The organism is Oceanococcus sp. HetDA_MAG_MS8, assembly GCA_019192445.1.
Taxonomy (GTDB): Bacteria; Pseudomonadota; Gammaproteobacteria; order Nevskiales; family Oceanococcaceae; genus MS8.
Genome location: JAHCMK010000006.1, coordinates 1 through 56,552 on the forward strand (window position 1 = coordinate 1; position 56,552 = coordinate 56,552).

57 protein-coding genes (1 of these 57 running past the window's edge) are annotated in these 56,552 nt (G+C 58.8%); 27 read left to right on the forward strand and 30 right to left on the reverse strand.

All coding sequences use genetic code 11. The annotated features are described in order from the left end of the window. Positions 1–89: 89 nt before the first annotated feature. The gene (locus tag KI787_11240; protein ID MBV6630525.1) at positions 90–686 is read right to left on the reverse strand and encodes a DUF1134 domain-containing protein; all 597 of its coding nucleotides are present in this window, start codon (positions 684–686) and stop codon (positions 90–92) included. A 447-nt stretch (positions 687–1,133) separates the two neighbouring features. Next, positions 1,134–1,331, reverse strand: coding sequence for a CPXCG motif-containing cysteine-rich protein (locus KI787_11245; protein MBV6630526.1), 198 nt, complete (start codon positions 1,329–1,331; stop codon positions 1,134–1,136). 163 nt (positions 1,332–1,494) lie between these two features. Here KI787_11245 and KI787_11250 point away from each other — a divergent pair, with 163 nt between their 5' ends. From KI787_11250 to KI787_11270, 5 genes are read left to right on the forward strand one after another with little or no spacing between them, the layout of a single operon-like run. Continuing rightward, a complete protein-coding gene (locus KI787_11250) occupies positions 1,495–2,691 on the forward strand; it encodes a response regulator (GenBank protein ID MBV6630527.1) in 1,197 nt (398 codons plus the stop codon). Between the two features lie 8 nt (positions 2,692–2,699). Beyond that, on the forward strand, positions 2,700–3,785 hold the full coding sequence (locus tag KI787_11255) for a hypothetical protein (GenBank protein MBV6630528.1): 1,086 nt from the start codon (positions 2,700–2,702) through the stop codon (positions 3,783–3,785). Then, complete coding sequence (locus KI787_11260) at positions 3,785–5,557, forward strand: CHASE domain-containing protein (protein MBV6630529.1); 1,773 nt, start codon at positions 3,785–3,787, stop codon at positions 5,555–5,557. Before KI787_11255 ends, KI787_11260 begins: the two co-directional genes overlap by 1 nt. Continuing rightward, entirely contained in the window at positions 5,554–5,958 is a 405-nt protein-coding gene (locus KI787_11265; protein MBV6630530.1) for a response regulator, read from the forward strand. The genes KI787_11260 and KI787_11265 overlap by 4 nt, the downstream gene beginning before the upstream one ends. Positions 5,959–5,979: 21 nt before the next feature. Next, positions 5,980–7,194, forward strand: a complete 1,215-nt coding sequence (locus KI787_11270; GenBank protein ID MBV6630531.1) for a hypothetical protein — start codon at positions 5,980–5,982, stop codon at positions 7,192–7,194. Positions 7,195–7,254: 60 nt separating this feature from the next. Here KI787_11270 and KI787_11275 read toward each other — a convergent pair whose 3' ends face one another. Further along, on the reverse strand, positions 7,255–8,250 hold the full coding sequence (locus KI787_11275; GenBank protein MBV6630532.1) for an FAD-dependent oxidoreductase: 996 nt from the start codon (positions 8,248–8,250) through the stop codon (positions 7,255–7,257). 8 nt (positions 8,251–8,258) lie between these two features. Continuing rightward, complete coding sequence (locus KI787_11280) at positions 8,259–9,581, reverse strand: DASH family cryptochrome (GenBank protein ID MBV6630533.1); 1,323 nt, start codon at positions 9,579–9,581, stop codon at positions 8,259–8,261. A gap of 139 nt (positions 9,582–9,720) precedes the next feature. Between KI787_11280 and KI787_11285 the strand changes: the two genes are divergently transcribed. Genes KI787_11285 through KI787_11310 form a run of 6 tightly spaced genes read left to right on the forward strand, consistent with a single transcriptional unit; the run spans position 9,721 to position 14,718 of the window. Beyond that, positions 9,721–10,299, forward strand: coding sequence for a glutathione peroxidase (locus KI787_11285; GenBank protein ID MBV6630534.1), 579 nt, complete (start codon positions 9,721–9,723; stop codon positions 10,297–10,299). Positions 10,300–10,301: 2 nt separating this feature from the next. Beyond that, positions 10,302–11,843: a deoxyribodipyrimidine photo-lyase gene (locus KI787_11290; protein MBV6630535.1), complete on the forward strand. Its 1,542-nt coding sequence runs from the start codon at positions 10,302–10,304 to the stop codon at positions 11,841–11,843. Between the two features lie 2 nt (positions 11,844–11,845). Further along, positions 11,846–12,331 carry a DUF2244 domain-containing protein gene (locus tag KI787_11295; protein MBV6630536.1) on the forward strand — a complete coding sequence of 162 codons (486 nt, stop codon included), beginning with the start codon at positions 11,846–11,848 and terminating at the stop codon, positions 12,329–12,331. Further along, positions 12,328–13,056 carry an SDR family NAD(P)-dependent oxidoreductase gene (locus tag KI787_11300; GenBank protein MBV6630537.1) on the forward strand — a complete coding sequence of 243 codons (729 nt, stop codon included), beginning with the start codon at positions 12,328–12,330 and terminating at the stop codon, positions 13,054–13,056. Before KI787_11295 ends, KI787_11300 begins: the two co-directional genes overlap by 4 nt. 2 nt (positions 13,057–13,058) lie before the next feature. After that, on the forward strand, positions 13,059–13,190 hold the full coding sequence (locus KI787_11305) for a DUF2256 domain-containing protein (protein ID MBV6630538.1): 132 nt from the start codon (positions 13,059–13,061) through the stop codon (positions 13,188–13,190). After that, positions 13,162–14,718, forward strand: coding sequence for a cryptochrome/photolyase family protein (locus KI787_11310; protein MBV6630539.1), 1,557 nt, complete (start codon positions 13,162–13,164; stop codon positions 14,716–14,718). Before KI787_11305 ends, KI787_11310 begins: the two co-directional genes overlap by 29 nt. Positions 14,719–14,819: 101 nt before the next feature. Here KI787_11310 and KI787_11315 read toward each other — a convergent pair whose 3' ends face one another. Continuing rightward, the gene (locus KI787_11315; GenBank protein MBV6630540.1) at positions 14,820–15,815 is read right to left on the reverse strand and encodes a MerR family transcriptional regulator; all 996 of its coding nucleotides are present in this window, start codon (positions 15,813–15,815) and stop codon (positions 14,820–14,822) included. 297 nt (positions 15,816–16,112) lie between these two features. On the opposite strand from KI787_11315, the gene KI787_11320 reads away from it, so the two are divergent. The 5 genes from KI787_11320 to KI787_11340 are packed head-to-tail and all read left to right on the forward strand — an operon-like array spanning position 16,113 to position 22,652. Beyond that, positions 16,113–17,099: a ligase-associated DNA damage response exonuclease gene (locus KI787_11320; GenBank protein MBV6630541.1), complete on the forward strand. Its 987-nt coding sequence runs from the start codon at positions 16,113–16,115 to the stop codon at positions 17,097–17,099. Beyond that, on the forward strand, positions 17,096–18,679 hold the full coding sequence (locus KI787_11325) for an ATP-dependent DNA ligase (GenBank protein ID MBV6630542.1): 1,584 nt from the start codon (positions 17,096–17,098) through the stop codon (positions 18,677–18,679). Before KI787_11320 ends, KI787_11325 begins: the two co-directional genes overlap by 4 nt. Further along, complete coding sequence (locus tag KI787_11330) at positions 18,676–21,081, forward strand: ligase-associated DNA damage response DEXH box helicase (GenBank protein ID MBV6630543.1); 2,406 nt, start codon at positions 18,676–18,678, stop codon at positions 21,079–21,081. The genes KI787_11325 and KI787_11330 overlap by 4 nt, the downstream gene beginning before the upstream one ends. A gap of 3 nt (positions 21,082–21,084) precedes the next feature. Continuing rightward, a complete protein-coding gene (pdeM, locus tag KI787_11335; protein ID MBV6630544.1) occupies positions 21,085–21,771 on the forward strand; it encodes a ligase-associated DNA damage response endonuclease PdeM in 687 nt (228 codons plus the stop codon). After that, entirely contained in the window at positions 21,768–22,652 is an 885-nt protein-coding gene (locus tag KI787_11340) for a TIGR01777 family oxidoreductase (protein ID MBV6630545.1), read from the forward strand. The genes pdeM and KI787_11340 overlap by 4 nt, the downstream gene beginning before the upstream one ends. 427 nt (positions 22,653–23,079) lie before the next feature. Here KI787_11340 and KI787_11345 read toward each other — a convergent pair whose 3' ends face one another. Then, the gene (locus KI787_11345; protein ID MBV6630546.1) at positions 23,080–24,075 is read right to left on the reverse strand and encodes an NAD-dependent epimerase/dehydratase family protein; all 996 of its coding nucleotides are present in this window, start codon (positions 24,073–24,075) and stop codon (positions 23,080–23,082) included. A 255-nt stretch (positions 24,076–24,330) separates the two neighbouring features. On the opposite strand from KI787_11345, the gene KI787_11350 reads away from it, so the two are divergent. Genes KI787_11350 through KI787_11360 form a run of 3 tightly spaced genes read left to right on the forward strand, consistent with a single transcriptional unit; the run spans position 24,331 to position 27,535 of the window. Next, entirely contained in the window at positions 24,331–25,884 is a 1,554-nt protein-coding gene (locus KI787_11350) for a GNAT family N-acetyltransferase (GenBank protein ID MBV6630547.1), read from the forward strand. A 47-nt stretch (positions 25,885–25,931) separates the two neighbouring features. Next, positions 25,932–27,284 (forward strand): hypothetical protein, encoded by a 1,353-nt coding sequence (locus KI787_11355; GenBank protein MBV6630548.1) that lies wholly within the window; start codon positions 25,932–25,934, stop codon positions 27,282–27,284. Beyond that, positions 27,281–27,535 (forward strand): CDGSH iron-sulfur domain-containing protein, encoded by a 255-nt coding sequence (locus KI787_11360; GenBank protein ID MBV6630549.1) that lies wholly within the window; start codon positions 27,281–27,283, stop codon positions 27,533–27,535. The genes KI787_11355 and KI787_11360 overlap by 4 nt, the downstream gene beginning before the upstream one ends. A 271-nt stretch (positions 27,536–27,806) precedes the next feature. On the opposite strand, the gene KI787_11365 is transcribed toward KI787_11360, so the two are convergent. The 4 genes from KI787_11365 to KI787_11380 are packed head-to-tail and all read right to left on the reverse strand — an operon-like array spanning position 27,807 to position 32,165. Then, positions 27,807–28,832, reverse strand: coding sequence for a class I SAM-dependent methyltransferase (locus KI787_11365; GenBank protein ID MBV6630550.1), 1,026 nt, complete (start codon positions 28,830–28,832; stop codon positions 27,807–27,809). Beyond that, positions 28,829–30,127 carry a class I SAM-dependent methyltransferase gene (locus KI787_11370; protein ID MBV6630551.1) on the reverse strand — a complete coding sequence of 433 codons (1,299 nt, stop codon included), beginning with the start codon at positions 30,125–30,127 and terminating at the stop codon, positions 28,829–28,831. Before KI787_11370 ends, KI787_11365 begins: the two co-directional genes overlap by 4 nt. After that, a complete protein-coding gene (locus tag KI787_11375) occupies positions 30,127–30,921 on the reverse strand; it encodes a DUF1365 domain-containing protein (protein ID MBV6630552.1) in 795 nt (264 codons plus the stop codon). The genes KI787_11370 and KI787_11375 overlap by 1 nt, the downstream gene beginning before the upstream one ends. 2 nt (positions 30,922–30,923) lie before the next feature. Further along, positions 30,924–32,165 (reverse strand): FAD-dependent oxidoreductase, encoded by a 1,242-nt coding sequence (locus KI787_11380; protein MBV6630553.1) that lies wholly within the window; start codon positions 32,163–32,165, stop codon positions 30,924–30,926. Between the two features lie 90 nt (positions 32,166–32,255). Here KI787_11380 and KI787_11385 point away from each other — a divergent pair, with 90 nt between their 5' ends. The 5 genes from KI787_11385 (at position 32,256) to KI787_11405 (ending at position 35,324) form a co-directional block, all read left to right on the forward strand. Then, positions 32,256–32,795 carry a sigma-70 family RNA polymerase sigma factor gene (locus tag KI787_11385; GenBank protein MBV6630554.1) on the forward strand — a complete coding sequence of 180 codons (540 nt, stop codon included), beginning with the start codon at positions 32,256–32,258 and terminating at the stop codon, positions 32,793–32,795. Further along, entirely contained in the window at positions 32,792–33,457 is a 666-nt protein-coding gene (locus KI787_11390; GenBank protein ID MBV6630555.1) for an anti-sigma factor, read from the forward strand. Before KI787_11385 ends, KI787_11390 begins: the two co-directional genes overlap by 4 nt. A gap of 87 nt (positions 33,458–33,544) precedes the next feature. Further along, complete coding sequence (locus tag KI787_11395; protein ID MBV6630556.1) at positions 33,545–34,117, forward strand: NnrU family protein; 573 nt, start codon at positions 33,545–33,547, stop codon at positions 34,115–34,117. 44 nt (positions 34,118–34,161) lie between these two features. Continuing rightward, on the forward strand, positions 34,162–34,440 hold the full coding sequence (locus tag KI787_11400; GenBank protein ID MBV6630557.1) for an acyl-CoA-binding protein: 279 nt from the start codon (positions 34,162–34,164) through the stop codon (positions 34,438–34,440). A 20-nt stretch (positions 34,441–34,460) separates the two neighbouring features. Further along, positions 34,461–35,324 carry an alpha/beta fold hydrolase gene (locus KI787_11405; GenBank protein ID MBV6630558.1) on the forward strand — a complete coding sequence of 288 codons (864 nt, stop codon included), beginning with the start codon at positions 34,461–34,463 and terminating at the stop codon, positions 35,322–35,324. On the opposite strand, the gene KI787_11410 is transcribed toward KI787_11405, so the two are convergent. Further along, a complete protein-coding gene (locus tag KI787_11410) occupies positions 35,321–36,163 on the reverse strand; it encodes an EcsC family protein (protein MBV6630559.1) in 843 nt (280 codons plus the stop codon). The two genes, KI787_11405 and KI787_11410, sit on opposite strands and share 4 nt — an antisense overlap. Positions 36,164–36,231: 68 nt before the next feature. Between KI787_11410 and KI787_11415 the strand changes: the two genes are divergently transcribed. Next, complete coding sequence (locus KI787_11415; GenBank protein MBV6630560.1) at positions 36,232–37,008, forward strand: NRDE family protein; 777 nt, start codon at positions 36,232–36,234, stop codon at positions 37,006–37,008. A 208-nt stretch (positions 37,009–37,216) separates the two neighbouring features. Here KI787_11415 and KI787_11420 read toward each other — a convergent pair whose 3' ends face one another. After that, on the reverse strand, positions 37,217–38,338 hold the full coding sequence (locus KI787_11420) for a hypothetical protein (protein ID MBV6630561.1): 1,122 nt from the start codon (positions 38,336–38,338) through the stop codon (positions 37,217–37,219). A 164-nt stretch (positions 38,339–38,502) separates the two neighbouring features. On the opposite strand from KI787_11420, the gene KI787_11425 reads away from it, so the two are divergent. Continuing rightward, positions 38,503–39,261, forward strand: coding sequence for an outer membrane beta-barrel protein (locus KI787_11425; GenBank protein ID MBV6630562.1), 759 nt, complete (start codon positions 38,503–38,505; stop codon positions 39,259–39,261). A 65-nt stretch (positions 39,262–39,326) separates the two neighbouring features. Here the strand turns inward: KI787_11425 and KI787_11430 are convergent, their stop codons facing one another. The 11 genes from KI787_11430 to glnK all read right to left on the reverse strand — a co-directional run bounded on the left by KI787_11430 (position 39,327) and on the right by glnK (position 50,113). Continuing rightward, positions 39,327–41,144: an ABC transporter ATP-binding protein/permease gene (locus KI787_11430; protein MBV6630563.1), complete on the reverse strand. Its 1,818-nt coding sequence runs from the start codon at positions 41,142–41,144 to the stop codon at positions 39,327–39,329. A gap of 230 nt (positions 41,145–41,374) precedes the next feature. Continuing rightward, positions 41,375–41,776 carry a CBS domain-containing protein gene (locus KI787_11435; protein MBV6630564.1) on the reverse strand — a complete coding sequence of 134 codons (402 nt, stop codon included), beginning with the start codon at positions 41,774–41,776 and terminating at the stop codon, positions 41,375–41,377. Between the two features lie 47 nt (positions 41,777–41,823). Next, on the reverse strand, positions 41,824–42,051 hold the full coding sequence (gene nqrM, locus KI787_11440) for a (Na+)-NQR maturation NqrM (protein MBV6630565.1): 228 nt from the start codon (positions 42,049–42,051) through the stop codon (positions 41,824–41,826). A gap of 127 nt (positions 42,052–42,178) precedes the next feature. Then, entirely contained in the window at positions 42,179–43,399 is a 1,221-nt protein-coding gene (gene nqrF, locus KI787_11445; GenBank protein MBV6630566.1) for an NADH:ubiquinone reductase (Na(+)-transporting) subunit F, read from the reverse strand. A gap of 14 nt (positions 43,400–43,413) precedes the next feature. Further along, positions 43,414–44,022, reverse strand: a complete 609-nt coding sequence (gene nqrE, locus KI787_11450) for an NADH:ubiquinone reductase (Na(+)-transporting) subunit E (GenBank protein ID MBV6630567.1) — start codon at positions 44,020–44,022, stop codon at positions 43,414–43,416. Continuing rightward, positions 44,022–44,687 carry an NADH:ubiquinone reductase (Na(+)-transporting) subunit D gene (locus tag KI787_11455; GenBank protein MBV6630568.1) on the reverse strand — a complete coding sequence of 222 codons (666 nt, stop codon included), beginning with the start codon at positions 44,685–44,687 and terminating at the stop codon, positions 44,022–44,024. Before KI787_11455 ends, nqrE begins: the two co-directional genes overlap by 1 nt. Continuing rightward, complete coding sequence (locus tag KI787_11460; GenBank protein ID MBV6630569.1) at positions 44,687–45,475, reverse strand: Na(+)-translocating NADH-quinone reductase subunit C; 789 nt, start codon at positions 45,473–45,475, stop codon at positions 44,687–44,689. The genes KI787_11455 and KI787_11460 overlap by 1 nt, the downstream gene beginning before the upstream one ends. A 19-nt stretch (positions 45,476–45,494) precedes the next feature. Further along, entirely contained in the window at positions 45,495–46,724 is a 1,230-nt protein-coding gene (locus KI787_11465; GenBank protein MBV6630570.1) for an NADH:ubiquinone reductase (Na(+)-transporting) subunit B, read from the reverse strand. Between the two features lie 2 nt (positions 46,725–46,726). Next, the gene (locus tag KI787_11470) at positions 46,727–48,082 is read right to left on the reverse strand and encodes a Na(+)-translocating NADH-quinone reductase subunit A (protein MBV6630571.1); all 1,356 of its coding nucleotides are present in this window, start codon (positions 48,080–48,082) and stop codon (positions 46,727–46,729) included. A 382-nt stretch (positions 48,083–48,464) separates the two neighbouring features. Beyond that, a complete protein-coding gene (locus tag KI787_11475) occupies positions 48,465–49,730 on the reverse strand; it encodes an ammonium transporter (GenBank protein ID MBV6630572.1) in 1,266 nt (421 codons plus the stop codon). Positions 49,731–49,774: 44 nt separating this feature from the next. Further along, positions 49,775–50,113, reverse strand: a complete 339-nt coding sequence (gene glnK, locus KI787_11480) for a P-II family nitrogen regulator (protein ID MBV6630573.1) — start codon at positions 50,111–50,113, stop codon at positions 49,775–49,777. A gap of 127 nt (positions 50,114–50,240) precedes the next feature. Between glnK and KI787_11485 the strand changes: the two genes are divergently transcribed. Beyond that, positions 50,241–50,483 carry an accessory factor UbiK family protein gene (locus KI787_11485; protein MBV6630574.1) on the forward strand — a complete coding sequence of 81 codons (243 nt, stop codon included), beginning with the start codon at positions 50,241–50,243 and terminating at the stop codon, positions 50,481–50,483. Positions 50,484–50,890: 407 nt separating this feature from the next. On the opposite strand, the gene KI787_11490 is transcribed toward KI787_11485, so the two are convergent. The 7 genes from KI787_11490 to KI787_11520 form a co-directional block, all read right to left on the reverse strand. Further along, positions 50,891–51,403, reverse strand: coding sequence for a cytochrome c5 family protein (locus tag KI787_11490; protein MBV6630575.1), 513 nt, complete (start codon positions 51,401–51,403; stop codon positions 50,891–50,893). 118 nt (positions 51,404–51,521) lie between these two features. Then, on the reverse strand, positions 51,522–52,190 hold the full coding sequence (locus KI787_11495; protein MBV6630576.1) for a DUF374 domain-containing protein: 669 nt from the start codon (positions 52,188–52,190) through the stop codon (positions 51,522–51,524). Between the two features lie 34 nt (positions 52,191–52,224). Continuing rightward, positions 52,225–52,779, reverse strand: a complete 555-nt coding sequence (locus tag KI787_11500) for a GNAT family N-acetyltransferase (GenBank protein MBV6630577.1) — start codon at positions 52,777–52,779, stop codon at positions 52,225–52,227. Beyond that, positions 52,766–53,200 (reverse strand): hypothetical protein, encoded by a 435-nt coding sequence (locus KI787_11505; GenBank protein ID MBV6630578.1) that lies wholly within the window; start codon positions 53,198–53,200, stop codon positions 52,766–52,768. Before KI787_11505 ends, KI787_11500 begins: the two co-directional genes overlap by 14 nt. Continuing rightward, the gene (locus KI787_11510; protein MBV6630579.1) at positions 53,179–53,607 is read right to left on the reverse strand and encodes an MAPEG family protein; all 429 of its coding nucleotides are present in this window, start codon (positions 53,605–53,607) and stop codon (positions 53,179–53,181) included. The genes KI787_11505 and KI787_11510 overlap by 22 nt, the downstream gene beginning before the upstream one ends. Next, the gene (locus KI787_11515; GenBank protein MBV6630580.1) at positions 53,600–54,019 is read right to left on the reverse strand and encodes a hypothetical protein; all 420 of its coding nucleotides are present in this window, start codon (positions 54,017–54,019) and stop codon (positions 53,600–53,602) included. Before KI787_11515 ends, KI787_11510 begins: the two co-directional genes overlap by 8 nt. A 108-nt stretch (positions 54,020–54,127) precedes the next feature. After that, a protein-coding gene (locus KI787_11520; protein MBV6630581.1) for a TonB-dependent receptor crosses the window boundary here: on the reverse strand, positions 54,128–56,552 show its 3' portion. The gene runs 149 nt beyond the window's last position; only the last 2,425 of its 2,574 coding nucleotides appear in the window; its start codon lies off the right edge, out of view — the gene reads right to left on this strand; it ends in the stop codon at positions 54,128–54,130.

A 56,552-nucleotide genomic window follows, 5' to 3' on the forward strand; every position in this document is an offset into this window, starting at 1 on the left:
GAAATGGAACAACCATTCCTGCGCGAGCGCGCCTAGCGGCACGCCGCGTTCTGACTCGCTGATATGTAACGAACTTCGGAGACAGGACACTAGAAAGGAATCAGAGATTTCTTCCGGGTGAAATGGACATAGCCCACACTCACCCCCGCGCGCGCACCCACGCCCGTACGAATGGGCGCAATGATGACGTCCCCACTGCGTAAGTAATTCACACTGGCACCGGCGACCACGTAGAGCGACCCGTCCACACCAGGGTAACGCTGGAACAAGTCATCACTGCTTTCTAGGTTGTAAACCAGGGCCAGAACCTTGGAGGCATTTCCACCAGTATCGAAACCTACTGACGGCCCCTGCCAGAACACGGGCATGCTCTGGCCTTCATAGATGCTGAGTTCGCCTTGCCCGTAGCGAGCGCCAATTCCAATGGCGCCACTCAACTCCTCGCCAACGATATAGGCATTAGGCCGCCCCAAGTCCGCAAAGGTTTTCTCTACCGCTTGCGCCAAACCCTGCGTGGTCTCGCCAAAAAAGGTTTGCGCTCGCGCCAGCACCTCTTCCTGGGCAAAGCCCTCCTCGCTCTGGGCCGTGGTCGGCTCCGACTCAGCCGCGTTGACGCTGGTCAACGTAAGCGCCAACCCAGCGAAGATTCCCGCAGCGCTCAACCTCACAAGTTTTGCCCTTGTCATCGTGTCCTCGTATTGTTTGGGGTGTTTGTGTTCAGACCAACCATTGTGATGCCCGTTCCATTGCTGTTTCATCGACTAGCTCGCCAGCTCAAACGCGCTGTGGGCCTATTCTGTCTCGGGGCACTATGTGCAGGGTGCAGCAGCCAGCAGGTCTATCAAGGCACTGCTGAATGGCGCGTACAAAGCTGTGAAAATGAAGCTGACCGCGACGCTTATGAGCGGTGTCGCGAGCGGGCTCGCCAACCTCTGCGTGCCAGCGATCCCGGTTAAGCCCACAGCCCCGCTCATCCGCGGGCTGAGGCTCTACGGCACCCTCACTCATCGCACCGTCAATTTTCACTGCAGCGGCAGCGTCAAGACTTCGTCACCATCATGACGGAGGCACGGGGCCAGAACCATCGATGTGCACTCGGCTAGTCGACGTCTTCGTCATGCTCATGCCGCGGCTTAGCAGTCATCCTCTTGCGCGACACGCAGAACGCAATCATCGTCAGCATCCCACTCCACCTGCACCACGATGGGTCTGCAGCAGACAAAGCAATCCTCAATATAACTCTGCGCGCCGGCCGTTCCATCCACCAGCAAGGTGATGACTTCCCCGCAGTAAGGACATTCGGCGGGGATCTCTTCTTGCAAAAATGACATATGGCGGCCTCCTGAAGGAATCGATGGTAGGAGATGGATCAAAGGCCTGTTAACGTAAGGCCACGGTTTTTTGACGCTTCACCTTTTCTTGATCGGCACGGAACGCATAATGCAGGAGTCCGGGCCGTTACGCGTCGTCCCTTCGCCGTTCGAGGAAGCAGACATGAAGGTGTTAATTATTGAAGACCGCCCAGAAGATGCGGTCATCATTCGCAAGCAATTAGAGAGTGAGGCGCCGGCCGGCGAGCCCATTCAAATTACCCATGCCCTGGATTTGTCTAGCGGCATTGAACACCTGCAGGACGACGAGTTTGATTGTGCGCTGTTGGATTTGAATCTGCCAGATGGTCGGGGACTCAATAATCTGCGCCGCCTGCACCACGTGGCTCCCAAGCTGCCGGTTGTGGTCCTCTCCGGCATCGAAGATGAGCGCACGGCTGCCAACGCGGTGAAAACCGGCGCCTTTGCTTACATTGTGAAGCGCCCCTTAGGCCAAGGCGAAGAGCTGTACCCCGTTCTACAAGACGCGACAAGCTCGGCCAGCGACAGCGACCATCCCAACTTGGAAACCATCAATCCGCGTGGACGCTTCAAGCTAGATCCAGAGTTCAAGCTGGTTGACTGGGACGAGCATTGTGTGGCCCTACTGCATTGGACCAGCGAGCAAATGCAGGGGCGAAGTCTCTTGGACCTAGCGCCCGACAACCGTCGCGACGAACTGGTGCAATCTCTTCGCCACGCCCGGGACGACATTTCCCCCATTAAGATTCCTCTGCTCCTCCCCGACGGCAAATACCGCCGCGTGGAAATTCATCCGCGCAGCTTGCGCGACTCGGGCTCTGAGTGGGGCCTGACAGACGCTGAAGAATCGCGCCGGGCTCATCAAGCCATGCAGGTGCTGGACTTGATTCTTGGAGCCACACGCGACGCCGTGTTCAGCCAAGACCTTGACGGCCAAATTCACAACTGCAGCTATGCCATTGCTGATTTCATTGGCATTCCCGCGACCGACATCATTGGCAAAAACTTTACCGAACTGTTCCCCAGCTCTGAGCGCGCCTCGGCGCAGTTCATCCTGTCGGCCATTCGCCGGGGCCGGATTGTGCGTGACCTGAACACGGAGTTTGAACATGCCAACACGGCCAAAGTCCCGGTCATCATCACTATTGCTCCCTTACGTGATGAGCTGGGCGGCCTGATTGGCGCCTGCATCCTGGCCAAGCCGAGGACCGAAGGCGGGGAAGACCAGAACTGGCGGCGCGAACGTTTGATGCTGGAAGAACGCTATCTCAACCTCCAAGAGGAGCTCGCAGATCTGCGTCAAGAACTGCGCACCATGCGACCGACTGGAAACGACTGAGCACTACCATGACCAACTCTCCCCTACCGCCTATTCCCGAGCTTAGCGAGGGGCTACTTATCGTTGATGACCGGGGGCATATACGCTACGCCAGCCCTGGGGCTGCCGTGATTTGCGAACGGGAGCGGGAGACCCTGACCGAACTCAGTCTGAACGACCTCGACCCTCAACTACAGACCCAACTCAGCGCCGTCGTTGCCGGCCAAAGTGTGGCGGAGGGCGCGGTACTCGCCCATTCGTTAGCCACCGAGCAAGACCGTCCAGTGTCCGCCAGGATCGAAGCTTTGGAGCCCTGCGGGAGCACCCGATACGCCGTGTTGCTCACCGACCAACGCACCGAGGAACAACGCCAGCGTGGCCTGGATGAATTTAACCAGCGCCTGCAAGCCAGTAATCGCGACCTAGAGCAGTTTGCCTACACGGTGTCTCATGACCTGCAAGCTCCGCTACGCACCCTCACCAGCTTCGTCCGGCTACTGCAGGCCGAGTGCGGCGACGAAGTGAGTGATGATGCCCGTCAATACCTGGGCTTCATTGATACTGGAGCCACCCAAATGCAGGAGCTTATTAGTGGCCTGCTGCAGTTTTCGCGTGCGTCTAGAGTAGAGCTGGAGGACGACCCGGTGGACTTGAGTGAGGTACTCAAGAACGCCTTGGCGCAACTGCATGCCGCCATTGAAGAATCTTCTGCCCAGATCGACACCCCAGCTTCGCTGCCTTGGGTGAAGGGCAATCAAAGTGCTTTGATCCAGCTATTCCAAAACTTGCTGGGCAATGCCATCAAGTTTCGCCGTGAGGATCAGCCCTGTGAGATCGCTCTTAGCATCGACGACGGCAGTGACGACGGCAGTGACGACAGAATCGTCATTGGGGTCCACGACAATGGCGTAGGCATTCCAGATGATATGGCCGAGGACGTCTTTGAGCTATTCCGGCGCCTGCACTCCGACAATAAGCGCTTCCCAGGCTCCGGTATGGGCCTCTCGATTTGTCGCAAGATCGTCGAACGCCATGGCGGCACCATTTGGGTCGAGAAGAATAGCCAGGGCGGCACCACGATCTGGTTGGAACTGTATAAAGCCGAGGCGCCTTGATGCAGGACCTCGCGGGCGAAGTGACCCACACTCGGCTGCACTTCGTGCATTGGCTGGTGCTCGGCGCCTCTTTGTTACTCACCATTTTGGCCTGGTACATCTCCAGTAACCAGCAGCAACAAAAGCACGCCAAAATGTTTGAGGTGGAGGCTGAACGCCTGAGCACCCAGCTGCGCGAGCGTATGGAAAAGTACGAGAACGCCTTGTGGTCTGGTGTGGGCGCATTGGAAATCATCAAGCGCAGCCGCGGCCTCACCCGGCCGGACTGGCGGCGTTTTGCCCAAACCATGAACTTGCTTGAGCGCTACCCCGGGATTAATGGCATCGGCGTCATCTATTCCGCCCAGCCAGAGGAGCTGCCGCGTTTGGAGGAACGCTTCGCTGAGCAGTTTCCCGAACTTGAGCGGGTCGAGATCTACCCCAAGCACCAACATGGGGTGCACTTTCCCATTTTGTTACTAGAGCCCTTAGACGGAAACCGGGAAGCGATTGGCCTCGATATCGCCTTTGAGAAGAACCGTCGAACGGCTGCTCTGGCCGCGCTGGAGACTGGCACTCCGCAGATGACCGGCCCCATCGTCTTGGTCCAAGACGCCGAGGAAACACCGGGGTTTTTGCTCTTTGTCCCCTTCAATATTCCCGTTGACGATACTCCTGAAGAGCCCCGCCAAGACCGAGGGTTTGTTTATGCCCCCTTTGTTGTCAAGGACTTGATTGCCGGCACGCTGGCCAGCACCAAACGCTTGGTCACCTTTAGCCTGCGGGATTCGGGCACCAACTTGTACGCAGAAACTGCGGATAACACCGCAACCTTTGACCCCGCCCCAATGTTTGAGACCCAAACCAGCGTGCAGTTGTACGGGCGGGAGTGGGTATTTGATATTCGCTCCAACCTCGAGTTTCGCAGCCGTGCTCAGTCCAGCCTGCCGACGACGATTTTGATTGGCGGCATCACGGTCGACCTGCTGCTATTGGGGGTGTTTCTCATATTGGTGAACTCCAATGCTCGCGCAGTGAATCTGGCTCAAAAGATGACGGCAGACCTGCGCGAGTCCAAGTCACAGCTGAAAAAGCGCAACGAAGAATTAATTCAGTTCAACTACCGCGTCTCGCATGATCTGGTAGCCCCGCTGAAGACCATTCAGGGCTTAGTGTTGATGGCCCGCGATGACCTCAGCGACAACAACGCCGATGCGGTAGACCCCAGCCTCGAGCGCGTTGATGCGATGGTCAATCAGCAAATTCAGGTCATCTCATCCATATTTGAGCTGTGTGAGTCGGACCTGAGCAACGAGGCTTATCAACGCATCGACATTCGCAAGCTCGCCAAGAGCCTATTTGCGCGTGTTCTGCGCGTGCAAACAGAGGCCCGAGTGGAGCTGCGCCTGCCCATCCCCGAGGGCACAACGGTATTAGCCAAACCCACACGCCTAGAACAAATTCTTTTCAACCTCATTTCCAATGCGGTCAAATTCCGCAACCCCAATGCCGACAACCCCATGGTGGAAATTACGGTAGAGCGCGTGGATTCCTGGGTCACGCTGCGCGTGCGTGACAACGGCATTGGCATCCCCGCAAACGCGCGTGGCCGAGTCTTCGATTTGTTCTTCCGCGCCCACAGTACCCATGCCGGCGGCGCTGGCCTTGGCACCTATATCGTGCGCAAGAACGTGGAAAACATGGGTGGAACCGCGCGTGTGCATTCCGACCCCGATGGCACCTTGTTTGAAATTGAATGGCCGGAATACCCGGTCGAGGTAGATGCGGCATGAGTACCGATGTGTGCTTCTTGGTAGTTGATGACAATGAAGCAGACCGCTTTTTGAATACGCACCTGCTCAAAAAGATTGGCTATGCCAGCGAGTCCATCGCTGAAGCCGCAGATGGAGCCCAAGCCCTGGAGATCCTCCAGCATCGTTGGAGCGGTAAACGCTGTGTGGTGCTGCTGGACATCAACATGCCGGTCATGGATGGCTTTGAATTCCTCCAGCAATGGGAAAACAGCGAACACCCCAACATCGTACGGGTGGTCATGGTGACCTCATCACAGGATGCCCGCGACCGCAGTCGCGCTGCTGAACATGGCTGCGTCATGGGCTTTTTAACCAAACCGCTGGAGCGAGCCAGCTTTTCCAGCTTTTTGGAAGACTCACTGAGTTGGGACAAGGATTGAGTCCTAACTGGAGATACGCCCGTGGATCTGTTTTCAAACCTACTTAATTTTCAGTCGATGCCGCACGGGTATTGCCTGCGCTGGCTGCCCAGCCTGCTATGGACCCACGTCATTGCCGACGTGATGATTGCCGTGGCGTATTTCTCGATCCCGACTTCCATTTTGTACTTCGTGTCCAAGCGCCAGGAAAGCGGCGAAACCATGCGCAAGTACTGGTGGTTAGGCTTGATGTTCGCAGCCTTTATTTTGAGCTGTGGAATCACACATATTTTTGGAATCATCACAATCTGGCAGCCGGTGTATGGCATTGAGGGCTTACTCAAGGTCATCACTGGGGTGATTTCACTGGCGACCGCCGCGGCCTTATTGAAAATCACCCCACGCTTATTGTCCTTGCGTAGTGCAGAGGAGCTTGAGCAGGAGATTGCCCAACGCCGCGAACAAGAGCGGGAGCTCAAACGCATCAACCAGCGCCTACAAAATGAAGTGTTATCCCGGCAACGCGCTCAAGAAGCCGAGCGCGAGGCCTTAAAGGCATTTCAGGGCTTAACCTTGTTCAGCGATGTCAGTGTCGAGGCCGACAGCGCCTCCAGCCCTGTGGGCATCACTTTGGGCAACCAGCTCTTACGCCGGCTACCGAACCTGATCCGTCGCCCGAGTACGCGTATTCAAGATGGGCTCGATCATGCACTAGAAGATGCTGCAAACCCGGGAGTGGCCTCCTTAGAAGAGCGCCTCCACTTGGTTGCGGAAGACATGCGCAACTTCACCTCGGCCCTGGACCGGTTCGCCAGCATGTGCGACGACTATGCCAACGACCCCATGCGGCACATTCGTCTGCGGCCCTTTTTACAAGCCCTAGTACTCAATCTCGCTGACCTCTGGGATTTACGTTGGGAGAACACCCAACTCGATTGCGCAGATAGTATCGATCTGGTTACCCACGCCGGCAGCCTCAGCGCCATTTTGGTGAGCATGCTCAAGACTTTTGAAACCCAAAGCCGGCGCTGCTTTTCCGAGGGCACCTTACATATTTCCGTCGAAGCCCATGATGAGCAGTTGCGTATCCATATTTGTGCACCGCATGCCGATGATAGCTCTGAGGAACCCCGCGATCGCGACGCCGCAGGTTTGTCAGTGGTCGCGGAATATGCCCAAAAGCGCTTAGATGCCAGCTTGACGAGTCGTCAAAACGAAGGCCGGCTGTGCGCAGAGTTGGTCTTACCCCGCAATTAACAGCACCCCACCAGTCTGGCGGATGATGAATGCCGGCCTTGAGGCGGGGCTTTCCGAGCTTTAAGCGACGACTAAGGCTTTGGTGCAGGCATGCGCCACCGCACATCCACTCAGCCAAGCCCCTTCGACGCGGCCGCCGCAAAGCCAATCCCCTGCCAAGAAGATTCCACTGTTGGCAGGATCTTGCCAAAACCCTTGCGCATAGACCTCGCGTGGCGCAGTGGCATAACGCCAAAGATGCACATGTTGGGTGCTGATCGGTCCCTGCATCACATCAGCAACGATGGCTTCTAATTCCGCAACCGCAGCCTCCTGATCAGTGCAGGCCCGGGTACTCAGCTCAGGCCCAGCATGCACTGTCCACACGGGGTCGCTGGTATCAATCGCTCCAGGCTTGGTGCTGTTACTCGCCATCCAAGCTATGTCTGGATGCGGGGAAAACAAGCCATCCCACGCCCAAGGAGGGCGAGCCAGTACGGTGATCGCAAGGCATGGCCCCAGGCTGGGCCATGGCGCTAATTCTGGGCTGGGTCTGAGCAAGGCACGGCTTTGCTGGGCCGGCGCGGTCACTACCACCTGTGGGGCAGTCCAGGTTCTTCCATCTTCACAGTGGACCGTTACCGACTCGGCAAGACGCTCTATACGCGTCACCTTGGTTTGACAGAACAGCTCCAAGCCCTTCGCCTGAAGCTGCTGTGTCCAAGCAGTCAGCCAAGCATTCATTCCCCCGACGCCAGCGTAGCGTTGCTGGCCATCCTCAACAGCAACAGCAATACCGGGAGCACCACGGCCTAGCTGGGCATGCCATTGATCCACTCGGCGCTGCTTGATCCAGGACCTTAGCCAAGCCTGGAAGCTGGGGTCCCGCGCCGTGAAGTACTGAGCCCCCGTGTCGAACCAAGCCGAGTCAGCGGCCGGCTGCAGACGCCGGGTTGCACAGCGTCCACCCGCCTTGCGCGCTTTATCGACCATCCTCACCCGCCAGCCCTGATCCAAGAAGACCTCGGCGGCGGCCAGACCAGATACGCCAGCTCCAACGATGAGAACATCAGCCATGTGGGCACTCATGACGAATAAGGCCAGTCAGCCGCGTCGACCGCGTTGAGGGGCACCACCTCAGCCGAGCCCCATTTGCGGATGAATTCTTCATTCGGGTCGTACATGCGAGTTTGCTTAGCAAGGTCGAAGCGCCGATGGCCGCGGGGATCGGCGCCGACCCCTGCCAAATACTGCCAATTACCGTAATTACTGCCCAGGTCGTAGTCCACTAATTGCTGCTCAAACCAAGTGGCACCGAAGCGCCAGTCCAGCTCAAGCTCATGGACGAAGCAGCTAGCGACCAGTTGCCGCCCACGATTCGACATCCAGCCGGTCGTCGCCAACTGGCGCATACAGGCATCGACGATGGGATAACCGGTCTCACCGGCTTCCCAGGCGCGTAGCCGCTGCGCGTAGTGACTGGTCATAGGACGTTGCTCACGCACACCTGCAAAGGCAAATAAGCGCTGACCATGCCGCCATGCGTACCACTGGAAGTACTCCCGCCATAGCAGCTCAAAGAACAGCCAATACGTTGATTCATTCGCCAAGACTTCCTGCTCGTAGCGAGCCAGCTCTGCTGCAACCCTCGCCACCGACAATGAGCCATTGGCCAGCCATGGCGACAACCTGGAACTTGCCAAAGGAGTATCCAAGGCATTGCGTGTCTCTTTGTAGCTTTGTACGGCATGCGTCTGAAAAAGAAATTCGTTGAGCTGCATGTTGCCCATGCGGCTACCGCCCACCCAGTCGGCCGCCTTGTCGAAGTCCACCTTTGGCAGCTCTTTGGGCCATTCGCGTGGCAGATCATCACTGACCATGGCCGGCAGTTGGCTCAGCATCGCTTCAGGTGGCCGCACCTGGGCGCGCTTTTCAACTTTGCGCCTGAATGGCGAAAAATGCCCTGGCAAGTCTTCCAATGCGAAGGGCAGGCGCTCCGGACTAAACAGAGTCGCCGTATGTGCTTGGCTAAACCGGACCTCGCCGAACCTTTGCTGAAGCTCCTGCCACTGGCGGTTTTCGTAAACGCCAGGATGTGCGGAACGCGCAACATCGGTCACACCCCAGCGCTGGATCAAAGCGCCAACCTCAACGATAGGATCTCCCCAGACCACGACCAACTGTTGACCTTGGCTTTGCAAGTCCGCCTGCAGATCCAACAGGGATTCGTAGAGAAACTTCCAGCGGTGTGGCCCCAGGCTCGGGCGCTGACACCACCCTGGCTTGAACCACAACGGGTCCACCACAAAAACACACAGCAAGCGGTCCACTCGGGCAGCGAGGCTGCCTAAGGCCGGATGGTCATCGAGACGAAGGTCTTGGCCGAAAAGAAATAATCCCGTACGCATGGGGAGCTGAGCTGTACAAGCAGACCTGCAGAATACCTATACATTTAATGAACGGCAATCAATATATGTGTACATCTATTGAACATTGCGGAGTGGCGGGCTATATTTTCAGCTCTACGTCCATCCTTGGAGTGACCTCATGCCCTCCACGTTTTTTCGCCGCGCGACACTCACTCTGCTTGGAATGGGCTTGGCCCTGAGCGGCGCCAGCTCTCGCGCAGACGATGCGCGTCTTGCGGCTTGCGCCGATATTCAAGCCCCTCCAGAGTTGTTAGCCAGCGAATCCAAGGGGGCACTCTGCGACTATTTCGAAGATGCGCGCGCAATCATGATTGTGAACACCGCATCGATGTGTGGTTACACGGGGCAGTTTTCTGGACTGCAGGAACTACATCAAACCTACGGGCCTCGAGGCCTGCGATTGCTTGGCTTTCCTTCCGACGATTTTGGAGGGCAAGAACATGCCAAAGCCGACAAGACAGCCGAGGTCTGCTTCAAGAATTTTGGGGTGAGCTTCCCCATGTTCAGCCAAGTCGATGTCCGGGGAGACACGGCCCATCCCCTGTTTCGTAAGCTTGCCAGCGCTAGCAACAGCGCTCCCCGCTGGAATTTTCATAAGTACCTCGTCACCGCCGAAGGTGTGCAAGGCTTTGCATCGTCCGTTGCCCCGCAGGATGCGCAGCTTCGCCGCGCGATCGAAGCCAGCCTGCAGAAGTAGCCGTGCACACCTCTCTGGCCGTGCTGTGGTTTAAGCGCGACCTCCGCCTGTACGACCATGCCGCTGTCACAGCAGCAAGTGCTCACCCGCGCGTGCTACCGGTGCTTGTTATTGAGCCGGAATACTGGCGCCAATCAGACCGCAGCCCCCGGCATTACGCCTTATGGCGACAGGCCGCAGAAGACTTGCTGCAAAGCCTCAGGGCGATGCAACGCCCGGGCTGGGTACGGCACGCACCCATCCTGCAAGCTCTGGATGAGCTACGCCGCCAATTTGGCGCCTTCACGCTCTACAGCCACCAGGAAACGGACTCGCAGTGGACATACAGCCGTGACCGCAGCGTGAGTCAATGGTGCCGAAATCAAGGCATGACCTGGACTCAGCCGCGCCAATTTGGGGTTGTGCGCGGCATGCGCCGGCGCCAAGGCTGGGCGCGTCAGTGGGAAGCGCTGATGACCGAGCAACCACTCGCGCAGCCTACATGGCAAGGCCAGCCGCCTCCACCGGGCGACCCTTTACCGCGATTACAGGACATCGACTTTTGCGCTCAAGACGAGCTTCCGACTACACAGCAGGATTCTCGAAGGGCGGCCAGCCTGCAACGCCTGGAGCAATTTCTGCACCAGGATGGACACAGCTACCGCGGCGGTATGTCCAGCCCTATCAGTGCGCAGCGGGCATCATCCCGCTTGTCGTTGGCTTTGAGCGTGGGCAGCTTATCGCTGCGTGAAATTGTCCACCGCAGCCGCGAGCGCCTGCAAAATCTCGATCCAGATGACCCTGCGCAGCGACGTTGGCGCGCCAGCTTACGCAGCTTCGACAAGCGCCTGCATTGGCACTGCCACTTCATTCAAAAGCTGGAAACAGCCCCGCATTTAGAGCAGCGCAATATGCACTCTGCTTACGATGCTCTAGCGCCGGAACCAGTCACTCAGGATGCGCTTAACCGCTGGGTGCAGGGTCAAACTGGATGGCCGTTTGTGGATGCCTGTATGCGCTCGCTACGGCACAGCGGCTGGATCAATTTCCGTATGCGCGCCATGCTGGTCAGCGTCGCCAGCTACCACCTGGGAATTCATTGGCGCGAGTCAGGTGTGCTCTTGGCGCGAATTTTCTGCGACTACGAAGCCGGCATTCACTGGCCCCAAGTGCAGATGCAATCGGGCACGACCGGCATCAACACTTACCGCATGTATAACCCCATCAAGCAGGGCTTGGACCAAGACCCAGAGGCAAGTTTCATCGCCCAGTGGGTACCAGAACTCGCCTCGCTCCCCCCCGCCCTGCGCCACCAGCCCTGGAAGGCGGGCCACCCCCCTGCCGGATACCCCAGCCGGATTGGTGACCACAGCCTACTCGCTAGAGCGGCCCGGCAACGACGGGCAGGACTACGCAGTGGCGCTGCTTTTGCCCAAGAAGCGCGCGCCCTCCAGGCGCAGCTGGGTTCGCAGGCGAGTGGCATGAGCCGCAGCATGCGCGGCCAGCGCCGCCAGCCGCCTAAGCCGTCTGCGGCCAGCCGCCAACTTAGCCTCTTTCCGGAGTAGATATGCCTCCTTCGCAGATTGTCGTACGCCCCAATGCCTCGCTCAATCAGCAACAGGCCGCATGGATTTTGGGCGGCATGTGCGCCATTTCTTTCACGATTGCGGGCACTTTGGCCGTCCTAGGCTACTGGATCGTTTTGCCCTTTGCCGGGCTAGAAATGAGCTGCCTGGCCGCGGGGCTCTACTTTGCCCTGCGTGATAATGCCTACCGCGAGGTCATACGCAGCGATTCGGGGAAGCTGTTTATTGAGAAAGGTCGTGGCAAACCCGAGTCAGCCTGGCACTGCCCGCTGGCCTGGGCGCGCAGCCATTACCAGCCACCCGCAGGGCCCACTGCCCACGGCAAAGTCCTGATTACTTACGCGGGCCAGAGCGTGGAAGTGGGCCGCATCCTCGCCGATGACGATAAACCCGAATTCGCTCGCAACCTGCAGCAGTGGCTGAGCCACGCCCAACAGGCGGCACTACAACCGGAGGGCGGCCTATGACCCCAGTCACCCTTGTCATTGGCGCCAGCTCCGGTATTGGCAGTGCGGTCGCGGAGCAGCTGCAAACACTAGACAAAGTCGTTTACGGAGCCGGCCGCGCCACGCAGCCTCCATCGCAGCTGCAGCAACACTGGTTACAACTCGACTTCTACGACCCCGCCAGCATCACACAGGCCTTTGAAACACTCGCCGACACCCTCAATGAGCGCGAACAAAGGCTGCAGCAGTTACTCATTTGCAGTGGCTTACTACATGATGCAGACACCAGCCCTGAACGACGCCTCGGCCAGCTGCGCGCAGAAGACTTCAGCAAGCTGATGCAGGTTAACGCCTTGGCCCCACTACTCTTAGCCCAAGCGGCATTACCGTTACTGTCACGGCGGGAGCCCACGCGTATCGCTGCCATCTCTGCCCGCGTAGGAAGCATTGGCGACAACCGCATGGGGGGCTGGTATAGCTACCGCTGCGCTAAGGCGGCCTTGAACATGGGCTGGCGCTGCCTGGCCCACGAGCTGCGCCGTTCGCACCCCAGCTGCACACCTTTGCTGTACCACCCCGGAACGGTTGACACCGATCTATCCAAGCCCTTCCAGAGCAATGTCAAAGCAAACAAGCTATTCAGCAGCCACCAGGCGGCGAGATACTTCTTGGAGGTGCTTGAACAACACGGCGATTGCGCTGAGCTTGCTTATTTAGATTGGGCCGGCAAGCCCATTGCGTGGTAAGCATGGCGCACCGCAAACCGCATCTCCCGCACAAAGATTGCCAGCGCTGCGGCAAACCCTTTGCCTGGCGCAAGAAGTGGGCACGTGACTGGGAGCAGGTCAAATATTGCTCGGAGCGCTGTCGCCGTGGCTAAGCCCCAACGCCTGATTATCATCCTTGGCGACCAGCTGGCTCTGGACAGTGTCTTACCGAGCGACTACCGCAAAGGCGAAGACCTGCTGTGGATGTGCGAAGCCCATAGTGAAGCCACGCGCGCCTGGTCCCATAAAGCTCGGCTGGTGATGTTTTTGGCGGCTATGCGCCACTTCGCCCAAGAACTAGAAGACGACCAGCACAGTCTGATTTATCGCCGCGACTGCCCTGACCTCAGCCAGCAGCTGGCCAAGGATCTCAACAGCCTCCAGCCCGATTGCGTACACCTCACCCAGCCTGGTGATTACGACTTACGACACAGCATCATCGAAGCCGTAGAGGAGCACTCTCTGCCATTGGTAGAGCGCGACGATCCGCATTTTCTTTGCAGCTTAGAGCGCTTCAATGATTGGGCCGAAGGGCGCAAGACCTATCGCATGGAGTTCTTCTACAGGGAGATGCGGCGCGAGCACAGCGTACTCTTGGAAGATGACGGCGAGCCCCGTGGCGGACAATGGAATTTCGACGCCGACAATCGCGACAGCTTCGGCAAGCAAGGCCCTGGTGAATTACCCGAACCCATCACATTTAGGCCTGATGACTGCACCCAGCAAGTCATCAAAGAGGTCGAGGAACGTTATGCCGAGCATCCCGGCCAGACCCAATACTTTGACTGGCCAGTGCAACGCTCAGATGCGCTCAAAGCCCTGGAGGATTTCGTCGAGCATCGGCTGGCGCAGTTTGGGCAGTATCAAGACGCAATTTGGACCGGCGAGCCCTGGCTATACCATAGCCGTATCGCGGCCGCTCTTAATCTCCATCTGCTTCACCCGCGTGAAGTCATTGAAGCTGCCACGGCGGCCCTAGATGCAAAGAAGGCGCCGCTGAATGCCGTGGAAGGCTTCGTCCGTCAGATTTTGGGCTGGCGCGAGTATGTGCGCGGTCTTTATTGGCTACGCATGCCGCAGTGGCGAGAGGAAAACCACCTGGAGGCCGAGCTGCCGCTACCGGAGTTCTTCTGGACCGGCGACACCGATATGGTCTGCCTCAAAGATGCGATTGAGCAAACCCTGAAATATGGCTACGCGCATCATATTCAAAGGCTCATGATCGCCGGCTTATTCTGCCTACTAGCTGGAGTTCGACCGCACGAGGTCCATGGATGGTACTTGGCCGTTTATGTGGATGCGGTGGAGTGGGTGGAGCTGCCCAATACCTTGGGCATGAGCCAGTTTGTGGATGGCGGTGTTCTGGCAAGTAAGCCCTATATCGCCAGCGGCGCCTACATAAGCCGCATGAGCAATGCTTGCAGCCAATGTCGCTACAACCCCAAACTCAAAGTGGGCGCCAAAGCCTGCCCCATCACTACCTTGTACTGGGATTTTTTAGCGCGCCACGAACAGCGCTTTGCCCAGCATCCCCGACTCAAAATGCAGCTACGGAATCTGCAACGGCTGGATGACAGCACTCGTGATGCCATTCAAGACCAGGCGCGGTCGTTACGGCAGAGCTGGAGTAAAGCCAGCTGAGGTGAAGGCAGGCAGGCTCTCAAGTGATTGGGGCGCGCCAATCCGAATAACAAGGCCGACGCTAAACAGAATTAGCGCCGGCCATCATCTGCTGGCTGCGCTCAGTCGCCGTCCGGCTCGGCTGCACCCTTGCCAAACTCATGCTCAATGAGGTGATGCAGCGCATCTTCCATCATGCGCCGGGCACGCGCTGTGGTATGGAATAGCAGTGTGTGAACCGCCGCATCTGTGGGATTGCGCGACTCACAATCACGGGAGTAAGACTCAAACGCGGACAACTTAGTAATGAGTGCAGCCAAGTGCTCGGGGCACTCGCACTGCACCGAGCGGGCCTGACCAGCCCAGCGCCGCAGCTCCAGGTCTGTAAATCGACGCGCCGGCGGCGGCTCCTTCAAGAACCCCGCCGGGTCCGGCATGCTGGAATCAACGGCTGCTGGAGTGGCGTTCACTAATGCCGGCAACATTTTTTGCAGCTCAGCCACCCGCACAGGCGCCGACACAGTGTGAACACCAGCACGATGTAACTGCGCCAAATTTTCGGAGTTACCAAACTGGTAAATCACCATCACCGTCGTCGCCGACACATGCTCGGCTAACCGGCGGATCAGCTGAGCGCTATCTGGAGTGATGATGGTCAGCTCAACCACCAACACATCAGCCACTTCCGGAGGCGCTGCCAAAGCGGCCTCGGGGGTGACGTGGCAGGCCACTGTCATGTTGGAATCGCTGGCGCCAGACTCTGGCCATTCCATACCCAGGTGAGGCCCTACAACAACCGCGCCTACAGGGCCGCTGAGTGTTGGCCGAAAGTCCGGCAACCCTGCCAAGCGCTGCCCCAGCTCCACATCACTCAAGCTGGCTACCGTAGAAATGGCATGGCCGGCATCCACAAGCTGCTTCAGCATAGCCAGGCGGGCCACCTGAGCACGGCTATACAAGCGCCCATTCGCCGGCGTGCGATATGGCTCCACAGCCTTGTAACGGCGTTCCCACATACGGATCGTGACCGCGGCAATGCCGGTGAGTCTCTCGACCGCGCCGATCCGGTACGACTGCTCATTCGCCATGGACGATTCCTCTTCCGGAAGTTTTTTCATGTTTTGTCCACGTTTGGTGTTGACTGTCCATATATTGTGCGCTATTCTGCCTACGAAGTCGAAGAAAACAAACCGACAACCGAGTCCCTCCCCCGCGCTGACTGACCCGTCAGCGCAACTCGTCGCCGACCCCCGGCGACACCCAAGGCCGCGGTGGCCCCTCCTCCCGTAACACCGCGGCCTTTTTTATGCCTGCCGTCTGTGAAATATGGACACAAGGTGTACAGAAAGCGGGGGTAAGGGTCTACACTCAACGGACGCGAACACCCGAAGACCAAAATCCATTGTGTGTGCATAATGCCTGTGTTAACGCTGTCTGACCATGGTTTGTACTGCCCTGCGGCAGATCTGTACATAGACCCTTGGCGCCCCGTCGATAAAGCCATCATTACGCACGCCCATGCCGACCATGCCCGCCCCGGACACCAGCATATTCTGGCCAGTCAGGAGTCCTGGCCCCTGCTCCAACATCGCCTGGGAAGCACCACTGGGCAAGCACTTCGCTACGGTGAAGGCATTTCTATACAGGGGGTGCGGATTAGTCTGCACCCGGCTGGGCACATCTTGGGCTCTGCCCAAGTTCGCCTAGAGCACAAGGGTGAGGTCTGGGTGGTTAGCGGAGACTACAAGCGCCAATCCGACCCCACCTGTACAGCTTTTGAAGTAGTCCATGCGCATACCTTTATCTCCGAAGTGACATTCGGACTGCCGGTCTACCGCTGGCCAGAGCCGAGCACGGTCTTTGCTCAGATCCACCAGTGGTGGGACGATTGCGCCGAACGCGGACAAGCGGCCGTATTGTGCTGCTACGCCCTCGGCAAGGCCCAGCGGATCTTGCAGGGCATGTTAGGTGCGGAGCGCCCCATCTATCTGCATGGCGCCATGCAGCCGCTCACCCAGATTTACCGGGAATCTGGGGTGCAGATGGCCCAGGCCGCCCCCGTCCCGGTCAAGGGCACAGACCTTAGCGGCGCCCTGGTGCTGGCGCCCCCCAGTGCCGTAGGCACACCCTGGATGCGGCGCTTCAATCGTGTATCCACCGGATTTGTTTCCGGCTGGATGCAGCTGCGGGGCAACCGACGGCGACGGGGCTTCGATCGCGGCTTTGTGCTCTCCGACCATGCCGACTGGCCGGCGCTTATCCAAACCATTGAGGAGATCAATCCTCAGCGCACCCTACTCACCCATGGTGACGGCAGCGCACTCACCCGCTGGATGCGTGAACAAGGCCGCGACATTGCCGCCCTGCATCAGGTCGCGCGAAATGCCCAGGACGACGGATGAAAGCCTTCGCCGCACTGTACGCCGCGCTAGATGCCAGCACCAAAACGCAGCATAAGCGAGCCGCTATTGTCGACTTTCTGCGGCATACCCCAGAGGATGAGGCCAGCTATGGGCTGGCTGTGCTCTGTGGGTATCGCCCGCGACGCAGCATCAGCGGCAGCCGTCTGCGCGCCCTGGCGGCTCGAGCTTGCGGCCTGCCCAGTTGGCTCATTGACGAAAGCTACCATCATGTTGGCGACCTCGCGGAGACCTTGGCACTTCTGCTGCCCCCGGCCGAGGCGGCGCAGTCACGGCCTCTGAGTTACTGGCTAGAAGAAGGGCTCCCCGAGTTGGCGCGCCTCAACGCCGCCGAACAGGATCAGCGCATAGAGCAGATATGGGCCGAGCTTCCAAACAGCGAACGACTGGTGTTTCACAAGCTGCTTACCGGAGGCTTACGCGTGGGCGTGGCTCGGCAAAGCGTCGTGCATGCCCTGGCTGAATTTTTTGACGAAGACGCTGGCGCCATAGCGGCCAGACTCATGGGCCGAATTCGCCCGCACCCGGAATGGCTGCAAGAGCTCAGTCAACCCGGCCGCGCAGATGTGTTGGCGCCTTATCCCTTCTTGCTCGCGCACCCCCTGGATGGAGAGCCTCGAAGCCTGGGCCCTACCGATGATTTCCTGGCCGAGTGGAAATGGGATGGCATTCGCGCACAACTGGTCCACCGCTCGGAAACCGGACTGTGGTCGCGCGGGGAAGAGCTCCTTGACGGCGCCTTTCCCGACCTTTGTGAGCCGGCCAAAGGCCTGCCCATCGGCACCGTTCTCGATGGCGAGGTAGTGGCTTGGCAAAACCAGCGCGTTGCCCACTTCAGCCAGCTGCAACGACGCCTCAACCGTAAGCGCCCCAGCCCAAGCTTACTGAGCGAGGTGCCAGCGCGCTATGTGGTGTACGACCTGCTGGAAGAGGCTGGCCAGGATCTACGCGAGCAGCCTTTGCAGCACAGACGCCAACGCCTGCAGGCCCTCTTAGAGGCACACAACGGTCCCTGGCATTTGTCCCCAGCGCTAGCTGCTGCCGATTGGGCGCAGTGGACCCATATCCGCGCTCAAGCCCGCGACGAAGGCGCCGAAGGACTCATGCTCAAACGGCTGGATAGCGCTTACAGCGGAGGGCGTCCACGCGGGCTGTGGTGGAAATGGAAGCTAGACCCCTACACCGTGGATTGCGTACTCCTCTACGCCCAAGCCGGCCACGGACGCCGCTCCGGCTTACACACCGATTACACCTTGGCCGTGTGGAAAGGCGACGAGCTAGTGCCTGTTACCAAGGCTTATTCTGGCCTGAGTGACAAAGAGTTTTTGGCCTTAGACCGCTGGATACGCGCGCATACCCGCGAGCGCTTCGGCCCGGTTCGCTCCGTAGAGCCGGCGCAGGTGCTAGAAATCGCCTTCGAGGGCATCCAATCCTCCAAACGGCACAAGTCCGGCCTGGCCCTGCGCTTCCCACGCATTGCCCGCTGGCGCCAAGACAAAACCGCCGCGGATGCCGACCACCTCCATCAGCTTCAAGCCCTCCTCGACGGAGCGCCCGCGTGAGCACGCATCCCTTAGAGCCCTGGATCTTGGCGCGAGGCTGGCAGCCCTTGGACCATCAACGCGATGTTTGGCAAGCCCGGAGCCGTGGCGAGGAAGGCCTGTTGCTCGCACCCACTGGGCATGGCAAGTCACTGGCTGGCCTGGGCTGCGTCCTGCGCGAGGATGTGCAGCCTGGAGGCTTGCGCCTGTTATGGATTACACCGCTGCGGGCGCTGGCACAGGATCTGGCCGCCGAGCTCGCCTTGCCCTTGAGCGAGCTACGGCCAGACTGGCAGGTGCAGTCACGGAGCGGCGACACCAGCGCTTACCGTAAACAGCAACAACGAAAACGCCTGCCGGAAGTGCTGATTACCACACCAGAGTCGGCCAGTTTGCTGCTGTCCTATGGCGATCTACTTCCGGCACTCACCCAGATCGATACCGTCGTCGTAGATGAGTGGCACGAGCTCATCGCCAACAAACGCGGCATCCAAACCCAGCTGGTCCTGGCGGCCTTACGCCAACTCAATCCCGCCCTGCGTGTGTGGGGCTTATCGGCCACCCTGGGCAATGCTCAGCAAGCCGGCGAGGCCTTGGTCGGGCCCAACCCCATTCTGATTCATGCAAAGCGTCGCAAGCAGCTACAAATTCACACCCTGCTGCCCAAAGACCCTCAGCGGATTAGCTGGGCGGGCCACCTGGGCCTGAAGATGTTGGATCAGGTCAAAGCCAAACTTCTTCAGGCCGGCTCTACCCTGCTCTTCGCCAACACCCGTGCGCAAGCTGAACTATGGTTTGAAGCGCTAGCGGCGGAGCCGGAGCTACAGGATCAGGTTGGGCTGCATCATGGATCTCTAGACGCCAGCGTGCGCCAGGCGGCCGAACAAGGCTTGAAGACGGGCGCCCTGCGCTGCGTGGTCGCCACCTCCAGCCTAGACCTGGGCGTGGACTTCAGCCCGGTAGAGCAGGTGATTCAAGTTGGCTCCCCGCGCACCTTGGCCCGCCTGGTCCAACGCGCCGGACGCGCCGGCCATCAGCCCGGAGCCGTGAGCCAGATACTCTGTGTGCCCACCCACACCCTAGAGATGGCCGAGTTCGCAGCAGCGCGCCAAGCCTGGGCCGAAGGGCGCATGGAGCCCCGGCAACCGCTCGCCGGCAGCTTAGATGTGCTCTCGCAGCATGTGCTCACCCGCTGCCTGGGGCAGCCTCAGGATGCTGAGCAGCTCTATGCCGAAGTGCAGCAAGCCCCGGCGTATGCCGAGCTGGGCCGCAAGCAATGGGATTGGGTGCTCGATTTTCTGGGTCGTGGCGGCGAGGTCTTACGCGCCTACCCGGAGTACCACCGGCTGCAAAGCAATGACCAGGGCCGGCTCATGGTCAGCAATGCCACCACGGCGCGGCGTCATCGGATGATGATTGGGACCATCGCCGCCGATAGCACCATGTCCTTGCGCTGGACCAAGGGCGGTCGCATTGGTCAAGTTGAAGAGGCCTTCATCGCCAGACTCAAACCCGGCGACAGCTTCCTCTTCGCCGGGCGCGCTCTAGAGCTCGTGCGCGTCCAGGGCCTCACGGCCTATGCCAGACTCGCCCGCGGCAAGCGGGTGGCCGTGCCGCGCTGGAGCGGCGGGCGCCTGCCCTTATCGGAGTCCTTGGCCGCCGCCTTCGTCACGCAATTACAGCAAGGCGTCCAAGGACCTGAACACCAGGCTCTACAGCCTTTGCTCACGCTGCAGCAACAGCAATCGGCCTTGCCCAGCTTGGAGTACCTATTGGTAGAAAGCCTGCGCTCCCGCGAGGGTTGGCATCTGTGCCTGTACCCTTGTGCTGGACGGGCGGTGCACGAAGGGCTGGGCGCGCTGCTCGCCCATCGTGCCAGCCAAGCCCAACCACGAAGTATTACCGTGGCCGCCAATGATTATGGGCTGGAACTGCTGTCCAGCTCGGCCTGGCCAGAGGATCATGAGTGGCTCAAAAGCCTACTGAGCATTCAGGATCTAGAGCAGGAAATTGAGCTGGCGATGAACGCCACCGAGCTGGCCAAGCGCCATTTTCGGGAGATCGCCCAAGCCGCCGGCCTGGTCTTCACGGGCTATCCTGGCCGTGGCAAAAGTGCGCGCCAAGTGCAAATGTCTACCGGGCTGCTGTTCGACGTCTTCGCCCGTTACGACCCGGACAATCCTTTGCTACACCAAACCCGCGATGAAGTTCGCTTGCGTGAGCTGGACTGGCCACGCCTAGAGCGCACGGTGAAGCGCTTAAGCCAGCTCCCCTTACGCTGGACACGCCCCGAGCGTCTCACTCCCTTTGCCTTCCCTTTGTATGCGGAAGCACAGCGCCAACAGCTCTCTACAGAATCTTTGGCCGATAGGCTGCAGCGCATGCAGCAACAATTGGAACGAGCCGCAGGGGAGACCACATAGGCCATGCACCGCATTACGCTAGGTGAGCAGCAGTTGCTGCTGCTGCCAGACCGCGCCCTGTACTGGCCCACCCACAAAGCCGTGGTGGTGGCCGATATCCACTTAGGCAAAGGCGCGTCATTCCGCGAGCAAGGCCTCCCGCTACCGCAAGGAGGCACGCAAACGGATCTGGACCGGCTGAGCCGTCTCATACACGACCAGCAAGCTGAGCAGCTACTCGTATTAGGTGACCTGATCCATGGCGGCGCCCGCCAGCCTGAACAACGTTGGATCGCTCAAGCGCAGTTGTGGCGGGAACAGCACGCACAACTGCAGCTGCACTGGGTGGTTGGCAATCATGACCGCGCCCCGGAAGAACTGGCACGGCGTTGGCGGGCCGAGCTGATTCGCGAAGGCGCACAATGGTCTGGCGTGCAGCTTTGGCATCACCCTAGCGAAGATCTGAGCCAGCCCAGCCTGGGGGGCCACTGGCACCCCGTGGCGAGAATTCAACCGGGGGCACGCCAAAGGCTGCGCCTGCCGGTGTTTTGGTTGGAACAGCATCGATTGGTGCTTCCAGCCTTTGGCAGCCTCACCGGAGGCCATCCGGTTGCACCCACCCCCCACACCCACTTGTGGGCCTGCGCTGAGCAGCACATCATTGCGCTACAGCGTCTCCACCATGGCTTTGCACCGAGGAGTACACGATGAACATTCTATTGACCGGAGCCAGCGGCTTCATTGGCCAGGCGCTACAGCGCGAGTTGGGTCAATCGCATCAGCTCTACCTCCATTTTCGCCGTGACCCCAGACCCAGCGAAGTGCATGCTGGCACGCCCATCCGTCAGGTCGACGACATTCCTACCGCATTGGATGCGGTGGTGAACCTTGCCGGTGAAAATTTGGGCGCGCAGCGCTGGACCAACAGCCGCAAGCAAGCGCTGCGCGACTCGCGCATTGCCTTTACCCAGAAGCTCAGCGCCGATCTGGCAGCGGCGAGCCAGGCCCCCAAAGTTTGGATTAATGGCTCCGCCGTGGGCATTTACGGTGATGCACCGGGGCGCAATCTGGATGAATCGTCTGCGCTTGGTGATGACTTCGCGGCCCAACTCTGCCGTGACTGGGAAGCCACCGCGGAGCAGGCCGCCGCCGCGCTAGGCGCGCAGCGATTAGTACTGCTCCGCCTAGGTGTGGTGCTCGGGCCAGGGGGAGCTTTACAAAAAATGCTGCCGCCATTTCGCTTTGGTTTAGGCGCCGTGATCGGCCCAGGCGAGCAGCACATGCCATGGATCAGCCGCGATGATGTGGTGCAGGTCATTCGCCGCTGCCTAGAGGACGAAGCCTTCCAGGGCCCACTCAATCTCAGCGCGCCCGAGACGGCCAGCCAACGTCACTTCGCCAAAACCCTGGGCCAGGTATTACGCAGGCCTGTGCTGTTCACCGCACCAGCAGCACTACTCAAACTCATGCTGGGTGAGATGAGCAGCATTTTGTTGGTCGACCAACAGGTGATGCCCGTCGCGCTCGCCAACAGTGGCTATCGCTTCCGCCACCCAGACCTGGCCAGCGCACTGGAGGCGTCTCTGAGCTGAATATTGCACCATTTCTACGAGTGGCCACTCATGGCGCATCTAAAAACAGGGCGCCAAAGTAATGGCATAGGGCAACACCAGTCATCGGCTTGTAGGCTGGCTTCGCATGTCTTTATCGACAAGCTCTTAGGCACGAACCCACTGGACGAGGTCAATCCACCGGCCCGCTATGATTGTCTAGCCCTGGGCCCCAATCAGGGGCACCAGGGGAGACAAGACGGAGAATTGTCGATATTATAAAAAAACGGTCAAGGTGTGAGCTGCTGTAATGCCGCTTCGAAGAGGAGACAAATTGACCATGCCCTCCGCAGTTTTCTGCAGTTGGCGTTGAGGAATATAACGGCCAAGAGCAGGCCCCGCGCTTGCTCTTGGCTCCTCATATCAACCCAGGCTTAATGGTTCCAGCGTCGGCGATAGGTCGATCTATCTAGCCCCCGCAACTCCCCAGCGCCGACAGGCCTTGGGCGCGACTGATCACCGGGACATAACCCAGCTCTTGCTCCGCCTTGGCAACGTTCACCGTCACCGGCTTGGCCAGCAGTTCAATGAGCATCCGGGTCGCCGGAGGGGTGCTGCGCAGGCCCAACGACTCCCACAAACCCTCCATCGTCCTCGCATAGCCCTGCGCCAAAGCCAAGGGCACGCTCCCGCTCGGGGGGCTCACACCGGCCGTTTCCAATAAACGTGAGAAGAATTCTTTGTAGCTCACTGGGGGACCATCGCTGATGAAATAGGCCTGCCCGCCCTGGCCTCGGCGCGCAGCCAGCACCAAAGCTTCAGCGACATTGTCGACGTGCGTCGTGGAGGTCAAGGCCCGTCCCTGGTCAATCCAACGAAAGCGCCCCTGCTGAACAGCCTGCACAAACTTAGGTAGCAAGGAGGTGTCGTCCTTGCCCCAAATCAAGCGCGGACGCACGCTGATGCAGCGCATGGCAGGCGAGTTCGCCTCCAACACCAATTTCTCAGCATACGCTTTGGTGGCCGGATAGCGGGGTAGGGGCCGGCGCGGCACTGGCCGGGTTTCATCCAAGTTTTCTAGACTGGAGCGCCCATCCGCATACATGGCCTCTGTGCCGACGTGCACCACACAGGCCACTCCCGCGCGCCGCGCTGCCTCGAGAACGATGGCCGTACCGCCGACATTCACCTCTTCAAATTGACGTTGCGGGCCCCACTCATCCACCAGCGCCGCCGCATGAAAAACGGTATCGCAGCCCGCCATGGACTGCGCCAGCAAGTCCACGTCTTTGAGGTCTCCACGCGCCGGGGTCGCGCCCAGACGCGCCACCACATTGGCCGCTGATTCGCTACGGGCCAGCGCAGCGACGATGCAGCGCTCCTGGCGCAAGCGGCGCAGCAGGTTACGCCCCACAAAGCCGGATCCACCGGTCACAAAAACCTGATGCATGGCGTGATCAGTCATTCATTCAACTCCATAGCCGGCGCAACGGGGCTGCTAAGCATGGCACGCCATCGCGCAATATGCTGCGCGGCACCAAGCACGCTACATTAGGGGTGCTGGACCTGGGAACGGCGTTGCGATCTGGACCGCCCGCCGCACGCGAAAGCGTCGAGAGGACCCATAGACAGGGTGGCATCGATGCCGGGCCAGTGACTCACGACGCGGTGTCGGCGGCGAACTCCGTCACGCTTCTATTTCAACTCATTGGCGCCTGGCATGGAACACTCAGAACATCATCTCGCTCTCCGTCATCTGTTGCTCGACGACTACGCCGATGTACGCGAGCTCATGAACTTGGTCTACCCCACCCTGGGTGGAGCCTGGCCCAAGCGCAAATTTCAGGCCCAGCTCAAAACCTTCCCCGAAGGCCAGATCTGCATCGAAGACAAGGGCCGCGTTGTGGCTTGCGCCTTCTCCGTGATTGTGGATTACGACAAATTTGGCGACAAGCACACCTATGATGAAATCACCGGCGATGCTTACCTCAGCACCCATGACCCTAACGGTGATGTGCTGTACGGAGTGGATGTTTTCGTGCACCCGGACTATCGCGGCCTGCGCCTAGGCCGCCGCCTGTACGAGGCGCGCAAGGAGCTATGCCGCAATCTCAATCTGCAATCGATTGTCGCCGGCGGGCGCATACCCAACTATGCCGAGCATGCGGCGCAGATGAGCCCACAGGAGTACGTGGAGCAGGTCAAATCCAAGGACCTGCACGACCCCATTCTCACCTTCCAGCTCAGCAATGGCTTTGAGGTCACCCGCATTCTCAAAGCCTACCTGCCGGAAGATAAGGAGTCGCATGGCTATGCCACCTTGCTGCAATGGCACAACATCTATTTTGAAGCGCAGGAATCGCCCCTGATTGGCGCACCACGCACCAGCGCCAGGGTGGGTTGCGTGCAATGGCAAATGCGTTATTTCCAAAACGTGGGTGAACTACTGCAACAGGTGGAGTACTTCATTGACGCCTTGTCCGACTACAAATGTGACATGGCCCTGTTCCCAGAGTTTTTCAACGCACCACTGATGGGCTTGGCGCCGGACCAAAGCCCCAGCGAAGCGATCTGGCACCTGGCCGGCTACACCGAGGAGATTCTGGCCGAGGTCTCGCGCCTTGCCGTGTCCTACAACATCAACGTCATCGCCGGCTCCATGCCGGTGGTTGAGGATGATGAGCTGTACAACGTCGCCTACCTGTGTCGCCGCGATGGCACCATCGAATCCCAGTACAAGCTACATCCCACACCGCACGAAAAGCGCGACTGGGTGATGCAGGGTGGCGATGCCTTGCGCTGTTTCGATACCGACTTCGGCCGCATCGGCGTGTTGATTTGTTACGACGTGGAGTTCCCGGAGCTGGCGCGGCTGCTTTCCGAACACGAAATGCAAATTCTGTTCGTGCCCTTCTGGACCGACACCAAAAATGGCTACCTGCGGGTGCGTCGCTGCGCCCAGGCCCGCGCCATTGAAAACGAATGCTATGTAGTCATTGCTGGCAGCGTCGGTAACCTGCCCAAAGTGGACAACGTCGACATCCAGTACGCCCAAACGGCGGTGTTCTCACCCTCCGATTTTGCCTTCGCCCACGACGCTGTGGTCTCAGAAACCACCCCCAATACCGAGATGACCTTGATTGCGGACCTGGATCTGCACAAGCTACGCATCCTGCAAAACGAGGGCTCGGTACGGAACTATCTAGACCGCCGCCGCGATTTATATCGGGTGGAATGGTTAGGCAAGGAATCCATCCCACCCCAGGAAGACTAAGCCCGCAGGGCTTGGAGTCTGTCCTAAGCCCCGACCGTGTGCAGCGCATGTCCGACCGCATAAGAACCTATCTGGCAGGCAGCCTACTTTTGCTGGCCCTTGCCGCTGCCGTTGTTGTTCGCTTTGCCGCCCTCGAGCGTGCCCCTGCCGGGTTCTACATCGACGAAGCCGCCATTGCCGCTCAAGCCCTGTGCATAGCGCACAGCGGCCACAGCGCCCAGGGTAAGGCTTGGCCCTTGTACGCCGATGTGCTGGGCGGAGGCCAGGCTTCACCCATCTTGCTCTACCCTGCTGCCGCGTGGAGCAAGCTGGGCAATGACAGTATCGCTGGCTTAAGAACGCTGAGCGTAGGACTGGGGCTAGTCATGCTCGCCACCATCGTCTGGGCCGCAAGTGGTCACCAACACTGGTGGCTGCATGCAGGACTGGGCTTGCTGTGTTTGAGCAACCCTTGGTGGTTCTCGGCGACGCGCATATTCTGGGACCCCGTGTTTGGCGCAGCATGTTGGGGCTTGGGCTTGGCGCTCTACTGGCGATGTCGGCAGCTGCCTACTGCGAGCTGGTGGTACTCCTGCCGTCTATGCCTGGTCAGCATCCTGCTGGTTTCCGCCGCTTATGCCTACCCTCCGGTACGCATTCAGCTGCTGCTGTCCTTGGTTTTGGTGGCCTTTTGGGACACATCCGCGCTCGTACAAGTTCGCTGGGCATTGGCCCCACCAATGCTCCTTGGCGGCGCCCTGCTCAGCCCGCTGATCATGGAGTACCTACTGAGTGGCAGCTTCGCCGGCCGAGGGCAAATGTTAGCCGTGTGGAACGCAGACTGGATGCAGTCTCAAGGCTTGTCAGCCTGGGACTTGCCGGGCGTGGCACTCCGCAACGTATGGCTGCATCTCGACCCGGCCTACCTGTGGTTGCAGGGCGACAGCAACTTGCGCCACAGCACAGGTTTTGGGGGCCTCTTAGGCCCAGCAGAGGCCAGCATAATCATCGCCACGGCTTTGCTCGCGCCCCGCATCCTCTGCTCCCGCAACAGTGGCTTGCTGCTCGCACTGAGTATTGCTGGCGTGCTGCCAGCAGCGCTGACCTGGGAAGGCCTGCCACATGCCCTGCGCAGCCTTGGTGCCACTGGTCCATTGCTGCTTTGGATATGCGTCATCGGCGCCCAACTGCACCAGCGGCTGGCCATCGATCAGCGCCGGCGACTACTGCTTTTACTGTGCGTGATCAGCAGCCTCGGTTTGCTGCGCTTTGGTCAACATTACTTCCACAGTTTTGCGCAGCAGTCCCAAGACTGGTTTGGCGGTCAGGTCGCCCCGGCGGACTACTCCGACGAGTTTGCTTTGGCGCGGCTGTATTACGAATTACGCAGCGGGCAAGCCGATTGCCCTGCAAGCCCTTGAAGACCTGCGTACAAGCACTACGCAAGGACCAACCTGCGCGACCGGTGTCGCTGCCGGCGGGGACGCATTTGGTGTGTGGTTGCGAACATGCTCAATCCGCGGACGGCCTATGCCGCGCTGAGGCCGGCTGCCAAGGCCAAGGCTGGCCCATCACACTGAAACGCCCGCAACTACTTTGGCTGTGTAGCTGCGGGCGCAGTGCAAACATGCCCTACTGCGATCAATCCCACCAAAAGCCCGAAGGCCTTTAGGGAGACGCTGAATAAATCGCTGTGCTCGCAATCTGACCCGCCGGCGGCGCTGACTCGGGACATCCGTGTCCCTCGCCGCAAGCAGCCGCTGCGCGGTCCCAATCGGCTGTCTTGCCGATTGGTCGCACTCCTCACACATCGCCCATATGCTGCGGGCGCTGTGCTCCGGCGGCGGGCCACCTTGCCTCGCTCGCGGATTTCTTCAGCGCCTCCTTAGCCCGGCGAAGAAGACAATCTCGTGTGGGCGAGAGCGGTGGGCAGGCTAAACGGTCTAGGCCGACTTGGGCTTAAGCAGGTAATGCCCCACGCCCCATTGCTCGCCGCCGTCGATACCAAAGAACTCGGCTACGGCCAGGAAGAACATGCGCCAGCGCTGCAGGCGCAGCCGGCCCTGGGCACCACCGCCTAGGACCTCCACCAACTCCTTGCGGTGCGCGTCGCAACGCTCCAGCCAGGCGTTGCTGGTGTCTTCGTAATGGGTCCCACTCACCCACCAGCGTTGGACCACATCCAGATCGCGGTCATAACCACAGAAGAGGTCATAACTGGGCATCATGCCGCCACTGAAAAAGTGCCGGGCCATCCAGTCACCGTCGCCTCGGTCTTCGTAGGCGTAGGTGAGTTCCTTGTGGCAGAACACATGCGTGAACAGGGCGCCATCGGGCTTGAGCCAGGTCGCAATCCGCGCAAACAGCTTGGGGTGATTGCGCACATGCTCCATCATCTCGATGGACACCACGCGATCAAACTTTTCATCCGGCGCAAAATCGTTGATATCGCAGGTGCGAATCTCGAGATTGCTCAGACCGCGCTGGCGGGCCTGATCCATGATGAATTCGCGCTGCGGATTGGAGTTGGATACCCCAATGATGGTGGACTTGGGAAAACGCCCTGCCGCCCACAGTGCGAAGCTGCCCCAGCCACAGCCCAAATCCAGCACGGTCATGCCATCCACGATGCCGGCCCGCTCGGCCGTCATCTCCAGCATCTTGGCTTCGGCCGCATCCAGATCCGACGTGCTGGCATCAAACCAGCAGCAGGAGTATTTGCGGTGGGCACCCAGCACGCGGTCAAAAAAGGCCGGAGGCACTTCGTAATGCTGGTCGTTGGCCGCTTGGGTCTGCACGGCAATGGGACCGGCATGCCATTCGGCCAGCCGCTGCGCCCGCGCCTGGGCGCGCTGCTCGGCGGTCAGGGCATATTCTTCCTTCAGGCGGCGACGAGAAATGCGCCGTACACCCATCCGAATCAACCCATCGGGGATCAAGCCAGATTCAGCCAGGGTAATCACGCTCATTGGGGCAACTCCACTGTGCTGATACCGGCTCGGTCGGTGACCGGCCCACGGTTGCAGCGTGGCTTGGTGAAGAGCAAGTGCACCACCGAAATGCTGGCCTCCATGAAGGCCCCTTCGCAGGAGCCCAGGTAGTAGTCCCACATGCGCTGGAACTCAGGGCTGTAGCCCATGGCCGTCACCTGCGATTTGTGCGCATGGAAAGCCTCGCGCCACATATGCAGGGTGCGAGCGTAGTCCTGACCGAAGTCGTCCAAGTCGAAGAGGTTGAGGTCGGTATGCGCCCGGCTTACCCGAAGTAGCTCAGCGACGCAGGGCAGGTGTCCTCCGGGGAAAATGTATTCGCGGATGAAGTCGGTACCCGAACGCATGCGGTCGTAGTTTTCATCGCGAATGGTAATGGCCTGAATCAGGGCCTGACCCTCGGGCTTGAGCAGGCTGGCCACCTTGCGCATGTAGGTGGGGAAGAAGTCGTGCCCCACCGCCTCGATCATCTCGATGGACACCAACTTGTCGTACTGTCCTTCCAGGTGACGGTAATCCTTGAAATGCAGGGTAATGCGATCTTCCAGACCGGCGGCAGCAATGCGCTCCGCCGCCATTTTGTGCTGTTGCTCGGAGATGGTGGTGGTGGTGACATGGACGCCGTAATGCGTGGCCGCATGAATGGCAAAGCCGCCCCAACCTGAGCCGATTTCGACCAGCGTCTGGCCCGGTTGCAGATCCAGCTTGCGGCAAATCAGGTCGTACTTGCGAACCTGCGACTCCGCTAGCGTGGTGGCTGCGGTGGGAAATACACCGGCCGAGTAGGTCATGGAGTCGTCCAGGAACAACTGGAAGAAGTCATTGCCCAGGTCGTAGTGCGCACCAATGTTCCGGCGGCTACCCGTTTCGGTATTGCGCCGGCGCCACTCGAGAATTTGGTAAGCGGAATCGCGCAGCTTGGCCACGAAACCGTTATCGACGGCCTGGGTGATGGCTGGCTCGCGCACGAACAAGCGCACCACCTCAACAAGATTCGGCGAGGACCACAAGCCCAGGATGTAGGCCGTGCCCGCACCTGTTGCTCCTCCGAGCGTCATGTAGGTGTAGGTCAGGTAATCGTTGATCACGATGGGATAGGTTGGCCCGGCATCGCTGCCCAGCCGAACCACGCTGCCATCCGGCTCAGTAATTTCGAGCGCGCCAGACTGGAACTGAGACAGGACCTTATGCAGGTGTTTACGGGCTGATAGTGCGGCGAACTGCGGCAAACCAGCGGATCTATGCGGAGCTAATTCTGTGATTCTTGAATACATTAGATGCTATCCCGCCCGATGACCTCGGGCTGTCTGTCCTCCGGTGGGGGTATATAAGGCACGCCCTTGAGGTGCAGGCGTAGCGCTTCAAAATAAATACCCGCGACAACTTGAAAAGCCATCAAGGGTGTATGGAGCAAAGTCCGGGCCAAGTTCAGGCCAGTGATGGGGGCCATTTGCAAATGCAGGTTGGCGGAGAAAACTCGCTCGTCAGCGCGCCAGTTATCCAGTCGCAAAGCGATTTGCTCATCACTGACGCGTAACCCCAGTTCATATTCCATATCCATGGGCATAAACGGGGATACATGCATGTCTTTGCCAAAGCGCAGAGAAAACCCCGACGCCTGCTCTGCAGGCGGACGCAATACATAGGCAATCTGTTGATCCCAAGGCGTGTTGTGCACTTCCAGCACGACCCAGTGCAGTTTGGATCGGTCTGGCGCCCAGACCAAATACACGGAAATCGGATTCATCACGTACCCGGCGTACCGGGGCTGGGTGAGTAGCTCGATCTGCCCTGTGGGCCGCTCACCACCGCGCTGCTCAATCAAGTCACGGACAGCCTCTGCGAGGTCCGGACCACCTTGGCGCAAGTGGTCGCGCCGCTGAACACTCAGCAGGTTTGGTTTGTTCCAAGACCAAAACCAGCGCCGTTGAAATACCCGATCCAGTTCCGCCAAATCGAGGCGCAGCATGGAGACGCGATAACGAAAGTCATGAGCCTTGGGTGCAAAGCGTCGGTGCCGGGTCCAACCCCGCGCAACGCGACTGTGTAGCACTCGCCCCTGCCGCATTGCTACCAGCCTCCACCGAGGGCTTGGCTGACCTCCAAGGCACTGCGCGCTCCGTCTTCATGGAATCCGTTGTACCAGTAAGCGCCGGTAAACCATGTGTTGTTGTGACCGTTAATCTCGTCACGACGCGCCCGAGCAGCATTGGACTGCGGGGTGTACACCGGGTGCGCGTACACGTACTGGCCCAAGACTTTGCTGGGATCGATGTTTGCGTTGTCATTTAAGGTCACGCAGAACGGCTCCGGCGCATCCAAGCCCTGTAAGCGGTTCATGCCATAAGTCAATGTAGCCGGATGATCAGGGTCGGGGTGCAGCTTGTAATTCCAGCTCGCCCAGGCCCGCTTACGCTGCGGCATGAAACGACGGTCGGTGTGCAGCACCACGTCATTATCGACATAGGGGATTGCGCCCAGGATCTGTCGCTCGTTCTCGCTAGCGTCGTTCAGCAGGGCTAAAGCCTGATCAGAGTGACAGGCCAAAACGACGGCGTCAAAACGGGCTGGCCCTGTCTCTAAAAAGAGGGTCACGCCCTTAGCATCGCGCTCCACACCTCGCACGGGCGTGCTGGTACGGATGTCGCAATCGAGCCGCGGGACCATACGCTCAATGTAAGTCCTAGAGCCTCCTGGCACCGTGCGCCACTGGGGCCGGTCTTTCAACGACAGCAGCCCATGGTTGGCAAAAAACCGCGCGAAGTGCTCAGCTGGAAACTGCCGAGCGGTCTCCAGGCTGGTGGACCAAATAGCTGCACACAAGGGGTAGACATAACGATCTGCCAAATCTTGCGAGTACCCCCCCTGCTCCACAAACTCGGCCAAGGTGCGCGTATCTTGAGTGCACCCCTGCAGAGCCAGTGCGTCCTTGTTAAAACGCAAGATGTCGCGCAGCAACCGATACTGGCTGGGCCGCAACAAGTCTGAGCGAGTGGCAAAAATCCCACCTAAACCTTCGCTACAGTACTCGCGGGAGCCATCGGCGGTCGCTACCGAAAAGCTCATTGATGTGGCGCGACCTTGAATGTCCAGCGCATCAAAGAGGCGAATGAGGTTCGGATAGGTCCGATCGTTGTACACGATGAACCCCGTATCCACTCGATAATCCCGCCCATGCAACTGCACATCCATGGTCGCGGTATGCCCGCCCAGACGCGACTCTGCTTCAAACAGAGTCGTCTCATGATGTTTGTTGAGTCCCCAGGCGGCAGCTAGCCCACTAATGCCACTGCCGATAATGGCAACCTTCACACGGTATCCTTTACTAACGTCATGTCTTCAGATGCGGATATATATCGCACCCTGATGACGATCGGATGCAATCCAGCACGGAATCTTCTCTTGAGCCACAGCGATAACGACGAACTCATTGAGCTCCTCGCCCAAACCCGGTTAGGCAACCGCCGCGCCTTCTCCCAGCTCTATGAGCGTACCAGTGCGCATCTGTACGGCCTAACCCTGCGTATCTTGCGAGACGAATCCCTAGCTCAAGAAGCCGTGCAGGACGCATATATACAGATCTGGCAAAAGGCTCAGACCTACAACGAAAGTCGTGGGGGAGCGCGTACGTGGATGGGTAGCATCGCGCGCTATCGTGCGCTGGACTTGCTACGTAGCCGTAAGCGCCTGGATGTGATGGCGGAACCGCCCGAGCCGGAGGCCATTGATCCCAGTGGCACTTGGCTAGATCAAACCGATCTGCAGCGCTGCTGGCCAGAACTCAGCGAGGAGCAGCAACGAGCGGTGGCTTTGTCATTTATCAATGGTTACAGCCACGCGGAACTGGCCGAGCGCCTGGACACTCCCCTGGGAACAGTCAAAAGCTGGGTGCGGCGGGGACTGATGGCACTAAAAGCCTGTTTGGAGGGCCTCAAGGCATGACCGATGAACTGAGCATCGCCCTGTATGTACTGGGAGTACTGGACCGTGGAGAACGGGCCCAGGTCGATGAACTTCTACAACAAAGCCCACAGGCGCGTGAGCAACGTGATCAATGGGAACGGCGTTTAGCACCGCTGCAAAATCGTGTGCCGGAGGTGTCGCCGCCGCCGGGCTTATGGCATCGCATACAACAACAACTGGGCCTCATCCAGCCCAAGCCTGCACGTCGAACATGGCGCTTGCCAGGGTTGGCGGGAGCCGCGTTGTCGGCCGTGATACTTGCTGGTCTTTGGTTGTTTGTTCCCACCACTCCTGAGGTTCAGCCCACGCAGCGTGAGGAGCTGGCCTTTGTGGTGAATCAAGATACCTACTGGACCGCCAGCTGGAGCGCGCAACAGCCGCAAACCTTGCGACTGACGGCAGTCGACCCCTCGGGCGTGGGTACTGATCAGGACCACCAAGTTTGGTTGCTGCATCCCGAACGCGAGCAGCCTCAAGCCATTGCTTTGATGCCTAGGCAACCCGGCCAATCCATAGAAGTGTCTTGGCCAGGGCCGATGGATAATGCTTCCATCGCCGTCAGCCGTGAGCCCCGTGGCGGATCACGACAACAAGGACCCAGTGGCCCCATCGTAGTAGTGGTGCCGGTACAACGCGGTTAAGCTCCACAACGCGAGCCCACCGCGTGGGTTTGCAGCGGGCCTCAGCTAGGGCAAGATGCGCAGCATTGTTAATGCATTGGGGATGACATGCTGTATTTGTTCTTAGGCTTGGTTTTGTGGTCGACCTTGCACCTGCTGCCAGCCGGTGCACCTGCACTCAGGCAAAAGGCCGTTGCGGCCATCGGGCTATGGCCTTACAAAGGCGTCTTCGCGCTGCTCACCCTTGGCTGCTTTGTCCTCATTGTGCAGGGCTGGCAAGCTACACCAGCAACCGCTTTGTGGGTTCCCCCGGTTGGCCTGCGCCACCTCACCTTACTGCTGATGATCCCGGCGGTTATTTTCGTTGTGGCGGCTTACGTGCCCGGAAACTTTATTCAAGCCAAGCTTGGCCATCCCATGCTGATGGGGGTGGGCACTTGGGGCCTAGCGCATTTGTTGGCCAATGGCGAGATGCGGTCGGTGCTGTTGTTTGGCACCTTCCTGATCTGGTCCTTCATGGATATCAAAGCCATCAAGGCCCGTGATGGAGCCAGCAAACCGGCCCCGGCCTCCAATGCCGGTATGCGCACAGTCGTTGTGCTGCTGATTGGCCTAGCCCTGTATGCCGCGCTGATCATTGGACACCCCCATTTCGCGGGCCGCGCGGTGATCGCGGTATAGTCCGCAAGCCACAATCAACAACTATTGCGGGAGACTACGCAAACATGTCTGATCTAAAAGCCCAGTTTGAAGCCGCCGTTGAAAAAGTGCGGACGGCACCAGCTGATGGGCCCTTGAAGCCCAGCAACGAAGAAAAACTCAAAATGTATGCGCTGTTCCGTCAAGCCAAGGATGGTGACGTTTCTGGGAAGCGGCCTGGCATGCTGGACCCCGTTGGCCGATTTAAGTACGACGCCTGGGCCAACCTCAAGGGCATGAGCCAAGAAGAGGCCATGCAGAAGTACGTGGATCAGGTGGACTCCTTCGAGCAGCAAGCGGGTTAAAAAAACACGGCGGAGGAGGCATGGCACAAATTCTGCCCATGTTGCGGCGCCCCGATCCGGGCGCCGCAGCGGCTGGTTATTTCGACTGGGAAGGCTTTCAAATTGCCTTTGAGGTCCACGGCCCGGAGAATGGGCTGCCGGTGGTGTTGGTCCACGGCATATTGCTGGATTCAGCCTGCAACCGAGACTTGGCGCTCAGCCTGGCTGAGGAAGGCTACAAGGTGGTGCTACTGGACCTACTCGGCCATGGCGCCAGCAGCCGCCCCCGACATTCCAAGTGGCTACGGGTTGATCTTTACGCCGATCAAATCCGTTGCTGCCTGAACCACTTGGGCTTAGACCGGGTCGTGCTTGGCGGAGTCTCGTTGGGAGCGATTAGTAGTCTGCAGTTCACCAGCGAGCACCCAGACCGCGTGCAGGGTTTGCTCTTGGAAATGCCCGTCATGGAGCGGGCTGCTCCTGCCGCCGCCCTTACCCTGATACCCATTCTAGGAATGGCGCGATTTGGCAAGCCCCTTTTGCGCGGCGTAAAGAGCCTAGTCCAGCGCCTTCCCGAACCCAAACGCAATATCTGGCGCATGGCCCGCAATTTGGGCCTGCATGACCCTGAAGACATTGCCGCCATTATTCATGGCGTGTTGGTGGGGCCGACCGTCCCTACCCGCAAAGCACGCCAAGCCATGCGTGCACCGGCGCTCATCATTGGCCATGGCGGAGACTGGCTGCATAACCTGGAAGATGCCCAAGTTCTTGCCCGCGAAATGCCGAACGCGCGCTTCGTCATTGCGCGCTCCATATTGGAGCTACGCCTACATCCTGAGCGCCTGATGCCAAAGATTCTCAGCTTTTTAGAGCGCACCCAACTGCCACCACCAGCGGCCTAAGGGCGCGGCAACTGCTCGTGTTGCAGGGGCGCGACATCATCGGTCATCGACATGGCGCGTCGCCCCTCGTCGAAGTGACTGTGGTGCAGCAAATACCTTAAGGCGCAGACATGCTGCGCGGCGCTGCAGACATCGTGAATGTACATGGCATTGACGGTGCTGCCTGCTACGGCCCCCACCAGCGGAACGGATTGCGCTAACTTGCGTTGACCCAAATACCCACCTAACTGGCGTGCTACCTGATTCAGACTCAGCTGAACCGCATCCTTGGCCATTTGTCGCTGCAGGGCACGCTCCAAACCGTCCCGCACCGCAGCCACAGTCAATTCGCTGGGGTCTACATCTAAGCTGCGCAGAGCGAGTTGCTTTTCTTGAATGGTGTTCGCGCTGGCAATCGCGAAAATCCCCATGGCCAATGCGGGCTCATCATCCACGTTCAGCCCATAACAACCCGCCGTACGTTCAATGCTGCCCAAGGCCAGGGTGAGCAGTAAGGGAATATCTGCCGCCACACCCCAGGCGCCGCCAACACCCGTAACGGCTCCGACGCTGCCAGCTAGGCCGGCAGCCAACTTGGCAATACGCCGCGCACGGCCATCGCAGTCCTGCAAATCTTGGCCCGGAGCAGGCTGTGGCAGACGCTGGTGAAATTGCCAGCGCGCTACAGACTGGCTACCCCGCAAGACGGACTGCAACAGGGGCAAGGGCACCAAAGCCTGGGCTGCTCGCGATGCTGGAGCCAGAGCCCGGCCAAATCCACGAGCCACCCAGCTGGGTGGGGATTGGGACCAGGCCGCAATAGTCTCGGCCCTTTGTATCGCGTATTCGTCCATGCTCATAGTGGCCCAGCCTGAGTCTCCGGCCTCGCAGTGCCAGTTGTTGGCGGCATGGGGTATCGTACGCGCCCATGTGCTTAATTGTCTTTAGCTGGGATGAGGACCAACCTGCACTCAGGCTGGTCGCCAACCGCGACGAATTCCATGCTCGGCCGAGTAGCCCACTTGGGTTTTGGGCCGATGCACCAGAGATACTGGCCGGGCGAGATTTGACCGCCGGTGGCACTTGGCTGGGAGTAAGTCAACGAGGACGCTTTGCCGCCATTACCAATGTCCGTGAGCCTGGGTCACAGCTCCCAGAGAATCCACGGTCGCGGGGACATTTGGTGAGAGACTTCCTGCTGAGCGAACAAACAGCCATGGAGTTCTGCACAGCCCTGGAGCCCCATGCTCAGGAGTTTCCCGGCTTCAATCTGCTGGTGCTCGATGGCAAGGACATGGTGTACTTCGGTAACCGCCATCCTATACAGCTGCTCCACAGCGGCCACTATGGATTGAGCAATGCGGGTCTGAACAGCAGCTGGCCCAAGGTAGAACAAAGCGTAGCGGCCCTGGCCGCCCAACCCAATACCGCATCATTATCGGAGGATGTGCAGCTGCTGAGTCGGCGCGAGGCCTATGCGGATAAGCTACTACCCGATACTGGCGTGGGCCTCAATGCAGAGCGCCTGCTCTCGCCTCCGTTTATTGTGTCGCCGGGTTATGGCACCCGCTGCACCACGGCCCTGCGCTGGAGCCCTGAGGCCGTTCAATTGCTCGAGCACAGTTACGATAGTGCCGGAAAGGTGACTACTGTGGTCAAAGAGTCTATGCAGCACGTGACAGGCCTCAGCAGCGTCAGCCCATAGCGCTCTGCTGCTCCGGCAGAATCCAGACATTCGGGGCTGTGCGCGAGGCGGGGTCAGGCACATCGTCGGTAGCGACCACACCATAAGCGCCGCAGACCGCACTATTGCGGGCAGACCCCGGAATAAGGCGTGGCGAGCGCCCTTAGCTCGGCGCCCACCACAATGATTCAGGAGTGATTCAGTACCGACGCGCCTGAACGATGCCGCCCTAAGAGCTAGCCCAGGTGCGCAAAGCGCCCAAGCCTGGCTTGCCTCGCTGCCCAGCCTCGCGTTGAATTTTGTGCAGGGCGCGCTCTAAGGCGGCAATGGCCTCTTTGTTTCCTTCCCGGCGATATTCGGGCAGTCGTTGGGCGTAGTCATCGCATTGGCGTAGGAAGCGCTCGATGTCATAGCCTGTGAGCGTCGACAATTCGGCCTGCTCACCAATGCCCATGCGCACCACCATACTGGCATTCAGGCGCTGTTCCACCACGTCTTCGGGCACCAGCAGAGTGGGCTTACCCAGCCAAATAGCCTCGCTAATAAGTTGGTTGCCGGCAGTGCTCAAAACTCCGCGACAACCGGCCAAGTCGTCAACGAAGCCCCGCTGGCTAGGCGCACGAAAAGATAAGTTGTCATCATCACCGACCCGGCCGGTGCCATAGACATGCACCGGAATGTCCAACGCCCGCAGCGCCTGTTCGACGCCGGGAAGGAACTGGTGTGGCCCCTTGTTGAAGTAGGCCAGCAGGTAGTCCCCCTGATGGGGCCTAGCCTGAAGCACCATATCGCGCAGAATGGGCCCTACAGTTTGAACATTGCGATAACGAGTGGGGCAATCGTAGAAGCTCGATACGATGGCGTAGTCGGGAATACCCATCAAGGTGCGGTAGCCAAAGGCATCGCGCGCGGCTGCGAAGCGATCCGCCATGGGAAAGCTAGGCTTGCAATAAGCCATGATGCCAACATGATCCAAAGAAACGCGTGGTAAGCGCCGCTGGCGGGCCACCTTATGCGTCCAGGCTTCAGAGTCGGAGATCACCACATGCGGCTGGAACGCATCCCAATCCTTATGCAGCGCGGCGACACCCTCACCACCGAATAACACGTCGGCCATCGGCTTCACGTTGTCCAGAATCGTGCGCTGGGTATCAACGCGCCCATCCGCGCCGTAACGCCACGCGATGGTCGGAATTAAGGTGCAGTCGAATTGATCCTTCATCACGGCATAGGCATCAGGGCCGGCAAACACGCGGACCTGATGCCCTTGTTCTAGCAGGCTGGGAATAATTGCGCTGGAGCGCATGGCATGGCCGCGCCCATAACCCATAATTCCGTAAGCAATCCGCATGATCTGGCCCCTGCCGACTCTTGGTGAAATTGCAGCTTAGGCCATGAATTACAACGCTACGGTGACAACACTGTTGCGCTTTGGTGACAGCCGCAGATTGCTTTCAGGGTCCGGGCTGCCTACCATGCGCGTGGGGAGTCACTTCTACGTGGTACACGTTTTTCATGATCGCTGTTCGTCATTGTGTGGGCCTAGCATTGCTGAGCTCGGTATCGGTTGCTTCTGCGGGTTGGTTCGACTGGTTTAAGCCAGCCGAATGGGCTGGGGGTGTAGCGGGCCTTTTCGACTCAGATGGTGAGGGCGGGCGCGGACTCTATCTCGGTGGCTCGGCCGGCGTTATGCGTGCGGACTATGGGCTACAGCGGCGCTTGGGCGGCGTCGCAGACCGCGGCATCATTCCGGACGATGTGCTGTACATGGATGAGCCGGCCTACATGACCATCGCCACCTTACGTGGTGGATGGCAACCCTTTCGTTGGCTGGAAGCAGAGGTGGAGTGGGGCTTCGACGTCGATAAGGCCGAGGTCAGCGAAAATCCGCGCCAAGTCGCTGAGCTCGACAGCCTGACCTCGGTGATGCTGCGACCGCAATTACCATTAGGTGGAGCCAACCTCTTTTTAGAGCTTGGCTTTAACGATATCCGCATCAATACCCAATGTGGCACCAGCGATACCAATGCCGACGCGGATATTCGACGCGACCCGACTCTGGAAGCCAGCTGCCAAAGCTTTGAAGAGTCTAGCTTTGCTTACGGCGCCGGGGTGAGCTTTAAGCTGTCACAGCAAGCCAGCCTGCAGTTTGCGTGGCGGCAGATGTACGACGACGATTTCAACAACAACGGCGATAATGACAGCGTGACCGGTCTGAGCATCGGCGTCACTATGGCCTTTGGTGGCGGCAGCAGCGACGACTATTACGACTAAGCGGCGAAACGCCGCAGCCGGGAGCAACTATTTCGCAGTGCGCTTGGGTGCGCCTGAGCTTTGGCTTATGCACTCTGGTCTGGGCTGTCGGCGCCGGTGAGCGTGTCCTCTCTAGATTGTTCTTTCCAGAGCTTGGCGTACAGTCCCTGCTTGGCAAGCAGCGCCGGGTGATTCCCCTGCTCGACAACCTGCCCTTGATCCAGCACCACAATGTTGTCGGCGTCACGAATCGTCGATAGCCGGTGGGCGATGGCAATACAGGTACGATCTTGCATCGCTTCGCGTAGGGTCTGCATCACGCTGGCCTCGGCCTGCGAATCCAAGCTAGAGGTCGCCTCATCTAATATCAACAGCCGCGGGTTCTTCAGCAGTACACGGGCCAAGGCGATGCGCTGCTTTTCGCCACCAGACACTTTCATCCCCCGCTCGCCGACCAGGGTGTCAAGACCCTCAGGCGCTGCCTCCAGCAAGCTATCCAAAGCGGCCCCTTGAGCGGCTTCAGCGAGCTGCTCAGGGCTGGAATCAGGCCGACCATAGGCGATGTTGTGGGCAATGGTGTCGTTCAGCAAGACGGTATCCTGGGGGACAACACCAATGTTCGCGCGCAGAACCTGCAGTTGGTAGGCGCGCAGGTCCAAGCCATTCAAGCGTATTTGCCCAGCCTGGGGGTCATAAAAACGGAATAACAGCTTGGCCAAGGTGGACTTGCCACTGCCGCTGGGGCCGACGATGGCCGTGGTCGTACCTGGCTCCACGGCAATGGAGATGCCCTTAAGGATGGGCCGCGCCGGATCGTAAGCGTAGTGCAGTTCGTCAATGTCCACACGCGGTGGAGCCTGGAGCTGAAGGGTCACAGCATCTTGCGCATCCGCAATGGTTGGCGCGATGTCGAGCAGGCTGAACAAACGCTGTACAGCGACCAAGCTGGCCTTGATTTCCCGGTACACAAAACCGAGGAAATTGAGTGGGGTGAATAACGACACCAGATAGGCGTTCACCATCACGAAATCGCCGGCTGTTTGGCGTCCGTCCACGACGGCCATTCCGGCAAGGATCAACATGCACAATAGGGCGACGGCGATGATGAGGGCCTGCCCTGCGTTGAGCACTGCTAAGGAAATACGCGATGAGCGCATCGCGCCCTCCCAATCCTCAAGCTCACGGTCATAGCGTTTGAGCTCACGCTCTTCTGCACCAAAGTACTTTACTGTTTCAAAGTTCAGTAAAGCATCCACGGCCCGTCCATGGGCCTGGGAATCCATACGCATGCTGGTGCGCACATGCCGGGTTCGCCACTCGGTTACCGCCACTGTCCAGGCTATGTAGGCCAGTACAGCCACGAGCATTACCACGCCAAAGAGCCAGCCAAAGGCGCTGACCAAGATCACCGCGACCGCCGCGATCTCGATCAATGTGGGCAAGATATTGAACAGCATGAAGCGCAGCAGGAAGCGAATCCCAGACACACCACGTTCGATGTCTCTGGACAAGGAGCCGGTTTGACGGGATTGATGAAATTCCAAATCCAGGCTTTGCAGATGCGCAAAAACCTGAACGCTCACCCGGCGCATGGTGCGCTCTGTGACCCGCGCGAAGACCAGGTCCCGCCACTCGCCCAGCCAGCCTCCTGCGAGCCTGAGGCCGGCGTAGGCGCAGATAATCCCCAGCGGCAAAGCCAGATTGAGGGCATATGCCGAGAGTCCGTCCACCAGTAATTTGAGCAACCACGGGGTGACCAGCGTGGCCGCCTTCGCCAAGGCGAGCAACACCAACGCCAGCACCACACTACTGCGTTCCTGCAGGAGGTGAGGTACCAGTCGTAACGCTGAACGCCACTCCGGGTTGAGGCCGGCGCTGGATGGGTCTTCTAGGCTATGGCGCATGCGCAGGTGTTGCCCTGGTCGAAATCGGGTTGATGCAATGCTTGGCCCACAGGCGAGCCGATCGTCCGCTTGAGGGGATGCTCAGAAGCCACCATAGCAGCGTCACTTCTCGGGAGTCTGATCGCGGGTAGCACGGCGCGCTGTTGCCTTTAGGAGCATCAGTCAGACTCACAAAACACCGTTACCAGCCTCGCCGGTAGAGGCGAGGCTCGCATCGATGACGCTTGCAATTAAGAGTGGCTGATTTCGCGGACGGCGCGTAATACGTCGCGCCGACTGATTTGGCCGATAAGACGATTGTCTTCAACCACAGGAAAGCGCTTGTACGGTGTATCCAAGAACATCTTGGCAATTTCGAGAATGGAGGTATCGCTCTCGACTGTCACAACCGAGGTCGTCATGAAATCACTGACCGTGCCCGAGTACTGATTGTGGTAACCGGCCGTTAAGGCGACCTTGATGCAATCTTTCTCCGACAATAGCCCGACGATGTTGCCGGTGTTATCGATAACGGGAGCACCAGATATGCCGTTTTCAAGCAAACGGTGAATCGCCGTCATCACATCCAAGTCTGGTTTGAAAGTGACCAGACTGGCAGCCATATATTGTTTGGCCGTGATTTCTTGTAGCACCGAGGTCTTCCTCCATGATGGCGTCCTCGGCTGAAGTCCCTGACACCTTATTTCAAGGCGTTACTAGCGAGCTGCGACCGAGGCGACACAGCTGGCTGATCTTCATCATCACATACTTTGCGGCCGGCTGCGGCACAGGCGCAATCAAAGCCATCTTTGGCCGCAATTCCCCCGCAGGAGCCTTTGATGGGCTTGTTTGCGACCAAGGCGCCCACTGCCATTCCGGTTACAGCTAAGAGCATGATGACGAAGGAAATTGCGATTGTGGCAAGCATGGTTGAGTCCTGGTCGGTGTTACTACTAAGGGACGATGCTGCGAAGACAACAAAGCCGGTGATACACAGCATCACCGGCCTTTGTTTGGATCATCCCGATACGGATGCGTTCATTGGCGCGCCTAGATCAGCCACCAAAATCATCCAACATGATGTTTTCGGGCTCTACACCAAGATCGGTCAACATCTTGATGACGGCCGCGTTCATCATAGGTGGCCCACACATGTAGAACTCACAATCTTCCGGTGCCGGGTGATCTTTGAGGTAGTTCTCGTAGAGCACTTCATGGATGAAGCCGGTATCCCCTTCCCAGTTGTCTTCAGGCTGAGGGTCGGACAAGGCTACATGCCAATCAAAGTTGTCATTTTCCTTGGCCAGCATGTCGAAGTCTTCGACATAGAACATCTCACGCAGACTGCGTGCCCCATACCAAAAGCTCATTTTGCGATTGGTCTTGATGCGACGCAGCTGATCAAAAATGTGTGAACGCATGGGTGCCATGCCGGCGCCGCCACCCACGAACACCATTTCCGCGTCGGTTTCCTTGGCGAAAAACTCACCGAAGGGCCCCGAAATGGTTACCTTGTCGCCCGGCTTCAGGTTGAAGATGTACGAACTCATTACACCCGGCGCCAAATCCATCCGTGAGGGCGGCGGCGTCGCAATCCGCACGTTGAGCATGATGATGCCCTCTTCCTCTGGATAGTTCGCCATGGAGTAGGCCCGGAGTGCCGGCTCCTTAGGCTTAGAGACCAAGTCGAAGAGTTTGAACTTATCCCAGTCACCGCGGTATTCATCGGCGATTTGGAAGTTTTTGTACTCAATAACGTCGTCGGGGCATTCAATTTGAATGTAACCGCCGGCCCGGAAGTTCACGTTTTCGCCGGCCGGGAGTTCGAGTACCAACTCCTTGATGAAGGTCGCGACGTTGTCGTTGGAGCGCACGGTGCACTCCCACTTTTTCACGCCAAAGACCTCTTCAGGAACATGAATTTTCATGTCCTGCTTCACGGTCACTTGGCAGGACAAACGGTCACCATCGCGGGCCTCGCGTTTGGTGATGTGTGATTCCTCGGTAGGCAGAATGGAACCACCACCTTCATTCACCTGCACACGGCATTGGGCACAGGTGCCACCACCGCCACAAGCGGAGGGAACAAATAAGCCAGCGTTGGCCAATGTGCCCAAGAGCTTGCCGCCGGTTGGCGCTTCGATGGTTTTTTCGTCGTTAATGGTGATCTTGACGTTCCCCTGGGGCACTAGCTTCGAGCGAGCGGCCAGGATGATGGTCACCAAGGCCAGCACAATGCCGGTGAACAGGGCGACGCCGAGGGCAATCTCAGTCATGGTTCAGTGCGCTCCTAGAGTTGCACGCCGGAGAAGGCCATAAACCCTAAGGCCATCAACCCGGTGCTAATGAAGGTAATACCCAGACCTTGTAGCCCATCGGGCACGTCCGAATACTTCAGCTTCTCCCGTATGCCTGCCAGAGCAACAATGGCAAGCGCCCATCCCGCGCCACTGCCGAGGCCATAGACCACGGACTCGGCGAAGTTGTAATCCCGCTCCACCATGAACAGCGTGCCCCCCAAAATGGCGCAGTTCACGGTGATAAGTGGCAGGAAGATCCCCAGTGCCGCATGCAGTGCGGGCACGTACTTGTCCAAAAACATTTCCAGAATTTGGACCATCGCAGCGATCATGCCGATGTAAGAAATCAAGCCCAAAAAGGACAGATCGACATTCGGCAGCCCCGCCCAGGCCAATGCCCCATCTTTGAGCAAGAACTGGTACATCAAGTTGTTCGCGGGAACGGTGATGGCTTGCACCACAACCACGGCCACACCCAGCCCGATGGCTGTGGAAATCTTCTTGGACACGGCCAAGAAGGTACACATGCCCAAGAAGAAGGCCAGCGCCATGTTCTCTACGAACACGGCCTTCAAAAACAGATTAACGAGCTCGGCCATCAGACTGCTTCCGTACGGTGGACTGCGTGGATCTGGTAGTCATGCTTTTCGACCTGCGCAGGTTTCACCGTACGCAAGATCCAAATGAACAGACCGATGATGAAGAAGGCCGACGGAGGCAGCAGCAGCAAGCCCATGGGGGTATACCACCCGCCTTCGGTCGCAAGTGGCAGGATCTCAATGCCGAGCAAGGTCCCTGCACCGAAAAGCTCACGAACGGTCGCAACCACAATGAGTATCATCGAATAACCCAGCCCGTTGCCAATCCCATCCAGGAAGCTGGGAATGGGAGGGTTCTTCATCGCGTAGGCTTCGGCGCGCCCCATCACGATGCAGTTCGTAATGATCAAGCCCACAAAAACGGAGAGCTGCTTCGCCACGTCGTACACGAAGGCCTTGAGCATCTGATCCACCACGATGACCAAGGAGGCAATGATGGTCATCTGCACAATAATCCGGATGTTGCTCGGAATATTCTTGCGAATCAGGCTGATGAACAAGTTGGAGAAGGCCACCACGCTGGTGAGCGCGATACACATAATCAACGCAGTTTCCAGCTTGGTGGTTACGGCCAACGCAGAGCAGATGCCGAGCACCTGCAAGACGATGGGATTATTGTCGAAGACCGGTTCTGTCAGGATCTTCTTGTTGTCAAAGTCCGCCATTAGGCCTTGCCCTCCCGCAAGTTCTTAAGAAACGGTTTGTAGCCGTTCTCACCCATCCAATACTGCAGCAAGTTGGTCACGCCATTCGAGGTCAGCGTAGCCCCAGACAGGGCATCCATCTTGTGCTTGTTACTCGGGTCGCTATGGTCCACTCCCCCTTTCACCAAGCGAATCTGGACATCACCATCTTCGCCGTACACTTCTTTGCCGTCCCACAGGGCTTTCCAGGTGGGGTTGTCCACTTCCCCGCCCAGTCCTGGCGTTTCGGCATGCTCGTAAAAAGACAAACCCACCACCGTGTCGGCGTCCCCTTCCAGGGCTAAGTAGCCCCACAAGGTGGACCACAAGCCGTAGCCCCGCACTGGCAGAATAATTTTTTCCACGGCGCCGGCAGCATCGCGAATCAAATACACCGTGGAATAGCGCTCACGCATCTTCACATCGGCAATGTCTTCACTGGCAGGAATCACTTCAGCCTGAGCAGGATCCTTGGAGGCCTTACGCTGATCGTATTCCAGCGGGTCTTTGGCATCGCTGAAGGTGCCAGTTTCTAAGTCCACCAAACGGGCCTCGAATTCGGCGAAGACCTCCTGCACGCTGCGCCCCTCCAGAGGCACATCAGCCACGCGGACGATGTTGCGTTGCAGGTCAGCCAACTTGTTGGCTTCCTGGGCCGGGCGCAGGTAGACCGCCGCGGCCGATACCGCGACGGAACACACCAGACACAGAGTCGTCGCGACCAGAACGGTTTTGACGATGCTGTCGTTAGGGAGGTCTTTAAAGGCCATGAATCAATTTCCGAGTGGTTCAGGCAGCCGGTTGCGCTGCTGCCAAGCGATTACGGCGCCGCTTAATGTTGGCATTGACGACGGCGTAGTCGATCAGCGGGGCGAAGATGTTGGCGAACAAGATCGCCAGCATGATGCCTTCGGGGAAGGCCGGGTTGATCACGCGAATCAAAATGGTCATGAAGCCGATGAGTGCGCCAAAGGCGTAGCGACCCGCGTTGGTCATGGATGCCGATACCGGATCGGTGGCCATGAACATCATGCCGAAGGCGAAGCCACCAATGCTCAGGTGCCAATACCAAGGCATGGAGGTCATGGGGTTGTCGGCTGAGCCAACGGCGTTCATTAAGGTGGCCGTGGCGACCATCCCCAGGAACACGCCCAAGATGATGCGCCAGTTGGCCACCCCGGTAATCACCAAGAAGGCACCGCCAATCAGGATGGCCAAGGTGGAAGCTTCACCGATAGAGCCTGGTAGCTGACCCATAAAGGTCTGCATCCATGTCATCCCAGAGTCGGTGATCGCAGATACGCCGCCCAGGGCAGCCATGCCCAAAGGAGTCGCACCTGTCCAGCCATCAACAGCGGTCCAAACCGCATCGCCAGACATCGCTGCGGGATAGGCAAAGTACAAGAACGCACGTCCGGTCAACGCGGGGTTCAGGAAGTTCTTGCCAGTTCCGCCGAAAACCTCTTTACCAATCACCACACCAAAGCTCACGCCCAAAGCCACCATCCACAAAGGGATGGTCGGTGGCAGCGTCAGCGAAAATAGAATGGATGTGACGAAGAAGCCTTCATTCACTTCGTGGTTACGCACCGCAGCAAAAATCACTTCCCAGATGCCGCCCACAATGAAGGTGGTCATATACACGGGCAGGAAGTAAGCGAAGCCGTGGAAGAAGTTGTCCAGCACACTGTTCGGGTTATAGCTGTTGCCAAACAGTTCCAGTAGAGCGCCGCGCCAACCATCAACACTGGTCATGCCCAGTTCAGCCATCGCGCTATTGGCCTGGAAACCGATGTTCCAACAGCCCACCAGCATGGCTGGCATAACGGCCAACCACACGTAGATCATCACCCGCTTCAGATCAATGCCGTCGCGTACGTGCGGCGCGCCGCGGGTCACATCCGGCGGCGAATAGAAGAAGGTGTCGACCATCTCATAGACGGCGTAGTACTTCTCGAACTTCCCGCCCTTGGCGAACAGGGGGTGCATTCGATCCAGAAATTCGCGTGTTTTAGCCATGCTTAACCTTCTTTCTCAATCTGTTCGAGGTTCGCCCGCAAATACGGGCCGTAGTCGTATTTCCCAACGCAGACAAAGCTGCACAGGGCCAAGTCCTCCTCGTCCAGTTCCAGGCAGCCCAATGCCTGGGCGGTGTCTGTGTCCTTGACCAGCAGCGCGCGAAGGAGCTGCGTGGGCAGAACGTCCAACGGCATGACCCGTTCATAATTGCCGATGGGAACCATGGCGCGCGGGCTCCCGTTTTGACTGGTGCTGAACGCAAAAGTCTGCCGCGCACGCCGCAACGCCGACACGAAGACGTTGTTGGCTGAAAATTTGTTGGTGCCAGGAGCAACCCAGCCCATGAACTCGCGCTCGCGACCTTCGCGCAGCACGGTGATTTGGTTGTGATACCGAGACAGGTACCGCCCCCATCCGGCTGCCCGGCGCCCCGATAAAACAGCCCCGGAAAGCACACGAACCTCGGTCGAGGTATCGATTTCGCCGGCAATCAGCTCGTCGGTACACACGCCAAGCTGGGTACGAAGCAGGCGCGGACGCGTCACCTCCGGTCCGGATAGCGCAACGACCCGTTGTGTATCCAGTTGGCCTTGGGCGAACAGGCGACCAATGGCCATGACATCCTGGTAGTTGATGTGCCATACGACACGTTCAGCGCTCACTGGCTCTAGGTTATGAATATGCGTTCCAACCAAGCCGGATGGATGCGGGCCACTAAACTCGGCGACGTCCACATTATCGAGCTGAGGCACATCAATAGAGGCCCCGGCTCGTTTGCACACCCAAATTTTGCAGTCCACCAGAGCACGCAAGACCTTGAGACCGCGTTGATAGGCGTCTAAGTCATCGGCGATCACGACGGCTGGGTCTGCTGCGCCAGCATTGCTATCAATGCTGGTGACAAAAAGAGCCGCAGGGCTGGCATCGACGGCCGGCACTTTGGAATAGGGGCGCGTGCGCAAACTCACCCATAACCCGGAGGCAATCAGCTGTTCGCGCACTGCGGCACTATCCAGCCCCGCATCGATCTGGGCGTCATCGAAAGCGGTGAATTCAGCCGCTTCATCCCCATCAACGCGAATCACCACCGACTGCAAAACCCGGCGAGCACCGCGATTAATCGCCTCCACTTCACCGCAAGCCGGAGCCGTGTACAAAACGCCAGGGTTCTTCTTGTCCTCAAACAACGGCTGACCACGCTTCACGCGGTCACCTTCAGCCACCAACATGGTGGGCTTCATGCCGATGTAGTCGCCGCCGATGACGGCCACACGACCGGTTTGGGGGCCCTCCTCAATCCGCTGTTCGGGACTGCCGGTCATGGGGAGGTCCAGACCTTTCTTGATCGTGATCTGCATAGGATAGGGATATCTAAGGTGGGGAAATCCAGCCCACTGATTTTACGGCATTTGCTGCGTTGCAGCCAAGTTGGCTGGAGCATCCGAGGCGCTGCGGGGCTTTAAAGCCTCGTCAGTATCCATGGTAGGGAAGGACTGCGCTGAGTGCGCCCCTATCCCACAAGCCGCTCACTTTGGCCCTTGGCCCGGCTACCGGGCGAAATCGATGCCCACCACCATGAGCGAGACCGCCCCCAGCACTAGCTTGACCAAAGTCTAAGGGGCCCATGCGGCCTAGCCACTGCACCCGCCAGAAGCCTGCGCCAGCAGAGCGCGCATAAAAAAGCCGCGCCCGAGGGCGCGGCTGACAGTGTCATCGTTATTGTTGTGTTGACACGCTGTCTTAGGAGTTGGTGAACTCCGGATAGGCTTCTAAACCACATTCGCTCTGGTCTGTGCCTTCGTACTCTTCTTCTTCGGTCACCCGCAGACCCATAACGGCCTTGATGATGCCCCAGACAACCAAGCTGGCCACAAAGACCCAGGCGAAGATGGTCACAGCACCAATCAGCTGACCACTGAAGCTCACGCCGTCGTTGGTCAAAGGCACCAGCAACAGACCCAGCAGACCGCAGGTTCCGTGCACGGAGATGGCACCGACGGGATCGTCGATCTTCAGCTTATCCAGACCGATGATGGAGAACACCACCAAGATGCCGCCCATGGCACCGAAGATCGTGGCTTCCAAAGCGGTCGGTGTGCTGGGCTCAGCGGTAATAGCAACCAAGCCAGCCAGAGCACCGTTCAGGGCCATGGTCAGGTCGGCCTTACCAAAGAGCACGCGAGCGAGCAGCAAGGCAGCAACAGAACCACCGGCAGCAGCGGTATTGGTGTTCAGGAACACCATGGCCACCGATGCCGAGCTGCTGATATCACCCAGCTTGAGCACCGAGCCGCCGTTAAAGCCGAACCAACCCATCCACAGGATGAAGGTACCCAGCGTCGCCAAAGGCAGGTTGGCACCGGGGATAGCATTGATTTTGCCGTCGGCTCCATATTTGCCCTTACGTGCACCAAGCAGCAGAACACCAGCCAGAGCCGCAGCGGCACCAGCCATATGCACGATGCCGGAACCTGCAAAGTCGGAGAAGCCCAGATCGCCCAAGGTGTACATACCAAAGACAGAGGCACCGCCCCAGGTCCAGCTGCCTTCCAGTGGGTAGATAAAGCCGGTCATCACCACAGCGAAGAGCAAGAAAGCAAATAGCTTCATGCGCTCGGCCACCGCACCAGACACGATGGACATGGCGGTTGCCACGAACACGACCTGGAAGAAGAAGTCAGAGGCACCAGCGTAGATGGAACCACCGCGGAAGCCGTCCTCACGCTCCGCAAAGTCGCCCAACACAGCATCTGCATCGACATCAGCGATACCGGAGAGGAACAGGTCTCCTCCGTACATGATCATGTAACCGCAGATGAGGTACATGATGCAGCTGATCGAGAACAAAGCAATGTTCTTGGTCAGGATTTCGGTGGTGTTCTTAGCCCGGACCAAGCCGGCCTCAAGCATGGCGAAGCCTGCCGCCATCCACATCACCAGAGCGCCACACACCAAGAAGTAGAAGGTGTCTATGGCGTACTGCAGTTCAAAAATATTGTTTTCCATAACGTTTCAAGTCGCTCCGTTGTTATACGTTTGGCACTCGTTATTTAGAGAGCGTCTTTGCCGGTCTCGCTGGTGCGGATGCGAATAGCTTCCTCCAGCGGGGAAACGAAGATCTTCCCGTCACCGATCTTGCCGGTGTGTGCGGCCTTACTAATGGCCTCGATCACGGCTTCGACTTGCGCGTCGTCCACGCCAATCTCAATTTTGACTTTCGGCAGAAAGTCAACGACGTACTCCGCCCCGCGATACAGTTCGGTGTGTCCCTTTTGCCGACCAAAGCCTTTGACTTCGGTCACAGTCAGGCCCTTCACGCCAACTTCAGAGAGCGCTTCGCGCACCTCATCCAGCTTGAAGGGCTTGATGACGGCTGCTATCAGTTTCATCGTGTGCTCCTAGTGAACCAGTGGTGGTCGGAAGCCCCAATACTTCCGCTGCAATGACTGCGAAGGGGGCTGAAGCACCAACCGTGCCAAGTTGCCAAAAGGGGCCAAATCGCAGAAGCTTGCGCCCATGTTGGAACTCAAAACACTGCAAGACCTCTCCGACCGCTTGGCGGCGGTGCTACCGCCCGGCATGAGCCAGGTGCGCGACGAGCTGCGGGAGAATTTCCGGATGGTGCTGCAAGCTCGGCTGGCCGAGCTCGACTTGGTGACCCGGGATCAGTTCGATGCGCAAAAAGCCTTATTGGCTCAGTCGCGTAAGCGGCTGGAAGAACTCGAGCAGCGGCTGCAGACCCTGGAAAGCCAGAACTGAGGCGCGCCGCAGCCTGCGGCGTCGTGAGCGTGCAGCTTCACAAGCCCGCCGGCAGCCGCACGGCAAAGCTCCCCCGGCCGAGAGATGCGCCCACGGAAATCCGCAGCTCGGCTTGGCGCACCATTGTGGTGCAATACCCTGGCTACCCCCGCCAGGGACTGTGCAAGCCTCATGATGAGCCCGATCACATGGAGGCATCGGCGCCCGACAATGGCGGCGGATGATGTCGATGCTTAACGGAGCTGCCATGTAGGCTTTGGGGCATATCGCCAAGCCAGGTTGAGCGAGAAGGAGCTCTCGAGCCTCAGGCTATGTGCCCACTTGTCGCGTTGGGAGCGCGCTCCGCGAAGACCAAAAAAAAGCCGCACTGAATGCGGCTTTTTTGCGAAAACATGGGCAGCGATGCACTAGGGCAGGCTGACCCCAGCATTTTCCAACATGTACACCACGGAGCGACGGATATCGTCGTCGCTGAGGCTGGCGTCACCACCACGTGGTGGCATGCTGTTCTTGCCGTTAATCGCATTACTCACCAGCATGTCCAAACCGGCCTCGTCCAAACGAGCCTGCCAGCCGGCTGTATCGTCTAGCTTAATCGCCCCCAGCACGCCCGCCATGTGACAGCCAGAGCACACCCCATTCACGATACCCGAGGCATCCCGCGCCGCAGCCACTTCGGTGGCAGCTGGTGCAGCCGGTTTGGCAGCTGCAACCGCCGCCGCATCTGTATACACAGCGCCTACCGGAGCAATGCGTTCAGCAACGGCCTTGGTCCGCTCAGGATTCTCTTTTTCGTCGGGATCGATGGTGTTGGCAATGGCACTGATCACTACAGTGATAAGCACCAACACTCCCAGCACCAAGCTAAAGGTGTTGAAAAAGACCCGGTCGTGACTGTGATCAACGGCAACACCGTTCACTACTTCAGTATCGTTTTGTGACATCGCGAATGACTGTGAAAGCGGGAAAATACCGTCGCGCGAACTGTTCCCCAGCGCATGCAACGGGTCTGAATACTTGCGAAGTTTAACATTGCGCCTAAGGCTTCTGGGCAACCGCAGTATGGTTGTATTGCTGCTCCATAGCATCCAGCGCAGATTTGATCTGTGCCTGAATGGGACCAAAGTCACGGGTCTGCGTGGCTTCCGGCACCGTGATTGGTGGCCCGTAGTACACGTCTATAGTGGTGAATGGCCAGGGAATTCGTAGCCGATCCCAACTCGGCACCGTCCAGTAGCGCTGCGGCACCACGAAATAGGGCACCACTGGCACACCGGCCTTGCGCGCCATGTCGATTACGCCAAACTTTACCTCGTAGAGCGGCCCGAGGGGGCCGTCCACCGTCACCGCGCCAGGGTAGCCTTGCTGCAAATAAGCCACGAGCTCATCTCTGGCTTGGCGGCCGCCTTTGTCTCGTCCACCCCGAGCGGAACTGCCACGCGCTGGCAGATGACCCAAGGAACGCACCACATGGGCAATAGCCTCACCATCGCGGGAGCGGCTAATCATGGTGGTAAAGCAGCGACGACCGCTCTCGGCCATGATGGCTGAGACCAAGTTTTGGTGCCAAAACGCCATCACAAAGCCGCCCTTCAAACCGGCGCGGTCGGCGGGCAGATTCTGCTCGCCATGAATGCGATAACGGCAACTCCGACGCAGGAGTTGAATGATGTGCAAGAGCACGAAGTACAGTAGGCGGCGTCCCATCAATCGTGGCTTGAGGTCTGTGTCTCCACCGCCATTATCCGGGATTCGATGCGGCCGACGCAGCCCGACCTCGAGCGGATCGCTCGCAAATCCAGCGCAACAAAGCGGTTTGCTCCTCGGGCGCGTAGTAAATCCCGTCCGGCACAAAACCCAAATCCGCCAAAACGCGCTGGGAGGCGCGATTCTCTGGGTGACAAATAGCCCATACCGAGGCCAAGCCCAAACTGGCAAAGCCCAAAGCCAGCACTTGCTGCGCCGACTCTCGACCAAAACCCTGCCCCCAAAACTCGGGCAGCAAGGCAAAACCCAGGTCTGGCCCTGGCAGGCCACTGCGGCGCAATAAACCACATAACCCCAGCGGCTGTCCGGTCGCCAACGCTTCACACACCCAAAGTCCCATCCCCTCGCGCTGGAGGTGGGATAACAGCCGCTGCTCGATGTACCCCTGCGCGGCGACCTTGTCCGCCAGAGTATGGGCGCTGATGTAGCGCTGCCATGCAGGCTGCATGACCAGCTCGCGGACAAACTCCGCATCGTCCAACGACGGTGCCCGAAAGCGCAGACGCGTACTGGGTTTAGGACAGATCATGACTCAGGGCCGGCCGCTGATGTCGGCTGTACAGCCAAACCACCCAAAGACCCAAGGGCAGGTCCACGCCAGCGCAAAATGGCGCCCACCAAATTGGGCGACTGCTATGGCCCCATTGTCCTGGTAGCCACAGATCAAACAGACCATGCGCAACCAGCGCCCAGCCGACCAAGGCCCAGGCCTGACCAAGAAACACCGGGCTCAAAGCCAAAACCATAAAAACCCCGGCACAGAGCAGCTCCAGAGCCGGGTTTTGCTCGGCCAACAAGGCAAACAAGGGGTAATAACTGGCAATCACCATGGTCAACATAGGGTAGTAGCTGCGCTCCCGGTCAAAACCAGTCAGCCAACCCAGTACGGCCAGAACCAAAGCCAAAACCAGCCCCGCCAAAGCGGCGACTACGCTTGTGCCAGCGTCCACAGCACCGTTCCCGCGAGCCCCACCAAAGCCACGGCACTTACCGCGAAGCTGGCCGATCGCGCCAGGCTCCAACCCAGGTAGTAACACAGCATATGCCCTATGCGGCCGAGCCCATAGGCCACGCAGAAACCATTGGTGAAGGATGTTGGCGCGGCTGCGAACACGGCCACCAACGCCAAGATGACAAAGGCGGTCAGACTTTCATTGGTATTAGCGTGAGCGCGTACAGCGCGAAAGAAAAACGAGCCCGCATCCGGAGTCACAGGAAAACCGGGGCGATGGCGGCTGAGTATTCCAGCCACATCGGCCACCAAGAGTTGGACGATGCTTAAGGCGCCCATGCCAGCCAGCACCATCAACACGGGCTGGTAAGCCGACCATAGCGATGATAGTGATGCCTCAGGCATGGGCATGGACTCGTGGAGCGGCGTAGACACCAAAGTAAAAAAGGCCCGTGGTAATCAGCGCTGTGGCCGCTACCGAAGACCACGCCAAAAACTGGACCAAGCCGCCCCAAGAGGCCCAAGCGCCTTGGAGGCCGTAGCTGAGCAAAATAATGCAGGCACCCGCATTACTGACCAAGCCCACCCAAATTGGCCCATGCGCAATTGCACCGCGCACGGCAGCCTGCAAGGCGAAGCTATAACCCACGCACAAGGCCAAATAAGCCCAACCCAGCAATCGCAAGAACAGCATACTGGGCTGCTCGGGCAGGCCGGCGGCCTGCAGCCAAGCGGCTGGCAAAGCAATCAAAGGCAAGCACCAAAACACAACCGTCGCCGCAATCTTGAAGCGCAGTGTCCAAATCAACCCCGTCATTATCACTCCACCCCGTTCACACGCCGTGCAAGCGCACTTAAGCCGTGGGCAGAGCTTAGCAGGCCCGCCCCAGGCTGCAGTGCCCTACCAACCCCAAGGCCATGCGCGCTAGAAATTCCAGGCCAACTGGGCACTAAAAAACCGGCCCCGATCACCACGAATTACAGAAAAGTTGCCGGGCGCCAAAGGCTGATCCAGGGCCTCATCCCAAATGATCTCACCGCTTAAATTCCGCGCCGACAACACTAAATTCCAAGACTCATCACTGCGACCCAACACCAGCCGAGCGTTGTATTGCGTGGTGGCATCTTGGCGAGTACGCGGATCCAGATCGCCATCCAGGAACTGGCTGCCCTGGTAAATCACGTCAAAGGCAAAATTGGCAAACAAGCCCCAGGGCGCGTAGTAAGCACTGAATGACGGCACCACGCTGGCCGTCCAGCGCGGCGCTCTTGCCACAACTTGCCCACTGAGGTCTTGGCTCGGCGTTGTGCACAGGGGCGCTGGCCCCTGTTCGTCGGCAGCGCTGCCATCAACAAAATCACATAAGGGCAAGGGCAAAGCATTCACGAGGGGATTATTCAGCACACCCGTCGGCGCATCCGCAGGCGCCGGCGCATCCGGGTAGGAGGTGTAACGGGTGTCCGCAAACCCTACTGTGGCTAGAATTTTCATCCCTGGCAGTGGGGGCAAGATGGTGAGATCCATCTCAAAGCCTTGGGAGCGAGCTTCGGCGGCAGTCAGAATGATGAAGGTACCCTCGCCAAATGTGTTCACCTGTAAATCACTGAAGTCCGTATGGAACAGGGCAGCGGTCAGACGCATGGCCCCACCCAGCAAACGGGTCTTCACCCCCAATTCGGTACTGTCAGCGCGCTCAGGCTCATACTCCAGGTTGCGATCATTCAGCGGCAGGCCATTAAAGCCGCCACTTTTAAACCCCCGCGACCAGGTGGCATAAGCGCTCAAGGTATCGCTGGCCTTGTACTTCAGGCCGAACTTCGGCGAGAACTCGGACTCTTCCCGGCGGCGCACAGACTCATGCGGCTCCACATCCGAAATCAAGGTGATGAAGTTGCCGTTGGCCTCGCTAGACATCAAACCATCTTTGGTTTCCTCCCCCACACGCAGCCCCGCAATAATCCCCCAATGCGCGTCTAAGAAATACTCCACCTGCCCAAAAGCGGCGTAGGCCTGTCCATCCTGGCGCAGCAACACATCCGCCGATTCAGACACGCCCACAAGCCCGCTAATCACCTGAGCCAGAGTGTCGAAGGTGGGCCGGAGCACGCCGCTAATCAGGCCCTGCGGCAGAGGAGTATCGCCAATCTCGGCTGCGGTGATGTAGCTTCCTGCTGCGCCCAAATCTTCTAGTTCAAAGAGTTCAGCGGCATCTAAACTGGCATCGAAATAAAACAACCCCACCACAAAATTAAAACCCCGGCCCCAACCAAACATGCTGTCGGACTCTCCGACAAAGCGTAGCTCTTGGCTGAACTGGCGATAGGGGCTGGGCTCTAGCAGGCGGTTGCGGATCACCGGCGCAGCCGTGAAGTCGGCATCCAGGTCACGGTCAAGCAGGCTGTATTCGGCCCAACTCGTCACCGAAGACAGGCTGGCATATTGCATCGCTCCCCACGGTTCAAAGTCGTAGTCCCAGTTGGCCTGAACCCCCTGAGTCCGGGTACGGATCAAGGTGGGCACGTTGAGCGAGGTGCGAAAATCCACAACAGCATCGGCCGAAGGGTCATAAGACTGCGCCAGCTCCCGCATGCTATCGGTGAACACGGAGGGCTGGTACAAACCATTGTTAAAGCTTTGCTCCGAATAAAACGCCCCTAGGTCCAGCTGCCAAGCCCCTCCAGGTTGCCAGAGCAACCTGGCTTTGAGACTTTCCTCATCCACGTTGTACTCCGGCCGCTGCAAAAAGGTGTTGTGCAGCAGACCGTCATTGCGCATGAAGTTGCCCGCCACACGCAGCGCCAGAGTGTCATTGAAGGGAATATTCATCGCTGGGCGCATGGCCTGCTGACCGAAATCACCCAGCAGCAGATCCACCTGGCCGCTAGGGTAAAAATCTGCTCCCTGGGTGACCACGTTCACCACACCTGCCGTCGCATTCTTGCCGAACAAGGTGCCTTGAGGACCACGCAAGATTTCAATGCGGTCTAAGTCATAGAAAAAGGCGCTCAGGAAGTTCGAGCGACCGTAATACACGCCATCGATCACCGTGGCGACCGATGGCTCAAAACCGGCATTGGTGGAGCTGGTGCCGAAGCCACGCACACGAATTTGTCCCCCTGCCGGCTTCACGGTGATCTGCGTGTTGGCGGTGTAGCCCGCGAGTTCATCCAGTTCTACAATGCCGGACTCGCGCAAGAACTGACCATCGACAGTACTCACCGAGGCAGGCACTTCCTCCAAGCTTTGCTCGAGCTTTTGCGCAGTGACGGTAATGGTTTCCAAAACCCGCCCCGCCCCCTCCTCAGAGTTATCGTCGCGAGGAGTTTCTTCTTGGCTTAAGGGAATCACG

Bases quoted from the DNA above. Each gene is read 5' to 3' on its own strand.
- KI787_11265 (MBV6630530.1), top strand. From the start codon at position 5,554: ATGAGTACCGATGTGTGCTTCTTGGTAGTTGATGACAATGAAGCAGAC.
- pdeM (MBV6630544.1), top strand. From the start codon at position 21,085: ATGCACCGCATTACGCTAGGTGAGCAGCAGTTGCTGCTGCTGCCAGAC.
- KI787_11510 (MBV6630579.1), bottom strand. From the start codon at position 53,607: ATGCCTGAGGCATCACTATCATCGCTATGGTCGGCTTACCAGCCCGTG.
- KI787_11390 (MBV6630555.1), top strand. From the start codon at position 32,792: ATGACCGATGAACTGAGCATCGCCCTGTATGTACTGGGAGTACTGGAC.
- KI787_11370 (MBV6630551.1), bottom strand. From the start codon at position 30,127: ATGTATTCAAGAATCACAGAATTAGCTCCGCATAGATCCGCTGGTTTG.
- KI787_11455 (MBV6630568.1), bottom strand. From the start codon at position 44,687: ATGGCGGACTTTGACAACAAGAAGATCCTGACAGAACCGGTCTTCGAC.
- KI787_11300 (MBV6630537.1), top strand. From the start codon at position 12,328: ATGACCCCAGTCACCCTTGTCATTGGCGCCAGCTCCGGTATTGGCAGT.
- KI787_11400 (MBV6630557.1), top strand. From the start codon at position 34,162: ATGTCTGATCTAAAAGCCCAGTTTGAAGCCGCCGTTGAAAAAGTGCGG.
- KI787_11515 (MBV6630580.1), bottom strand. From the start codon at position 54,019: ATGACGGGGTTGATTTGGACACTGCGCTTCAAGATTGCGGCGACGGTT.
- KI787_11395 (MBV6630556.1), top strand. From the start codon at position 33,545: ATGCTGTATTTGTTCTTAGGCTTGGTTTTGTGGTCGACCTTGCACCTG.
- KI787_11415 (MBV6630560.1), top strand. From the start codon at position 36,232: ATGTGCTTAATTGTCTTTAGCTGGGATGAGGACCAACCTGCACTCAGG.
- KI787_11475 (MBV6630572.1), bottom strand. From the start codon at position 49,730: ATGGAAAACAATATTTTTGAACTGCAGTACGCCATAGACACCTTCTAC.
- KI787_11375 (MBV6630552.1), bottom strand. From the start codon at position 30,921: ATGCGGCAGGGGCGAGTGCTACACAGTCGCGTTGCGCGGGGTTGGACC.
- KI787_11365 (MBV6630550.1), bottom strand. From the start codon at position 28,832: ATGAGCGTGATTACCCTGGCTGAATCTGGCTTGATCCCCGATGGGTTG.
- KI787_11315 (MBV6630540.1), bottom strand. From the start codon at position 15,815: ATGAAAAAACTTCCGGAAGAGGAATCGTCCATGGCGAATGAGCAGTCG.
- KI787_11260 (MBV6630529.1), top strand. From the start codon at position 3,785: ATGCAGGACCTCGCGGGCGAAGTGACCCACACTCGGCTGCACTTCGTG.
- KI787_11255 (MBV6630528.1), top strand. From the start codon at position 2,700: ATGACCAACTCTCCCCTACCGCCTATTCCCGAGCTTAGCGAGGGGCTA.
- KI787_11295 (MBV6630536.1), top strand. From the start codon at position 11,846: ATGCCTCCTTCGCAGATTGTCGTACGCCCCAATGCCTCGCTCAATCAG.
- KI787_11345 (MBV6630546.1), bottom strand. From the start codon at position 24,075: ATGACTGATCACGCCATGCATCAGGTTTTTGTGACCGGTGGATCCGGC.
- KI787_11405 (MBV6630558.1), top strand. From the start codon at position 34,461: ATGGCACAAATTCTGCCCATGTTGCGGCGCCCCGATCCGGGCGCCGCA.
- KI787_11350 (MBV6630547.1), top strand. From the start codon at position 24,331: ATGGAACACTCAGAACATCATCTCGCTCTCCGTCATCTGTTGCTCGAC.
- KI787_11285 (MBV6630534.1), top strand. From the start codon at position 9,721: ATGCCCTCCACGTTTTTTCGCCGCGCGACACTCACTCTGCTTGGAATG.
- KI787_11500 (MBV6630577.1), bottom strand. From the start codon at position 52,779: ATGATCTGTCCTAAACCCAGTACGCGTCTGCGCTTTCGGGCACCGTCG.
- KI787_11465 (MBV6630570.1), bottom strand. From the start codon at position 46,724: ATGGCTAAAACACGCGAATTTCTGGATCGAATGCACCCCCTGTTCGCC.
- KI787_11425 (MBV6630562.1), top strand. From the start codon at position 38,503: ATGATCGCTGTTCGTCATTGTGTGGGCCTAGCATTGCTGAGCTCGGTA.
- KI787_11320 (MBV6630541.1), top strand. From the start codon at position 16,113: ATGCCTGTGTTAACGCTGTCTGACCATGGTTTGTACTGCCCTGCGGCA.
- KI787_11340 (MBV6630545.1), top strand. From the start codon at position 21,768: ATGAACATTCTATTGACCGGAGCCAGCGGCTTCATTGGCCAGGCGCTA.
- KI787_11275 (MBV6630532.1), bottom strand. From the start codon at position 8,250: ATGGCTGATGTTCTCATCGTTGGAGCTGGCGTATCTGGTCTGGCCGCC.
- KI787_11410 (MBV6630559.1), bottom strand. From the start codon at position 36,163: ATGAGCATGGACGAATACGCGATACAAAGGGCCGAGACTATTGCGGCC.
- KI787_11305 (MBV6630538.1), top strand. From the start codon at position 13,059: ATGGCGCACCGCAAACCGCATCTCCCGCACAAAGATTGCCAGCGCTGC.
- KI787_11495 (MBV6630576.1), bottom strand. From the start codon at position 52,190: ATGGGACGCCGCCTACTGTACTTCGTGCTCTTGCACATCATTCAACTC.
- KI787_11470 (MBV6630571.1), bottom strand. From the start codon at position 48,082: ATGCAGATCACGATCAAGAAAGGTCTGGACCTCCCCATGACCGGCAGT.
- nqrM (MBV6630565.1), bottom strand. From the start codon at position 42,051: ATGCTTGCCACAATCGCAATTTCCTTCGTCATCATGCTCTTAGCTGTA.
- KI787_11460 (MBV6630569.1), bottom strand. From the start codon at position 45,475: ATGGCCTTTAAAGACCTCCCTAACGACAGCATCGTCAAAACCGTTCTG.
- KI787_11250 (MBV6630527.1), top strand. From the start codon at position 1,495: ATGAAGGTGTTAATTATTGAAGACCGCCCAGAAGATGCGGTCATCATT.
- nqrF (MBV6630566.1), bottom strand. From the start codon at position 43,399: ATGACTGAGATTGCCCTCGGCGTCGCCCTGTTCACCGGCATTGTGCTG.
- KI787_11420 (MBV6630561.1), bottom strand. From the start codon at position 38,338: ATGCGGATTGCTTACGGAATTATGGGTTATGGGCGCGGCCATGCCATG.
- KI787_11280 (MBV6630533.1), bottom strand. From the start codon at position 9,581: ATGCGTACGGGATTATTTCTTTTCGGCCAAGACCTTCGTCTCGATGAC.
- KI787_11240 (MBV6630525.1), bottom strand. From the start codon at position 686: ATGACAAGGGCAAAACTTGTGAGGTTGAGCGCTGCGGGAATCTTCGCT.
- KI787_11485 (MBV6630574.1), top strand. From the start codon at position 50,241: ATGTTGGAACTCAAAACACTGCAAGACCTCTCCGACCGCTTGGCGGCG.
- KI787_11325 (MBV6630542.1), top strand. From the start codon at position 17,096: ATGAAAGCCTTCGCCGCACTGTACGCCGCGCTAGATGCCAGCACCAAA.
- KI787_11430 (MBV6630563.1), bottom strand. From the start codon at position 41,144: ATGCGCCATAGCCTAGAAGACCCATCCAGCGCCGGCCTCAACCCGGAG.
- KI787_11355 (MBV6630548.1), top strand. From the start codon at position 25,932: ATGTCCGACCGCATAAGAACCTATCTGGCAGGCAGCCTACTTTTGCTG.
- glnK (MBV6630573.1), bottom strand. From the start codon at position 50,113: ATGAAACTGATAGCAGCCGTCATCAAGCCCTTCAAGCTGGATGAGGTG.
- nqrE (MBV6630567.1), bottom strand. From the start codon at position 44,022: ATGGCCGAGCTCGTTAATCTGTTTTTGAAGGCCGTGTTCGTAGAGAAC.
- KI787_11245 (MBV6630526.1), bottom strand. From the start codon at position 1,331: ATGTCATTTTTGCAAGAAGAGATCCCCGCCGAATGTCCTTACTGCGGG.